General features: G+C 71.0%; 46 protein-coding genes and 4 pseudogenes. 24 read left to right on the plus strand and 26 right to left on the minus strand.

What is annotated here, in order from left to right; translation table 11 throughout:
- Window positions 1–285 precede the first annotated feature (285 nt).
- Window positions 286–1,740, plus strand: coding sequence for an argininosuccinate synthase (argG, locus tag STRIP9103_RS29260; RefSeq protein ID WP_009326471.1), 1,455 nt, complete (start codon window positions 286–288; stop codon window positions 1,738–1,740).
- Window positions 1,741–1,989: 249 nt separating this feature from the next.
- Here the strand turns inward: argG and STRIP9103_RS29265 are convergent.
- Window positions 1,990–2,646, minus strand: a pseudogene (locus STRIP9103_RS29265) (PhzF family phenazine biosynthesis isomerase); the annotation flags it as partial.
- A gap of 23 nt (window positions 2,647–2,669) precedes the next feature.
- Here STRIP9103_RS29265 and STRIP9103_RS29270 point away from each other — a divergent pair.
- Window positions 2,670–3,353: a hypothetical protein gene (locus tag STRIP9103_RS29270; RefSeq protein ID WP_009326504.1), complete on the plus strand. Its 684-nt coding sequence runs from the start codon at window positions 2,670–2,672 to the stop codon at window positions 3,351–3,353.
- A gap of 149 nt (window positions 3,354–3,502) precedes the next feature.
- A complete protein-coding gene (locus STRIP9103_RS29275; RefSeq protein WP_009326502.1) occupies window positions 3,503–4,309 on the plus strand; it encodes a HEAT repeat domain-containing protein in 807 nt (268 codons plus the stop codon).
- A 35-nt stretch (window positions 4,310–4,344) separates the two neighbouring features.
- Here the strand turns inward: STRIP9103_RS29275 and STRIP9103_RS50175 are convergent, their stop codons facing one another.
- Both STRIP9103_RS50175 and STRIP9103_RS29285 read right to left on the minus strand, forming a co-directional pair.
- Window positions 4,345–4,911, minus strand: coding sequence for a hypothetical protein (locus STRIP9103_RS50175; RefSeq protein WP_009326466.1), 567 nt, complete (start codon window positions 4,909–4,911; stop codon window positions 4,345–4,347).
- The gene (locus STRIP9103_RS29285; RefSeq protein WP_009326449.1) at window positions 4,911–5,507 is read right to left on the minus strand and encodes an AMIN-like domain-containing (lipo)protein; all 597 of its coding nucleotides are present in this window, start codon (window positions 5,505–5,507) and stop codon (window positions 4,911–4,913) included. The genes STRIP9103_RS50175 and STRIP9103_RS29285 overlap by 1 nt, the downstream gene beginning before the upstream one ends.
- Window positions 5,508–5,890: 383 nt before the next feature.
- On the opposite strand from STRIP9103_RS29285, the gene STRIP9103_RS29290 reads away from it, so the two are divergent.
- Together STRIP9103_RS29290 and STRIP9103_RS29295 are read left to right on the plus strand one after the other, a co-directional pair.
- Complete coding sequence (locus STRIP9103_RS29290; RefSeq protein WP_009326511.1) at window positions 5,891–6,772, plus strand: hypothetical protein; 882 nt, start codon at window positions 5,891–5,893, stop codon at window positions 6,770–6,772.
- A 119-nt stretch (window positions 6,773–6,891) separates the two neighbouring features.
- Window positions 6,892–7,821 (plus strand): class I SAM-dependent methyltransferase, encoded by a 930-nt coding sequence (locus STRIP9103_RS29295; protein WP_048821202.1) that lies wholly within the window; start codon window positions 6,892–6,894, stop codon window positions 7,819–7,821.
- Between the two features lie 41 nt (window positions 7,822–7,862).
- Here the strand turns inward: STRIP9103_RS29295 and STRIP9103_RS29300 are convergent, their stop codons facing one another.
- Entirely contained in the window at window positions 7,863–8,573 is a 711-nt protein-coding gene (locus STRIP9103_RS29300) for a hypothetical protein (RefSeq protein WP_009326462.1), read from the minus strand.
- Window positions 8,574–8,894: 321 nt separating this feature from the next.
- Between STRIP9103_RS29300 and STRIP9103_RS29305 the strand changes: the two genes are divergently transcribed.
- Window positions 8,895–11,939: a SpoIIE family protein phosphatase gene (locus STRIP9103_RS29305; protein ID WP_009326473.1), complete on the plus strand. Its 3,045-nt coding sequence runs from the start codon at window positions 8,895–8,897 to the stop codon at window positions 11,937–11,939.
- A gap of 104 nt (window positions 11,940–12,043) precedes the next feature.
- Here the strand turns inward: STRIP9103_RS29305 and STRIP9103_RS29310 are convergent, their stop codons facing one another.
- Window positions 12,044–13,687 carry an alpha/beta hydrolase gene (locus STRIP9103_RS29310; RefSeq protein WP_009326500.1) on the minus strand — a complete coding sequence of 548 codons (1,644 nt, stop codon included), beginning with the start codon at window positions 13,685–13,687 and terminating at the stop codon, window positions 12,044–12,046.
- Window positions 13,688–13,970: 283 nt separating this feature from the next.
- Between STRIP9103_RS29310 and STRIP9103_RS29315 the strand changes: the two genes are divergently transcribed.
- On the plus strand, window positions 13,971–14,483 hold the full coding sequence (locus tag STRIP9103_RS29315; RefSeq protein WP_009326514.1) for a hypothetical protein: 513 nt from the start codon (window positions 13,971–13,973) through the stop codon (window positions 14,481–14,483).
- A 118-nt stretch (window positions 14,484–14,601) separates the two neighbouring features.
- Window positions 14,602–15,012 carry a hypothetical protein gene (locus tag STRIP9103_RS29320; protein WP_009326460.1) on the plus strand — a complete coding sequence of 137 codons (411 nt, stop codon included), beginning with the start codon at window positions 14,602–14,604 and terminating at the stop codon, window positions 15,010–15,012.
- Window positions 15,013–15,190: 178 nt separating this feature from the next.
- Here STRIP9103_RS29320 and STRIP9103_RS29325 read toward each other — a convergent pair whose 3' ends face one another.
- The 5 genes from STRIP9103_RS29325 to STRIP9103_RS29345 all read right to left on the minus strand — a co-directional run bounded on the left by STRIP9103_RS29325 (window position 15,191) and on the right by STRIP9103_RS29345 (window position 22,215).
- On the minus strand, window positions 15,191–16,108 hold the full coding sequence (locus STRIP9103_RS29325; RefSeq protein ID WP_234022333.1) for a Rieske 2Fe-2S domain-containing protein: 918 nt from the start codon (window positions 16,106–16,108) through the stop codon (window positions 15,191–15,193).
- A 255-nt stretch (window positions 16,109–16,363) separates the two neighbouring features.
- The gene (locus STRIP9103_RS29330) at window positions 16,364–17,599 is read right to left on the minus strand and encodes a serine hydrolase domain-containing protein (protein WP_009326509.1); all 1,236 of its coding nucleotides are present in this window, start codon (window positions 17,597–17,599) and stop codon (window positions 16,364–16,366) included.
- 848 nt (window positions 17,600–18,447) lie between these two features.
- Window positions 18,448–19,188 carry a response regulator transcription factor gene (locus STRIP9103_RS29335; protein ID WP_009326506.1) on the minus strand — a complete coding sequence of 247 codons (741 nt, stop codon included), beginning with the start codon at window positions 19,186–19,188 and terminating at the stop codon, window positions 18,448–18,450.
- Window positions 19,185–20,453 (minus strand): sensor histidine kinase, encoded by a 1,269-nt coding sequence (locus STRIP9103_RS29340; protein ID WP_048821208.1) that lies wholly within the window; start codon window positions 20,451–20,453, stop codon window positions 19,185–19,187. The genes STRIP9103_RS29335 and STRIP9103_RS29340 overlap by 4 nt, the downstream gene beginning before the upstream one ends.
- Before the next feature lie 133 nt (window positions 20,454–20,586).
- Window positions 20,587–22,215, minus strand: coding sequence for an FAD-binding oxidoreductase (locus STRIP9103_RS29345; protein WP_009326488.1), 1,629 nt, complete (start codon window positions 22,213–22,215; stop codon window positions 20,587–20,589).
- A 312-nt stretch (window positions 22,216–22,527) separates the two neighbouring features.
- Here STRIP9103_RS29345 and STRIP9103_RS29350 point away from each other — a divergent pair, with 312 nt between their 5' ends.
- Entirely contained in the window at window positions 22,528–24,111 is a 1,584-nt protein-coding gene (locus STRIP9103_RS29350; protein WP_048821209.1) for a carbohydrate-binding protein, read from the plus strand.
- 162 nt (window positions 24,112–24,273) lie between these two features.
- Here STRIP9103_RS29350 and STRIP9103_RS29355 read toward each other — a convergent pair whose 3' ends face one another.
- Entirely contained in the window at window positions 24,274–26,328 is a 2,055-nt protein-coding gene (locus STRIP9103_RS29355; protein ID WP_009326458.1) for a glycoside hydrolase, read from the minus strand.
- Between the two features lie 432 nt (window positions 26,329–26,760).
- On the opposite strand from STRIP9103_RS29355, the gene STRIP9103_RS29360 reads away from it, so the two are divergent.
- Window positions 26,761–27,789 (plus strand): LacI family DNA-binding transcriptional regulator, encoded by a 1,029-nt coding sequence (locus tag STRIP9103_RS29360; protein WP_009326481.1) that lies wholly within the window; start codon window positions 26,761–26,763, stop codon window positions 27,787–27,789.
- Window positions 27,790–27,791: 2 nt separating this feature from the next.
- Here the strand turns inward: STRIP9103_RS29360 and STRIP9103_RS29365 are convergent, their stop codons facing one another.
- Together STRIP9103_RS29365 and STRIP9103_RS29370 are read right to left on the minus strand one after the other, a co-directional pair.
- Entirely contained in the window at window positions 27,792–28,124 is a 333-nt protein-coding gene (locus tag STRIP9103_RS29365; RefSeq protein ID WP_009326510.1) for a hypothetical protein, read from the minus strand.
- 55 nt (window positions 28,125–28,179) lie between these two features.
- Window positions 28,180–29,814: a serine hydrolase domain-containing protein gene (locus STRIP9103_RS29370; protein WP_009326478.1), complete on the minus strand. Its 1,635-nt coding sequence runs from the start codon at window positions 29,812–29,814 to the stop codon at window positions 28,180–28,182.
- A 109-nt stretch (window positions 29,815–29,923) separates the two neighbouring features.
- Between STRIP9103_RS29370 and STRIP9103_RS29375 the strand changes: the two genes are divergently transcribed.
- The 3 genes from STRIP9103_RS29375 to STRIP9103_RS29385 all read left to right on the plus strand — a co-directional run bounded on the left by STRIP9103_RS29375 (window position 29,924) and on the right by STRIP9103_RS29385 (window position 32,253).
- Complete coding sequence (locus STRIP9103_RS29375; protein ID WP_009326459.1) at window positions 29,924–31,207, plus strand: sensor histidine kinase; 1,284 nt, start codon at window positions 29,924–29,926, stop codon at window positions 31,205–31,207.
- Window positions 31,198–31,845 (plus strand): response regulator, encoded by a 648-nt coding sequence (locus tag STRIP9103_RS29380; RefSeq protein WP_009326452.1) that lies wholly within the window; start codon window positions 31,198–31,200, stop codon window positions 31,843–31,845. The genes STRIP9103_RS29375 and STRIP9103_RS29380 overlap by 10 nt, the downstream gene beginning before the upstream one ends.
- A gap of 99 nt (window positions 31,846–31,944) precedes the next feature.
- Window positions 31,945–32,253 (plus strand): DUF2218 domain-containing protein, encoded by a 309-nt coding sequence (locus tag STRIP9103_RS29385; protein ID WP_009326467.1) that lies wholly within the window; start codon window positions 31,945–31,947, stop codon window positions 32,251–32,253.
- Here STRIP9103_RS29385 and STRIP9103_RS29390 read toward each other — a convergent pair.
- Complete coding sequence (locus tag STRIP9103_RS29390; protein WP_048821210.1) at window positions 32,245–33,411, minus strand: alpha-hydroxy-acid oxidizing protein; 1,167 nt, start codon at window positions 33,409–33,411, stop codon at window positions 32,245–32,247. The genes STRIP9103_RS29385 and STRIP9103_RS29390 overlap by 9 nt on opposite strands.
- A gap of 201 nt (window positions 33,412–33,612) precedes the next feature.
- The gene (locus STRIP9103_RS29395) at window positions 33,613–34,062 is read right to left on the minus strand and encodes a DUF5707 domain-containing protein (RefSeq protein WP_009326461.1); all 450 of its coding nucleotides are present in this window, start codon (window positions 34,060–34,062) and stop codon (window positions 33,613–33,615) included.
- A 466-nt stretch (window positions 34,063–34,528) separates the two neighbouring features.
- On the opposite strand from STRIP9103_RS29395, the gene STRIP9103_RS29400 reads away from it, so the two are divergent.
- Both STRIP9103_RS29400 and rox read left to right on the plus strand, forming a co-directional pair.
- On the plus strand, window positions 34,529–35,863 hold the full coding sequence (locus STRIP9103_RS29400) for a glycosyltransferase 87 family protein (RefSeq protein ID WP_009326515.1): 1,335 nt from the start codon (window positions 34,529–34,531) through the stop codon (window positions 35,861–35,863).
- A 194-nt stretch (window positions 35,864–36,057) separates the two neighbouring features.
- Window positions 36,058–37,497, plus strand: a complete 1,440-nt coding sequence (gene rox, locus STRIP9103_RS29405; RefSeq protein WP_234022335.1) for a rifampin monooxygenase — start codon at window positions 36,058–36,060, stop codon at window positions 37,495–37,497.
- A gap of 59 nt (window positions 37,498–37,556) precedes the next feature.
- Here the strand turns inward: rox and STRIP9103_RS53560 are convergent.
- Window positions 37,557–37,700 (minus strand): annotated as a pseudogene (locus tag STRIP9103_RS53560) (IS630 family transposase); the annotation flags it as partial.
- Between the two features lie 101 nt (window positions 37,701–37,801).
- Here STRIP9103_RS53560 and STRIP9103_RS29410 point away from each other — a divergent pair.
- Window positions 37,802–38,647, plus strand: coding sequence for an MBL fold metallo-hydrolase (locus STRIP9103_RS29410; protein WP_009326497.1), 846 nt, complete (start codon window positions 37,802–37,804; stop codon window positions 38,645–38,647).
- Window positions 38,648–38,745: 98 nt separating this feature from the next.
- On the opposite strand, the gene STRIP9103_RS29415 is transcribed toward STRIP9103_RS29410, so the two are convergent.
- On the minus strand, window positions 38,746–39,849 hold the full coding sequence (locus STRIP9103_RS29415; RefSeq protein WP_048821203.1) for an IS630 family transposase: 1,104 nt from the start codon (window positions 39,847–39,849) through the stop codon (window positions 38,746–38,748).
- 472 nt (window positions 39,850–40,321) lie between these two features.
- Here STRIP9103_RS29415 and STRIP9103_RS29420 point away from each other — a divergent pair, with 472 nt between their 5' ends.
- The 3 genes from STRIP9103_RS29420 (at window position 40,322) to STRIP9103_RS52070 (ending at window position 42,549) form a co-directional block, all read left to right on the plus strand.
- Complete coding sequence (locus STRIP9103_RS29420; protein ID WP_009326476.1) at window positions 40,322–41,551, plus strand: AAA family ATPase; 1,230 nt, start codon at window positions 40,322–40,324, stop codon at window positions 41,549–41,551.
- On the plus strand, window positions 41,548–42,222 hold the full coding sequence (locus STRIP9103_RS29425; RefSeq protein ID WP_009326474.1) for a hypothetical protein: 675 nt from the start codon (window positions 41,548–41,550) through the stop codon (window positions 42,220–42,222). The genes STRIP9103_RS29420 and STRIP9103_RS29425 overlap by 4 nt, the downstream gene beginning before the upstream one ends.
- A gap of 96 nt (window positions 42,223–42,318) precedes the next feature.
- Window positions 42,319–42,549 (plus strand): type I restriction enzyme endonuclease domain-containing protein, encoded by a 231-nt coding sequence (locus STRIP9103_RS52070; RefSeq protein WP_009326463.1) that lies wholly within the window; start codon window positions 42,319–42,321, stop codon window positions 42,547–42,549.
- 76 nt (window positions 42,550–42,625) lie between these two features.
- Here STRIP9103_RS52070 and STRIP9103_RS53565 read toward each other — a convergent pair.
- Window positions 42,626–42,838 (minus strand): annotated as a pseudogene (locus STRIP9103_RS53565) (NB-ARC domain-containing protein); the annotation flags it as partial.
- Window positions 42,839–43,089: 251 nt separating this feature from the next.
- Between STRIP9103_RS53565 and STRIP9103_RS29435 the strand changes: the two are divergent.
- Entirely contained in the window at window positions 43,090–43,503 is a 414-nt protein-coding gene (locus STRIP9103_RS29435) for a luciferase domain-containing protein (protein WP_009326482.1), read from the plus strand.
- Window positions 43,504–43,591: 88 nt separating this feature from the next.
- On the opposite strand, the gene STRIP9103_RS29440 is transcribed toward STRIP9103_RS29435, so the two are convergent.
- From STRIP9103_RS29440 to STRIP9103_RS29455, 4 genes and pseudogenes are all read right to left on the minus strand, one after another.
- Window positions 43,592–43,987 carry a TOBE domain-containing protein gene (locus STRIP9103_RS29440; RefSeq protein WP_009326475.1) on the minus strand — a complete coding sequence of 132 codons (396 nt, stop codon included), beginning with the start codon at window positions 43,985–43,987 and terminating at the stop codon, window positions 43,592–43,594.
- Window positions 43,988–44,037: 50 nt separating this feature from the next.
- Window positions 44,038–45,813, minus strand: a complete 1,776-nt coding sequence (locus STRIP9103_RS29445; RefSeq protein WP_009326464.1) for a SpoIIE family protein phosphatase — start codon at window positions 45,811–45,813, stop codon at window positions 44,038–44,040.
- Window positions 45,814–46,233: 420 nt separating this feature from the next.
- Window positions 46,234–46,517: pseudogene (locus STRIP9103_RS47225) on the minus strand (immune inhibitor A domain-containing protein); the annotation flags it as partial.
- Window positions 46,518–46,559: 42 nt separating this feature from the next.
- On the minus strand, window positions 46,560–47,675 hold the full coding sequence (locus STRIP9103_RS29455) for an ABC-2 transporter permease (protein WP_009326480.1): 1,116 nt from the start codon (window positions 47,673–47,675) through the stop codon (window positions 46,560–46,562).
- Window positions 47,676–47,906: 231 nt separating this feature from the next.
- Between STRIP9103_RS29455 and STRIP9103_RS29460 the strand changes: the two genes are divergently transcribed.
- Window positions 47,907–50,612, plus strand: coding sequence for a SpoIIE family protein phosphatase (locus STRIP9103_RS29460; protein WP_009326491.1), 2,706 nt, complete (start codon window positions 47,907–47,909; stop codon window positions 50,610–50,612).
- Between the two features lie 55 nt (window positions 50,613–50,667).
- Here the strand turns inward: STRIP9103_RS29460 and STRIP9103_RS29465 are convergent, their stop codons facing one another.
- The 3 genes from STRIP9103_RS29465 to STRIP9103_RS29470 all read right to left on the minus strand — a co-directional run bounded on the left by STRIP9103_RS29465 (window position 50,668) and on the right by STRIP9103_RS29470 (window position 52,536).
- A complete protein-coding gene (locus tag STRIP9103_RS29465) occupies window positions 50,668–51,234 on the minus strand; it encodes a tellurite resistance TerB family protein (protein WP_009326486.1) in 567 nt (188 codons plus the stop codon).
- 199 nt (window positions 51,235–51,433) lie between these two features.
- Complete coding sequence (locus STRIP9103_RS50185; protein WP_009326489.1) at window positions 51,434–51,607, minus strand: hypothetical protein; 174 nt, start codon at window positions 51,605–51,607, stop codon at window positions 51,434–51,436.
- Window positions 51,608–51,747: 140 nt separating this feature from the next.
- Window positions 51,748–52,536, minus strand: a complete 789-nt coding sequence (locus tag STRIP9103_RS29470) for an SDR family NAD(P)-dependent oxidoreductase (protein ID WP_009326493.1) — start codon at window positions 52,534–52,536, stop codon at window positions 51,748–51,750.
- A 147-nt stretch (window positions 52,537–52,683) separates the two neighbouring features.
- Between STRIP9103_RS29470 and STRIP9103_RS29475 the strand changes: the two genes are divergently transcribed.
- The gene (locus tag STRIP9103_RS29475; RefSeq protein WP_009326472.1) at window positions 52,684–53,313 is read left to right on the plus strand and encodes a TetR/AcrR family transcriptional regulator; all 630 of its coding nucleotides are present in this window, start codon (window positions 52,684–52,686) and stop codon (window positions 53,311–53,313) included.
- 115 nt (window positions 53,314–53,428) lie between these two features.
- Here the strand turns inward: STRIP9103_RS29475 and STRIP9103_RS29480 are convergent, their stop codons facing one another.
- On the minus strand, window positions 53,429–54,031 hold the full coding sequence (locus STRIP9103_RS29480) for a TetR/AcrR family transcriptional regulator (RefSeq protein ID WP_009326468.1): 603 nt from the start codon (window positions 54,029–54,031) through the stop codon (window positions 53,429–53,431).
- Window positions 54,032–54,154: 123 nt separating this feature from the next.
- On the opposite strand from STRIP9103_RS29480, the gene STRIP9103_RS29485 reads away from it, so the two are divergent.
- Complete coding sequence (locus tag STRIP9103_RS29485; protein ID WP_009326508.1) at window positions 54,155–55,174, plus strand: aldo/keto reductase; 1,020 nt, start codon at window positions 54,155–54,157, stop codon at window positions 55,172–55,174.
- Between the two features lie 40 nt (window positions 55,175–55,214).
- Complete coding sequence (locus STRIP9103_RS29490; protein ID WP_009326494.1) at window positions 55,215–56,081, plus strand: LLM class flavin-dependent oxidoreductase; 867 nt, start codon at window positions 55,215–55,217, stop codon at window positions 56,079–56,081.
- The last annotated feature ends 248 nt before the right edge of the window (window positions 56,082–56,329 follow it).

A 56,329-nucleotide genomic window follows, 5' to 3' on the forward strand; every position in this document is an offset into this window, starting at 1 on the left:
GGGCCCCGTCGGTCGCGCCGCTCCCCGTCCCCACGGGTCCGGCGCAATGGGGTACACCTCCGCTCAAGGCGACCCCGGTCCAGTGCGCCCGGTGACGTGCGCCGGGGGTCCCGGTGATGGTCACCGGGCTCCCTATCGCTTGACTTAGGCAATCGCGGTCGACTTACTTAAGTCAAGCAACCTTATGAACGGTGTCAAGGCGGCCATCCCGGCCTCGCCCGGATGGGACCTGAATCACCCAACCTCGACTTTGCATGATCATGCATAAGCGTGCATAATCTTCCTATGTCCAAGGTCCTCACCTCTCTTCCGGCCGGCGAGCGCGTCGGCATCGCCTTCTCGGGCGGGCTCGACACCTCCGTGGCGGTCGCGTGGATGCGCGACAAGGGTGCCGTTCCCTGCACGTACACCGCCGACATCGGCCAGTACGACGAGCCCGACATCGCCTCGGTGCCCGGCCGCGCGAAGACCTACGGTGCGGAGATCGCGCGCCTGGTCGACTGCCGGGCCGCACTGGTCGAGGAGGGCCTGGCCGCGCTGACCTGCGGCGCGTTCCACATCCGCTCGGGTGGGCGGGCGTACTTCAACACCACGCCGCTCGGCCGTGCCGTCACCGGCACGCTGCTGGTCCGGGCGATGCTGGAGGACGACGTCCAGATCTGGGGCGACGGCTCCACCTTCAAGGGCAACGACATCGAGCGGTTCTACCGCTACGGCCTGCTCGCCAACCCCCACCTGCGCATCTACAAGCCCTGGCTGGACGCCGACTTCGTCACCGAGCTCGGTGGCCGCAAGGAGATGTCCGAGTGGCTGGTCGCCCACGACCTCCCGTACCGGGACTCGACGGAGAAGGCGTACTCCACCGACGCCAACATCTGGGGCGCCACCCACGAGGCCAAGACCCTGGAGCACCTGGACACCGGCATCGAGACCGTCGAGCCCATCATGGGCGTACGGTTCTGGGACCCCGAGGTCGAGATCCTCACCGAGGACGTGACGATCGGCTTCGACCAGGGCCGCCCGGTCACCATCAACGGCAAGGAGTTCGACTCCGCCGTCGACCTGGTCATGGAGGCCAACGCCATCGGCGGCCGGCACGGCCTCGGCATGTCCGACCAGATCGAGAACCGCATCATCGAGGCCAAGAGCCGCGGCATCTACGAGGCGCCCGGCATGGCCCTGCTGCACGCCGCGTACGAGCGTCTCGTCAACGCGATCCACAACGAGGACACCCTCGCCCAGTACCACAACGAGGGCCGGCGTCTCGGCCGGCTCATGTACGAGGGTCGCTGGCTGGACCCGCAGGCCCTGATGATCCGTGAGTCGCTGCAACGGTGGGTGGGCGCGGCGATCACCGGTGAGGTGACCCTCCGTCTCCGGCGTGGCGAGGACTACTCGATCCTCGACACCACGGGCCCGGCGTTCAGCTACCACCCGGACAAGCTCTCCATGGAGCGCACCGAGGACGCGGCGTTCGGCCCGGTCGACCGGATCGGCCAGCTCACCATGCGCAACCTCGACATCGCCGACTCCCGCGCCAAGCTGGAGCAGTACGCCGCGATGGGCCTCATCGGCACCACCGGCCCCGCCGCGATCGGCGCCGCCCAGGCCGCCGCCACCGGGCTCATCGGCACCATGCCGGAGGGCGGCGCCGAGGCCATCGCCGCCCGCGGCGAGGTCACCGGCTCCGACGCCGACGAACTCCTGGACCGCGCCGCCATGGAGTTCGGCACGGACTGAGTCCCGGCCGGGCCCACCACTGCTGGGGGCCATTGCCGCCGGAGGCGGGAACGGCCGGGAGGCACCCGTAGTACGTATGTACCGGGCAACGTTCGTAGTACTGAGCAGGACCCGAGACAGACCAGAGGCCCCGGAGAGATTCGGGGTCTTTGGTGTTTCTCTTTCCGGAGCAGGAGCGGCCGTGCCGGCGGAGTACGCCGCCGACGGGCCCCGAGGTCGGTCGGTGAGGGTACGGCGTTCAGTCGATGTTCAGCCGATCCGGACCGCCTGGCCCGTGACCCGGGTGCGGGGGTCGTCCGGGGATACGGCGATGTGGAGGTCGCTCGGGCGGCCCGTGTCCTCGCCCTGGCGGATGGTGAGCGTGGACGGGGTCGTGATGAGGCCCAGGGTGCGGAGGTAGCCGCCGAAGGCTGCGGCTGCCGCGCCGGTTGCCGGGTCCTCGACCACGCCGCCGACCGGGAACGGGTCGCGGGCGTGGAAGTGGGTCGGGGACTCGCGCCAGACCAGGTGGACCGTCGTCCAGCCGTGGTGGTGCATCACCTCGGTGAGGGCGTCGAAGTCGTAGTCCAGGTCGGCGAGGCGGGCTCGGGACGCGATGGGGAGGACGAGGTGGTCGTTGCCGCCGAACGACACATGCGGGGGGAGGGCGGGGTCGAGGTCGTCGGCGGACCAGCGGAGGGACTTCAGCGCTTCGGCCAGTTCGTCGGCCGTGGTGGGGCGGGAGTGGGTCGGGACGCTGGTGAGGGTGGCCCTCGCCGTGACCTGGGTGCCGGTGGTCTCCGTCGTCGTGGCTACGGGGATCTCGCCCGCCGGGGTGTCGAGGACGAGGTCGCCGGGGCCCAGGCGTTCGGCCAGGGCCACCGCCAGGGCCACGGTCGCGTGGCCGCAGAACGCCACCTCCGCGAGCGAGCGCCCTCAACAGCACGCCCGTGGCCGCCGTCCCCGACGAGAACGCCCTCTCCGGCGAGGTGACCGCGGGCCCCGACGGCCGGGCCACGGTGGTGTGGCGCAAGGCCGTGGACATCTCCCCCGGCGACTACACCTCCCAGCTCTCCGCCCAGTCGCAGACCTTGCTGACCAAGCCGACGATCACCTCCAGGGCCACCATCAGCGGGACCGCCCGTACCGGCTCCAAGGTCACCTGCAACGCCGCCTGGACCGGCTACAAGGCCACCGTCGCCTGGTCCTGGCTGCGCGACGGCACGACCATCACCGGCGCCACCGGCAGGTCCCGCACCCTGACCTCCGCCGACTACAAGCACCAGGTCTCCTGCCGGGCCAAGGTCACCAACCCCGCCGGGTCCGTCACCTCGACCTCCGCCGCCGTCACGGTCGCCGTCGGCCCCGCCCTCAAGGTCATCACCGCGCCCACCGTCACGGGCACCGCGAAGGTCGGCTACAAGCTCACCGCCGCCCACGGCACCTGGTCCCCGACCGCCACCTCGTACGCGTACGTCTGGAAGCGCGACGGCGTGAACATCACCGGTGCCACCAAGTCGACGTACGTCCTGGTCAAGGCCGACAAGGGCCACAAGATCTCGGTGAAGGTGACGGCCAAGCGGTACGGCTGGACGAACGGCTCCGCCACGACGGCCGGCGTCACCGTGCGCTGAGCGCACCGCGTGCGCTGAGCAGCGTCGCGCGAGCTGAGTGGCACCGCGCGGGCCGACCCGTCAGCCCTCGCGAGTCGATCGCCCGGCCGGGGTTCTCCCGGCCGGGCGACTTCGTCCGGCCCCGCCCGTGCCGCCTACCATCCCGACCCATGGCGATGTTCGTGCACCTGACCTCGGCGGCCAACGCACCGCGCATACGGCGGGCCGGAGTTCGCGCGGCCGGCCGTGGGCAGGGCGGCGGCGGGCGCGGGGTGTACTGCTTCCCCGTGCTGCCGTCGTACACCGTCACCCACCAGTGGCTGCGCGAGCTGGCCCGCTTCGGCAGCCGGGGCGGGCTGGTGGCCGTGCACATACGGCTGGACGACGCCGAGCAGGTGCGGGTCGGGCACTACAGCGGGCGTGCGCCGGGCGGTCAGGCCATCGTCACCGCCGCCGAGGCGGTGCGGCGGATCTCGGCGCTGGAGGACCCGCGGGGGTGGGAGGTGTTCGTACCCCGGTCGATCACGCCGCGCGAGGTGCACCGGATCCGGGCCGCGCCGCAGGTCGTGGGGTGGTGTTATCTGCCGGACGCGCACGGCACCAGGCCCTGCACCTGCTTCGGCTGCCGGGTGCGCGGCGGTTACGGCGCGCGGCGGCTGCGCGAGCGTCTGCCCCACCCGCTGGACGGCCCGCCGCCACCGGTCCCGGTCCTGCTCGCCCGGATCACGGCGGCCGGCGACGCGGGCGACCCGACCGCGCTGCGCGAGACCTTGCACTGGTTCGGCATGCGCCGCCGGGGTCCGCTCCCCCGACTCGCCCGCCTCGCCGCCCACCCCGACCCCGGTGTCCGCGAGGACCTGGTGTGGGCGATCTCCGGCTGGACCACCCCCGGCGTCACCGACCTCCTGGACCATCTCGCCGATGACCCCCACCCGGACGTCCGGGAGGCGGTGGAGGCGGTACGCGACTCGTCGTGACCGGCTGTCGTACGGCAGCCGGCCGGTGGAGTGACTCAGGCCGACTCGGGCGCCGTACCGGCGGACGGGGACGCGGACGGGGCCGGGGATGTGGACGGGGCCGGGGATGTGGACGGGGCCGGGGATGTGGACGGGGCCGGCCTCTCCAGATCCTCCCTCCACGCCTTCATCACGCTCGCCGGGACCTCCCCGAGCAGGCCGTCCTCCTTGGTGAAGGCCAGCGCCCGGTTGTACGCGCCGCTCCCGCAACCGTCGGACTGGTGGCGGAGCTCGACGTCGGTGGAGGCGTCGATCACGGGCTCGGTGCCTCTCACCGGCGTGACCCGGAAGCGGACGGGGCCGCTGTCCGGGTCGACGTCCAGGGGGAGCATGAGCCTCAGACGTGTGACGTTCTCCGGCGGCAGCGTCCCGTCCACGCACTCGCCCCGGGCGCAGAGCTCGTAGGACGCGCCGACGAGATCGCCGTACCCCTCCCGTACGAACATGAGGCTGACGCCGGAGTCGACACCGACCCCGGCGCACGGCACGGCCGAGGACGTGCAGGCGGACACGGCCAGAAGCAGCGCGGGCGCCGCGATGAACAGGTGGTGCGGTCTCGGCATCAGCCGGCGCTCGTCCAGCTGTGTGCCACGTCGACCACCAGGCGGTCTTCCAGCTGGAGCACCCGGAACGGCAGCCGGGCGCGGACGCCGACGCCGATCTGGGTCTCGCCCTCGAAGCTGCCGGCGAAGCGGGTGTCGCGGAAGGTGCGGTAGCCGGTGATGTCGACGCCGGGCAGGGGCTCGGCCACCTCGCCCGGGTAGGCGACGCCACCGTTCTCCGGGTCGTAACTCGGCGCACCGACGCGGATCTCCAGGATGGCGCCGCCGCCCACCGGGATGACGTCGCCCGAGCCCGCCTGCTGGAGCTGGTCCACGTACTGGACGTAGTAGCCGATCTCGTCGCCACCGCCGGGTACGTCGAACACGATGCGGTCGAAGCAGTCGTGCCGACCGGTCCTGACGTCGTCGAGCGGCACGCCACCGACCGGCGGGGTGCCCTTGACGCCGCTGCCCCAGCCGGTCGGACAGGCCGCCGCGGCCGGCGCCGACGCGCTCCCGATCTGCGCGGCCCCCGCGCTGCCCGCCGCCGCCCCCAGCGCGGTCCCCGCGAGCACGAGCACGGCCGCCGCCGCTCCGACACGTCGTATGCCTCGCATGATGTTCCCCCTTGGTCGCGTAACCGAAGCAACCGGCTCAACCGGTCGCGTAACGCTGATATCGGGTGAGACGACCGGCCACGGCGGAAGGTTGTATGCCGGTACGGCCATGGAACTGCCCGTTCCGCCCGCTTGTTGGAGTTCATCCTGGGGGTTTGACAGCCGAGGCCCAGTAAATGGATAGTTCTTACTCGCCGGTAAGGTCCGCGTTCCGAATTCTCCGACGCGGTCCACCGAAGGCAGCGGAAGAGCAGTCGGAATGCGGCTGGAATGCGTCCGGAATACAGCCGGAAGGCAGTCGAAAAATGGCCGAAAGGCCGAATGTAATCGGCCGGGCTCGTGGCGGCGGGACGGCGAGGCTGCGAAGAAAGGTGAAATCCCGAGTGACGGAAAACACGACACGCCGGTCCCGTTCAGGTGTTCGGCGGGCGGCGGCGCTGGGCGCGGCCCTTCTCGGTGCGGTGGCGGGTGTCCTGGGCGCGCAGCCGGCCCAGGCGGCCGGGCCGAACGGCGCCGTGAACATCCGGGGCCAGGAGCCCTGGAACACCGACCGGATGATGGCGCGGGTCTGCGGCACGGACGGCGACACCGGCTACCAGGACTGGTACGTCGACGTCACGACCGGCGAACTCCGCGACTCCTCGGCGTGGCGCAAGGCACCGGTGTGGCACAAGGACGACGGCAAGTGGACCCTGCGGCCGGGCTGGGAGCGTTTCGAGGGCCGGTGCGGGTACCCCGTCGCGTCCAGCTGGACCTACCGGGCCGCGTGGCGCCCCATCAGTGAGACCCGCACCAACTGCACCGACAGCGGCTACAGCCTGGAGCTGGCCCGCGAGTACGCGACCTCCTCGTCGTACTCCCACACCGTGGGCGGCTCCACCAGCGCCGGGGCCTCCATCGGCAGCTGGTTCAGCACCTCCGTCGAGGCGTCGTACAGCTACTCCTGGGCCATCGAGAACTCCGTCGCCATCACCAACAATGACGTGATCGAGATCGGTCCGAGGAAAACCGCCTGGATCGAGGCGAGCCCCACCAAACGCGTCGTCCGCGTGAATCCGGTGTTCAAGGTCGAGTCGTACACCTGGAATCCGACCGGAAAGCGCGAGGACACGGTCGATGTCACTTCCTGGCGTGGCCGCGGATACGACCGCGTTTACTCGTACGGCAATTACATCGACGGCGTCGCCGACGAACTCAAGAAGGACGGCACCCCGCTGATGACGTTCCGCGAGAAGGACCGTCCGGCCGGAACCGAGTGCGACTGAGCCGTATCCGTACCGCGCGGCCGGGCAGCGCGTCGCGTAACGGTGTCGGGTCACGGAATCGAGTGACGGGGATCGGGCGAGGAGCGCCGGAGAAGCACCCTCTTGGGAAGAATGCCGGGGTGACGGAACAACACGGCACCGGTGAACGCGACGGCACCCGCGAACACGACGACACCGGCGGACACCGCGACACCGGCGAACAACACGGCGCGCGCGAACATCTCCGCACCCGCTTCGACGGCATGGCCCTGTACGACCCCCAGCACGTGCGCGACGCCCTGGCCCCGCTGCTGGACCGGCCCGGCCCCTTCACCCCGGGTGATCTCGAACCGTACGACCAGATGCATTACCTCGGTCATCGCGCCCTCGACAACGCGGTCGCGCGGCTCGGTGCGGCGCCCGGCGCGGATGTCGTGGACATCGGCGCCGGGCTCGGCGGACCGGCCCGGTATCTCGCCGACCGGTACAAGTGCCGGGTCACGGCGGTCGAACTGCAGCCGGAGCTGCACCGGCTGAGCGAGGAACTGACCGCGCTGTGCGGGCTGTCGGACCGGGTCAGGGCCGTACGGGCGGACGCCCTGACCCTCGGCGGCGCGGACTGGGCACAGCGCTACGACCACCTGATCTCGCTCCTCGCCGTCCTCCACATCCCGCGCCGCGCCGAACTCTTCGCCGTCTTCCGGGAGTTGTTTCGCCCCGACGGCACCTTCCACATCGAGGACTTCTACGCCCGCCGCCCCCTCACCGGTGCCGAACGGGCCGACCTCGCCGGTCTCGTCGCCTGCCCCTACCTCCCCGACGAGACCCGCTACCGCGACGACCTGACCCGCGCCGGCTTCACGGACGTCACCTGGACCGACGCCACCGACCTCTGGCGCCCCTGGGTACGCGACCGCGCCGAAGTCTTCCGCGACACCTACGAGGACCGCGTCCGCCTCCACGGCGAACCACTGGCCGCCCGCCTGCTGCGCTTCTACGACACGATCAGCACCCTGTTCACGGGCGGCGGAGTGGGAGGCGTGCGGGTCACAGGCCGCCGCCGTTCATGACCAACTCGTAGCGCCGGTAAGGGCAACCCACCCCCCAACGGTCACCGCGTCGCCGGTGCAGGCGAAGGCACCTTCCGCAGCAGCGGCACCGACGCCCCCCGGCCGCCGGACCCGCCCCCGCCCGGCGTCCGGCTCACGTACTGGCTGTTCATGCTGTCGTCGATCCGACACAGAACCCCGGTCGTCCGCCCCGGCGCCGCCGAAGGGTCGAGCTTGGCGGTGAGGGAGGCCAGCTTGTCGTAGAGGGTCTTGCACCGGGCCCCGTCGGCGGAGAGCTCGGAGTTCGTGGCCGCGTACAGGGCGTCGAGGATCAGGACCAGGTTGTGCCCGGAGAGCAGGATGTCCTGCATACCGGCGTCGCCCTTGATGACCCGCCCCGGCGGAAGGTTCGGGTCGGCGAGGAAGCGGGCGGCCTTGGCGGGGCCGGGGCCGACGCGGTCGTACGGGTCGCGGGTGCTCTGCGTCCAGGTCGGCTCCCAGACCCCGAAGGCCGTACGGGCCATGAAGGTCCAGGTGTCCTCGTGGCAGCGCAGCGTGATGTACGAGACGCCCGCCGCGCGTCGGAGCGTGCCGTTGTGCTCACCGAGGGCGACCCGGTTCGCGGCGAGGGCGGCCTGGAGGACGGCACGGTCCTCCTCGCGCCAGCGCCGCTCCTGTTCGTCGCGCTGGGCTTTCAGGTCTCGCTTGAGCTGCTGGTTCCTCGCGTACTGCTCGGCGAACGTCTTGACCAACGTCTTGACCATGTTGAACATGTGGCGCCTGCTCGGGTCGGGCCGGACACGGTGTTGCAGCGGGCCAACGACGCTCGACAGACCTTGGTCACGCCATGGGCCCGCACCGGACGGTTCAACCGAACAGCTCAACCCTGGCCGTGTGGTCGGCGCCCGCGTGGCAGTCCCGCGATCGGCGTGCACGACTCCGGGTTCTTGTGGATCTACGCGTGACAACCGTCGGCTCGTCAACTCTCCTTGAAGACACTCCTGTTGAGGGCATCGGTCCACCCGGTCGGCCGGACTGCGCGATTCCCTGTGACGTACTCCCGAGCGACGGAACAGAACGTTAAGGTCTGCCCTATGAACGCACGGCTGGCCCTGCTCGGCACGGTGGAACCGGGTGTGGCGGAGAGCGAGGTTTTCCGGCTCGCGCTCCAGCACGTGGTGGGGGAGTTGGGCGCCCTCGGGGGAATGATTCATCTGCGCGGCCCCCTGGCCGCGCTGCGGTTGGTGTCGGTGACCGGCCTGCCGCCCGTTCTGACCCGCCCCTGGGAGATCATCGACCAGGAGGGCCCCCTGCCCCCGGCCCGCGCCCTCCACCAGGGCGGAACGGCACAGCGGCCCGGCACAGCACGGCAGGGCGGCACAGCACGGCAGGGCGGCGGCCCGTCGCAGAGCCGCGGCTTATGGGCCCCGCTCCCGTCCGTCGACCTCACCTGGCCCGGCACCGGTCTCGCCGCGCTCCCCGTGTCGAGCGGGGAGCGCACCATCGGCGCGCTCACCGTCCTGATGGGCGACCAGGGCGAACCCACCGCCGAGCAGTGGGAGTTCCTGCGGGCCGTCGTCGCCTGGACCGAGGAGCGGATGGCGCAGGCGCCGCCCCCGTCCGGCCCCGCCCACGCCGAGCCGAGCGGCGAGCGGCTGCGGCAGGTGCTGAAGAAGGTCCGCGTCGGCTCCTGGGACTGGGACATCCGCACCGGCGACCTGATCTGGGACGAGGCGGCCCTGGAGCTGTACGGCACCCGGCCCGCCGACTTCACCGGCAGGATCGAGAACTGGATGCGGATCGTCCACCCCGACGACCTCGCTCCCGCCCTGGCCGCCGCCGAGCGGGCCATCCGCGACCACACCGTGTTCGACGCGGAGTACCGCGTACGGCGCCTGGACGGCACGTACGGCTGGACCCGGGCCCGCGGCCGGGCGACCTACGACGAGCACGGCGAAGCCCTGCGGATGATCGGCGTGGGCTGGGAGAGCGACGAGTCCCGGTCGGCACGGGACACGCTCAGCCGGGCCCTGCGGCACATGAGGGACGGCTTCCTCGCGGTGGACGACGAGTGGCGGATCACCTTCGTCAACCTGGAGGCCGAACGCACGCTCGGTCAGTCCGAGGACGAGCTGTTCGGGCAGGTGCTGTGGGACCTCCCGTACGCCCGGAAGATCCCCGGTCTGGAGGCCCACTACCGGAAGGCCGCGGCCGAGGGGAGGTCCGCCAACTTCGATCTGCACATACCGGACACCGGGCGCCGCTGTCATCTGAGAATGGTCCCGGGCCCCGACGGCCGCACCCTCTACTGCACCGACGTCACCGAGAAGCGGCGACTGGAGGAGGAGCGCCGGGCGGCCGAGCGCGCCGCGTCCGAACGGGCCTACCGTATCGCCGAGTTGACGGCCGCGCTCGCCAAGGCGACGACCTCGCGGGACGTGATCGACGCGGTCGCCAGCCGGGTGCTGACCCCGTTCGACGCCACCGGACTCCTGGTCCAGGACTTCGTGGGCGACCGGCTCCACAACATCGGAGCCGTCGGCTACACCGACGAGTTCCTCGCCCTCGTCGACAACCGCCCCCACACGCCGTGCAACGCCGCCTGGGAGGCCATCACCACCGGCGCCCCGCTGTTCTTCGCCTCACCGGAGGAGTACATCGCGTACGCGCCGCAGTACTCCCGAATGCCCGCGCTCTCCGGCAAGCAGGCCTGGGCGTTCCTGCCGCTGATCGCGTCCGACCACACCTTCGGGGTGTGCGTCGTCGCCTTCGACCAGCCGCGCGTCCTCACCGACGAGGAACGCGCCCTGCTCAACGCCATCAGCGCCCTCCTCGCCCAGTCCCTGGAACGCGCCCGCCTCTACGACGCCGAACACACCCGGTCCCGCGAACTCCAGCGCGGGCTGCTCCCGAAGGTCCTGCCCGACCTGCCCGCCTGCGAGTCCGCCGCCCGCTATCTGCCCGCCACCCAGGGCATGGACGTCGGCGGCGACTGGTACGACGTCATCCCGCTCTCCAGCGGCCAGGTCGCCCTCGTCGTCGGCGACGTCATGGGCCACGGACTGCCCCAGGCCGCCACCATGGGCCGGCTGCGCACCGCCGTCCACACCATGGCCGACCTCGAACTGCCGCCCGACGAGATCATGACCCAGCTCAACCATCTCGTCGCCGGCATGGGCGAGGAGTCGTACGTCACCTGCCTGTACGCCCTGTACGACTCCACCACCCGGATGTGCTCCATCGCCCGCGCCGGGCATCCGCCGCCGGCGCTGGTCCACCCCGACGGCACCGTGCACTTCCCCGAGCCGGCCGCCGACCCGCCGCTGGGCGCCGCCGAACCGCCGTTCGAGACGGTCGAGCTGCACGTCCCCGAGGGCAGCCTGCTCGTGCTCTACACCGACGGCCTCGTCGAGTCCGCCAAGCGCGAGATCGACGAGGGCATGGCCGACCTGGCCCGACTGCTGCGCACCGCCCACGCCGACGGCACCGCCGCCGACCTGGAACGCCTCTGCGACACCCTCACCGAGGGCCTGCTCCCCGCCGACCATCCGTCCGCCGACGACGCCGCGTTCCTCGTCGCCCGCCTGCACGCCCTCACCGACGATCGCGTGGCCTCCTGGTCGCTCCTCGACGACCCCCGGGCCGCCGGCCAGGCCCGCCGCCACGTCCGCGAACAGCTCACCGCCTGGGGCCTCGACGACCTCGTCCCCACCACCGAACTCCTCGCCAGCGAACTCGTCGGCAACGTCGTACGCCACGCCAAGGGGCCCGTCCGGCTACGGCTTCTGCACGGCTCCGAGCTGACCTGCGAGGTCTTCGACGGCAGCCTCACCATGCCCCGCATCCGCCGCGCCACCGACACCGACGAGGGCGGCCGGGGCCTCCAGCTGATCACCGCCCTCTCCCAGCGCTGGGGGACCCGCTACACACCGACCGGCAAGTGCATCTGGACGGAACTGCCCCTGACCGGCCCCGACACCCGCAGGGACCGGCCGACCTCCGACGCCGGTGGCCTGGACCTGATGTTCCTCGACCCCGGGGACTTCGACGGGGACCTGGACGCCCTGTCGTTCGGGGACGTGGACGTGGACCCGGGCCTCGACGGGACTCAGGGGCGGGGGGAGGACCGGGGCCGGTAGGGGGCCTGTGCCACATGGCGCGCACCGGCCCGGAAGCGGACACCCCCGTACGGCATGTCACCGCGGTCGGCGCGGTCAGTGCCGTACGGGGGTGTCGGCCTGCCTCAGCTCACGTGACCGATGCGCTCGACGCGCTCGTTGACGCCGTTGCGGAGTTCGCCGAGGGTCGTGCCGGGCGGGGCGACCTTGGGCGTGGCGGAGGGCGGCTGGGTCTCGTCCGCGCAGGTGGTGCCGTGGGCCGGCACCTTCAGGTCGAGGAGGTAACCGGTGACCGCGTCGGTCGCGCAGGCGCTCCGCCCGAACGCCGTGTGCCCCTCGGCGTCGAAGGTGAGCAGCCGGCCGTTGTCGAGCCGCCGGGACAGGGCGACCGCGTCCTGGTACGGGGTGTCCGGGTCACCGGTGGTGCCGATGACGAGGATCGGCTTGGACCCCCTGGCCCGGTACGAGCCGTCGTACCGGCTGACCCGCTCGCCCGGCCACTGCACGCACGCGGTGGCGTGCTGGTGGTCGTACGTCGGCGGCCCGTACGCCATGGCCGGCCCGAGCAGCGGCGCCGCCTCGGCGTTGGCCTCGACGTTCCGCTTCAGCCGGCGCAGGCCGCTCGGGTAGTCCCGGTCGACGCACTCGACGACCACGTTCGGGCCCAGGAAGTCGAAGCTGGCCGGGGACGGCGGCCGGAGCAGGAAGGAGGTGTTGTCGCGGAGTTGGGCCTTCCGCAGAGCCGCGCCGAGCGAGGGCCAGATGACCTTGCCCTCGTTGATGTTGAACATCAGCCGGTAGACGAGGGTGTACCCGTTGGCCTGTCCACCGTTGGCGGTGGGCACGGGATTGGCGTCCAGGTCCGCCTTGAGCTTCTCGAACGCCGCGCGCGGGTCCCCGTCCCCGAAACCGCAGGTGGCCTGGTCGGCGGCACACCAGTCGAGGAACCGGCTCATCGCCCCGTCGAGGGCCAGGTACTGGGGCCGGTCGTAGGCGTAGGGCCGGTTGGCGTAGTGCACCGGGTCGTACGCCCCGTCGAGCGCGAGCGCCCGTACGCGCTCCGGGAACAGCGCGGCGTAGACGGTCCCGATGTACGTCCCGAACGACCGTCCGTAGTAGGTGAGTTGCTCCTCGCCGAGCGCCTGCCGCAGCAGATCGATGTCACGGGCGACGTACTCGGTGCCGACGTACGGCAGCAGTTCACCCGCGTTGTCGACGCAGGCCTGGTCGAAGTCGGCGGCCTGGCGCAGGGCGGAGCCGAAGAGGGCCGGCCCGACGGGCACACCCTTGGCCTCGGTGACGGCCTGGGTGTACCGGGCGTCGTCCCAGCACGTGAGCGCCGAACTCCGCCCGACGCCACGCACGTCGTACCCGAACACGTCGAACGAGTCCCGCAGGGCGGCGGGCAGGTCGTCGTAGTTGTTGCGCACGAAGTCCACGCCGGAGTTGCCGGGCCCACCCGGCTGCATGAAGAGGGTGCCCTTGCGGTTGGCCTGGTCGGCGGCCTTCTTGCGGATGACGGCGAGGGTGATGGTCCGCCCCTGCGGCTCCCGGTAGTCCAACGGCACGTCCGCGTTGGCGCATTCGAAGCCGCTCCGGCAGTCGGACCAGGTGAGGGTGGGCACGGGTGGGGTCTGCGTGGCCGGCTTCGCCGGTGCCGCCGTCGCCTGGGTGCCGGCCCCCGTCCCGGCGACGACGAGGGCGGCCAACGCGGCCCCGACGGCTTTCAGACGCCCGAAACGTCTGACTGTGTAACGCTGTATTCCCATTGTCTACCTTCCCCCTGGGCTGATGTGTCCCCAAGTACCCACTGGTCAGTGTGGGTTCAAGGAGTGTCTAGCTCAGTAGAGGGGAAAAGGGCCAGACTGGTGGCAATGTGACCGGCTTTCCATGGGATTTCTCCGCTACCCGCCGGTAGTCGCCCGCCGTCCGTCGCGCGGAACGCGCTGGGTAACCTGGGGTGCGTTCCCGGTCGGCGTCCAGCTACAGCTACCAGCGACAGCGGTGAGGCGGGCCGGGTTGACCCCCCACCATCCCGAAGGATCTGCGCACGTGTCATCGAAGAACAGTCGTCTCCGGGTTGCTCTCGTCTCCGTCGCCGTGGCGGTCGCCGGTCTGGCCATGGCGGGACCGGCCGCGGCGGCCACGTCTCCGTCCACGGCGGCGGTGTCCACGGTCCCGCAGGACCAGACCCCCGCCATACCCACCGACTTCGTGGACCTCGCCACGACCCCGCTCGCCGCGGACACCGAGCCCCACGAGGTCACGGTCACCTACCGCAACGACTCCGCGGCGGCCCGCACGGTCGCCCCTCAACTCCTGGTGGAGTCCCCGGAGGCGGGCCCGTTCCTGACCCCGTCCGACATCAAGCTCGAACGCCGCACGGCAGCCGGCTGCTGGAAGCCGGTGGAACTCGGCACCCAGACCGGCACCCTGTTCACGGACCTCACGACAGCCCGCCGCACGCTGCCCGCGGGCGAAACCCTCACCGAGACGTACCGCCTCACGGTCACCAACCCCGAGGCCCAGGGCACGGTGCATCCGAGGGTGGCCCTGTTCGACTGACGAGCCGAGCGACTGACCGAGCAGAGGGCGCCCTCCTTCGCCGCATGACGCATGTACTCGGGGCGAGCTGAGTACATGCGCTCTGGCCGGCGATATCGCGGGGCGAAACGCTTGGGGCATGCGCGAGAAACTGATGAAATCCGTTCCCCAACTGCTGCCGGTCCTTGTGCTCGCTGGGGTGTCTTTGGCGGCGTGGTCCGCCTGGCTCGGTTGGGACCAGCAGCGTGACGTGCGGGCCGACGGTTCGACGACCGGGCCGTACGAGGCGTGGCAGGTGATCGGGCTGGTGCTTACTCTGCTGGTGCCTGTGTGCTGGCTGGCGTTCCGGCGGTACTTCGTGGGCGCTGTGCTCGGCACCACGGTCGGGCTGACCGTCGCCGCCTACTACGACTGGTCGGACGACGCCAGCGGGCTCTTCGCCATCGGCGTGGGGATGGTGATGCTGGGGACCCTCGCCGCGACCATCGTCCTCTCCGCCGTGATCGCCTCCCTGAAGCGAGACGGACGCGGGCGCCGGATCGGAGCCTGACGAGGGCGACCACGTCGCCCCACGGATATCAGCGGGTAGGCGGCGCGGCGCGTGCGGCTCGCGTCGGGTACGTACGTCGTGCTGGAGTGGGGGAGTCGGCTCAAGTCACGCGCGTAGAGAGGGGGTCGCCAAGAGGGCGCAGGCTAATTCCGGGGAACGATGGGGTGGGTGACGACCCTCACCCGACCTCGGCGCGGGACGGGACGTCGGCCGCGTGCGGGAGCGTGTCGGGCTGTGCGAGGCCGTCCGGCGGATAGAACTGGGCGTACCAGCGGCGCAGGGCCTTGATGCCCTTCTCGTGCGGGAGCAGGACGGGGCGCGCCCGGTGGATCTTGTGGTCCCAGATCTCGACCTCCTCGCGGACCTCGCCCAGAGCCTCCCTGCGGAAGACGAGCTTGAACAGCGGGATCAGGAACGGGGCCCGGGCCGGTTTGCGGATGTGGTACAGCATCCGCAGTTCGCTGGTGCGGTCGTCGACGGGCGTGCTGAGGGCGACGGCGGTCACCGACATGACCGGGCCGTGGGTGCGGACGACCATGACACCGGGGCCGTACATGAACGCGTCGAACGTGTTGTCGATGTCCCAGCCGAACACCCGCCGCCGGAACCGGCCGCGGACCTCGGCGAACGGGCCGTCCACCCGCCAGTCCTGGACGGGTGGTTCGGCCTGGCCGTGGATGAAGTGGAAGTGGGACTCGTCGACGATGTTCTCGCGCATCTCCTGGATGTGGACGCGCGCGGCGCAGGTGTCGTCGATCGGCGCGGCGAACTGCCTGGACGTCGCCTCCGGTATCTCCGGCACCTCCCATGCCGGTTCGCCCGGACCGGCGTACACGAAGACGAGTCCGCTGTGCTCGCGGACCGGGAGGCCGCCGATCGACAGCTTGGGGGTGCGGACCGCGAACGGCGCCTCCACCCAGCGGCCCTCCACGTCGAACCGCCAGCCGTGGAACGGGCACTCGACCGTGCCGTCCACGACCTTCCCGCCCACACCGAGATGAGCGCCGTAGTGGGGGCAGTGCGCGTCCCGTACCGCCGCCTGCCCGTCGGTGCCCCGGAACGCGATCAGCGCCCGTCCGAAGTAGTGCAGGTTCACGACCTTGCCCGGCCAACTCGGTGCTGCGGAGCACCGCGTACCAGCCGTACGGGACGGTCGGCATCGGATACTCGTCGGCTCGCGGGTCTCGGGGCAGGTCGGTGATGTCGACGTGAGTCCGACGACGGGTCCGATGGTTCCGGTGACGGGTGGGCATGGGGGGATGCTAACCGGAGGGGCTGACTCCCGTACTGTCAACTGGCCTACAGAAGGCAGGAGTTGACCTGCGGGACCCGTGCCGGGGCCGCCGATCGGCTACGGCGCGCCGTACGTCGCCACCATGATGTTCATGGCCACCTTGTTCATGTCCTGACCCTTGGCGTCGGTCGAGTTGACGTTGTGGACGAGGGTGCGGGAGCCGTCACGGGTGGAGGCGATGGCCGTGTTGTACCCCCAGCGACCGCCCGTCTTGCCCCAGACCTCTCGGCCGCCGAGTCTCTTCATCGAGAGGCCGACCGAGTAGCCGGCCGGGTCGCCGGTCTTGAAGTCGTTCACCTTCGGCAGGGTGAACATCTCCTCCAGCAGCGGGCCGCGCGGCACGATCCGGCCCTGGAACAGGGCGTTCGTGAAGCGCTCCAGGTCCGCCGTGGTCGAGATGATGGCGCCGGCCGCCCAGCCGTCCGTCGTCCCCCACACCGTCACATCGCGCAGGCCGATCGTGCCGTCGTCCAGGCGCATGGTCTGGTAGCCGTGGTTGTGGCGGCCGATGATGCGCGGGTCCGTCCCGGGGAAGTACGTGTCGCGCAGCCCGAGCGGCTTCAGTACGCGGCGGGCGACCTGGTTCTCGTACGAGTCGCCCGTGACCCGCTCGATCAGCAGACCGGCGATCGTGTAGCCGATGTTGAGGTAGTGCTGCTGCTCGCCCGGCGGGAACTCGGGGTCCTTCGACGTCGCGGAGCGGACCATCTCCTCGGGGTCGTGGATCTGGAAACGGTTCGCGTACCACTCCTCGACGGTGGTGCCGGGGAAGTCGGCGGCCGGGATGCCGTGCGTGTGGTTGAGCAACTGCCGTACGGTCACGCCCTCGTACGCCGCCGGGACCAGATCCGGGAGGTACGAGCGGGCGGTGCGGTCCAGATCGAGTCCGCCCTCGGCGGCCAGCTGCAGCGCTACGGCCGCCGTGAACACCTTCGTCACGGAACCGGCCCGGAAACGGGCGGTCGGATCGGCCGGCCTGTTCGTCTCCAGATCGTGCACACCGGAACTGCCGTGCCAGGTGCCGGTGGTACCGCCGACTCGCACGAGGGCCGCTGTCGCGTCGGCGGAGGGGAGTCCGGCGATGGCGGTTTCCAGGGCGGTTGCTGTGGCGGGGTCCAGGGCGGTTTTGGAGTGGCCGGTCTTCGAGGGGGTGGCCTTCGAGGGAGGGGGTGAGGGTTGTGCGGCGGGGATGGTGGGTGTGGTGGAGGAGGCGACGGCCGGTAGGGCTCCCGGCCCCGCGGCTACGCCGAGTACGAGCGCGGCGGCGAGCAGCGTGCGGGTCGTGCTCTTCATGGTCAACTCCGTGGATGTGGGTGAGCCGTAGTCGGGACGTTCTCGGTGGCTCCATCCTTCTGAGCAGGGGCTTTTGGCGGATCCCTCGCACAGGCGGTCTTCGGGGGGTGGTTGCGGCCGGTTACTCACCGGCGTGGGGGAGGAAGGGGGCCGGGGTGATCCCCCGGGAGGGGGAGGAGTGGTGCGGGCCGGGGGTATTGGGGCTCCGCCCGGTGCGGGGACGGCCAGGGGTGCCCGGCGGCGGGGTGGTGAGGGGTGTTCGTCGTGGTCCCGGTACCGGGGGTGGTGAGAGGTGTCTGGTGGCGGTCCCAGTGCCGGGGGCGGTGAGGGGCGTCCGGCTGTGCTTACCGCACCGGGACGGGGTGGCGCCTGGCTGTGGTTTCGGGGTCGGGGATGGTGGGGGGCGCCTGGCTGTGGTTTCGGGGTCGGGGATGGTGGGGGGCGCCTGGCTGTGGTTTCGGGGTCGGGGATGGTGGGGGGCGCCTGGCTGTGGTTTCGGGGTCGGGGATGGTGGGGGGCGCCTGGCTGTGGTTTCGGGGTCGGGGATGGTGGGGGGCGCCTGGCTGTGGTTTCGGGGTCGGGGATGGTGGGGGGCGCCTGGCTGTGGTTTCGGGGTCGGGGATGGTGAGGGGCGTCCGGCTGTGCTTACCGCACCGGGACGGGGTGGCGCCCGGCTGTGGTTCCGGGGTCGGGGATGGTGAGGGGCACCGGGCTGTGGTTCCGGGGTCGGGGATGGTTGGGGCGCCTGGCTGTGGTTCCGGGGTCGGGGATGGTGAGGGGCACCCGGTTGCCGTCCCGGCACCGGAAAAGGTGAGCGGTACCCGGCTGTGCTCCCCGCACCGGGACGGTCAGTGGCGCCCGGCCCCGGTCGGGTGATCGCCGGCTGAGATCAGGCCCGTCTCGTACGCGCAGATCACCGCCTGGATACGGTCCCGCAGCCCGAGTTTGGCGAGTACGTTGCCGACGTGCGTCTTGACCGTGTGGTCGCTGACGACCAGCTCCGCGGCGATCTCGGCGTTCGACAGGCCGCGTGCGAGCAGCAGCAGCGTCTCCCGTTCCCGGCCGGTGAGCACGTCCAGACAGGGATCGGGCCGCTGCGGCCGGGCGGCGGCGGGCCGCGTGTACTGCTCCACCAACCGCCGGGCCACGGACGGCGCGAGCAGCGAGTCGCCCCGCGCCACCACCCGTACCGCATGCACCAGGTCATCCCGGCGGACGTCCTTCAGCAGGAACCCGCTCGCGCCCGCGTGCAGCGCCTCGTACACGTACTCGTCGGAGTCGAAGGTCGTCAGCATCACCGTCCGACAGCCATGGCCGCTGCCATGACCGCCGCCGCCGCGCACGCCGTCACCGTCACCGTCCCCTCCGCCGAGCGCGCTGATCGCACGGCACGCCTCGATGCCGTCCACACGCGGCATCCGGATGTCGAGCAGCGCCACGTCCGGCGCGTACCGCCGTACCGCCTCGATGGCCCCCGCCCCGTCACCCACCTCCGCGACCACCTCGATGTCCGGCTGCGCGTCCAGAATCATCGCGAAGCCACTGCGCACCAGCTCCTGGTCGTCGGCGACCACGACACGGATCGTCAACGCGTCACCTCCGCGGCGGCGGACGATACGGGCGACGGTGGTGGTACGGGAGACGGCGGTACGGGGATACGTACCCGCACCTCGAACCCCCGCCCGTCCGGCCCCGGCCCGGTCACCGCCGTACCCCCGTGCGCCGCGGCCCGCTCGCGGACGCCGACGAGGCCATGCCCACCGCTGTTCCTGGCCACCGCCCTGAACCCGGCTTGCGGACCACGCCCGTCATCCGTGATCGTCACGCTCAAGTCGCCCTCCCCGTACGCGAGTCGGACCGCCACCGTACGGGCATCGGCGTGCTTGACGGTGTTCGTCAGCGCTTCCTGCACGATGCGGAAGACGGTCGCGGCGGTCGAGTCGGGCAGCGGCCGTGCGTCCCCGGCGACCTCGTACACGACGTCGAGACCGCTACTGACCCGCACCCGGTCGAGAAGCGGAGGCAGAGCCGTGAGTCCCGGCTGCGGTCCACGCGGCTCAGGCACGCCGAGCCCCGGCTCATGACTCCCGCCCCCCTCCCGCAACACCCCCAGCATCCTCCGCAGTTGGACCATGGCGTCCCGGCCGGTCTCGGAGATCGCGTCGAAGGCTGCCTCGGCCTTCTCCGGGGCCGTACGCACCGCCACCGGTCCGGCCTCCGCCTGCACGATCATCAGGCTCACGGCGTGGGAGAGGATGTCGTGCATCTCCCGGGCGATGCGCGCCCGCTCCCGGGCGGCGGCCCGCTCGGCCTCGACGCGATGGGCCCGCCGGCGGGCGTCGGTGAGACGTCCGAAGACGTAGGCCGCCGCGAACACGAAGAAGGAGAAGGTCAGTTCACGCGCCGACCGGGAGTTCAACGACACCCCCACGGGCACGGCGACCAGCAGCAGAAGCCCGGTGATCAGCCGCTTGAGCGGCGGACAGAGCGCGGCGATCGTGTAGACGATCACGAGCCCGGTGTACGGCAGCGGCTGTCCGGGCCCGTCCAGGGTCAGCCGGTACAGTCCGCTGGTCGCGAGGATGGCGAGCAGTACGGTCATCGGGACGCGCCGACGCCAGATCAGCGGGACCACGGTGAGTGTGCTCAGCCCGTACGCGGGCCAGGTCGCCGGCGCGAACTCGGCCGGCCGCGGCACCACGAACGGCATCGTCATCGCCGCCTGGACCAGCAACGCGATCCCGATGTCGACGACGAGGGGATTGGCCGCCGCCAGCCCCCGGCCCCGCTCCCACGACGCCCAGCCTCGCGCCCACCACCGCCGCGCCCACCACTGCCGTGCTCGCCGCTGCAGGGCCCACCATCGCCCTGCTCGCCACCGCCGCGCCCCACCGCGTATGCCCCACCCCACGTCCCACACCGTAACGGCCACGCGGCGAGCCGTGCGGCGACCGTTCCAGCAGGGAGCCATATCCCGGCAGCACCCGTCATGGCTTGCCGGGGCGTACGGACAGGCGGTGGTGGAAGATGTCGCGAGGGTCCCAGCGGCCCTTCGCCCGTTGGAGGGCCGGGTAGTTGGTGCCGTGGTACAGCGTGTGCCAGGCCGTGGTCGAGGTGTTGTGGCGTGGGTCGGCGAGGTCGGCGTCCGGGTAGTTGATGAAGGCGCCGGTCCGGGCGGGTACGCCACCGGTGTCCGCGTACACGTCGCGGTAGAGCTCGCGGAGGAAGCTGCGGTGCCGCTCGTCCTCGGCGGCCTTCTCCCAACCCGTCAGGAACATGATCTTGAGGACGGAGTCACGGTGCGCGACGGCTGTGGCGTCCGCCGGCACCGAGTTGACCCGGCCGCCGTAGGTGTTGAGGCTGACGAGCCCGGCGGGGTAGTCGTAGTCGGTGCGGGTGAGGTGGTGGTGCACGGCATGGATCTGAGGCACCGCCAATCCCTGGTGGGCGTAGGCCGACTTGATCGCGATCCGGTACAGGGGGCCGGGATCGTCGGGGCTGCCGATGACGGATGCTGCGGTCAGCCAGGACAGGCGGTGCGTCTGGGTGAAGGGCTGGGCGTCGATTCCATGGCCGATCGCGGCCAGATGGTCGTGGAGGAGCCGATCGGCCGCGGGGCCGGTGTCCGCCACCTGGCCCACGAGGAAGAGGCGGCCGGTGAGCTTCCGGCTCAGTATGAACTCGCTGTACAGGCGGGTGGCGTGGGCCCCGGGAACGGAGTTGCGCTCCACCCAGGTGCCGTAGTTCCCGACGAGCCGGGTGAACGTGGTTCGGTCCAGGCCCTCCCAGGACCATTCGGCCCGGAAGGTGAGCACCGAGACGGGCGGCTCGGGCAGGTCGCGGAACCAGAACCGGGTGACGATGCCGAAGCTGCCGCCCCCTCCTCCGGTGTGGGCCCACCACAGGTCCCGGTTCGGGTCGTTCTCCTCACGCGTGGCGAGCACCGCGCGGGCCCGGCCGGACCGGTCCACGACGACCACCTCGACGGCGTACAGGCGGTCGACGGACAGGCCGTGCAGGCGGCACAGCGTGCCGTACCCGCCGCCCGGAACATGACCCCCGATGCCCACCTCGGGACACCAGCCGGCGGGCAGCGTCACGCCCCAGTTGACGTACAGCGCCCGGTACGCCTCGCCGAGGCGGCTGCCCGCCTCCACCATGAACGCGTCGCGGGCGTCGTCGTAGCGCACGGCCGTCATACGGGACAGGTCCACGACGACACGGACGCCGTCGTTGTCGACGAAGTCCTCGAAGCAGTGTCCGCCGCTGCGCGCGACGACGTGCTCCCGCCGCCGCACGGCCTCCTGGACGGCGTCCACTACCTGGGCGGTCGTGGTGGGGAGGTGGATGCGCAGGGGGCGGCCGGTGAACCGCCTGTTGTAGCCGCGTCCGGCGAGTGCCTCGTAGCGAGGGTCGTCGGGTCGGAGGACGAGGCCGGGCCGCGTGCCGTCCGCCAGCGCCCCTGTCGTCGCCACCACCGTCTCTGCCGTCGTCGCCGCCGTCTCCGTCGTCCGTGCGTGGGCGGGTGTCGCGCGTAAGGGTCCGGCTGTGATCCCGGCCGCGGCGGCGCCGGCGGCTGCGGCGCGCAGAACGGTGCGTCGGTCGTGTTCGGTCATGGTCTCGGTCCCCCTTCGGCCTTGCGATACGGACACCGACGACGCTAGAGAGCCGCCCTCGCGGCAGGAATCAGGCTGGCCGGTGTTCGCCCGATGGGGCTAACCCCCGGCGTTCACAACCTCGGAAGTTCTCGTCGTCGCACCCCCCTGTAGTTCATCCACATGAACAGAATCTACGTGCACGTGTATTGACGTGTTCCGGCCAGTGGCTCAATACTGCCGAAAGAAAGCGCTTTCTCGCTCGCTCCGCCCCAACCGCTCCGGAGATGGAGATCAGTGATGCGCACAAGACCCGTCACGGCCATGGGCCGCATGAGGCCCGTCGCGGCATGCGTCAGCGGCAGCCTGCTGGCAGGCGCGCTCGTCGCGTTGACCGCCGCCGGCCCTGCCCAGGCCGCGACCGCCCGCTACGAGGCGGAGAGTTCCCCGGCCGTCTGTTCCGGCACCATCGACTCCGACTGGACCGGGTACTCCGGCAGCGGATTCTGCAACGGGGCCAACTCGACCAGCGGATACGCCCAGTTCACCGTGACCGCACCCGCATCGGGCACGGCGACCCTGGCGATCCGGTTCGCGAACGGCACCACCACCGCCCGCCCCGCGAACGTCGTCGTCAACGGCTCGACGGCCACGACGGCGTCGTTCGAGGGGACCGGCACCTGGACGGGCTGGACGACGAAGACGCTGACGGTGCCGGTGGTGTCGGGCAGCAACACCATCCGGCTCAACCCGACCACCTCCGCCGGCCTGCCGAACGTCGACTACCTCGACGCCACCGTGCCGGACGGCGGCACCACCCCACCCCCGTCGGCCTCCGCGCTGTACGTCGCGCCGAACGGCACCGACAGCGCGGCCGGGACGAGCTCGGCCCCGACCACCCTCACCTCGGCGATCAGCCGTATCTCCGCCGGCGGCACGATCTACATGCGCGGCGGCACGTACAACTACTCCTCGACGGTCACCATCCCGGTCGGCAACAACGGCACTTCCAGTGCCCGTACGAAGCTGTCCGCCTACCCGGGCGAGACGCCGGTGCTCAACTTCTCGGCGCAGAGCGAGAGTTCGTCGAACCGCGGGCTGCAGGTGATGGGATCGTACTGGCACGTCTACGGCCTCGTCGTCGAGCGGGCCGGTGACAACGGCATCTTCGTCGGCGGCAGCAACAACGTCTTCGAACGCACGGTGACCCGCTTCAACCGTGACACGGGGTTGCAGCTCGGGCGGATCTCCTCCACCACCCCGACCAGCCAGTGGCCGTCCAACAACCTCATCCTCAGCGCCGAGTCGCACGACAACGCCGACTCCGACGGCGAGGACGCCGACGGCTTCGCCGCCAAGCTCACCGTCGGCCCCGGCAATGTCTTCCGCTACGCCGTCGCGCACAACAACATCGACGACGGCTGGGACCTCTACACCTACTCCGACTACGACCCCATCGGCGCGGTGACCATCGAGGACTCCCTCTCCTACGAGAACGGCACCCTCAGCGACGGCTCACAGGCCGGCAACGGCGACCGCAACGGCTACAAGCTCGGCGGCGAGGACGTCCCGATCAACCACGTCGTCCGGCGCAGCATCGCCTACGACAACGGCAAGCACGGGTTCACCTACAACAGCAACCCCGGCTCGATGACGATCTCGAACAACGTCAGCATCGACAACACCGAGCGGAACTTCAACTTCGACGCCGGTACGTCGGTGTTCCGCGACAACACCTCCTGCCGCAGCGGCAGCGGTACGAACGACCGGATCGTCGGCAACTCGGACAGCTCCAACCAGTTCTGGTCCGGCACGAACGGCTCCCGGTGCGCCTCGTACTCCGGCGCGCTGGGGTGGTCCTTCGCCTCGGACGGGAAGCTGGTGGTGACGTTCGGGGGTGCGTCGGTGACGCCGTAACCGCTCCCCTGGCCCATGGCCGGGAACCCCCGGGACCACGAGACCCGGGGGTTCTCCATTTCTCCAGGGGGACGGACGCCCCCGCCCCGGCCGCGAGGATGCGGCGGCCGGGGCGGGGGCGTCGTGAAGGGGACGGTCGGTGTTACGACGTGACCGGTGGCGTCACGACGTCGTCGTGGTCGTCACGTCCGTCAGCTTCCAGCGCTGGTTCGTGCCCGAGTTCGGGGTCCAGACGCCCACGCCGGCGCCCTCGTTGGTGGACTGGCCGTAGACGTCGGGGAGTTGGCCGGTGGCGGCGTTGACGAGGGTCCAGGTGGTGTCGCCGGTGGTGGAGAGGATCCACTGGGCGGCGGTGTCGGGGCGGCCCTCGGCGGGCTCGGCGACGAGGGCGCCGTCTCGGATGGCGATGCGCTTGTCGCTCGCGGCGTCGGTGAGGACGTACCGCGTGCGGTTGTCGACCGTGCGGCCGACGCGGTCCAGCTGCCACTGCGTACCGCCGTTGGCGGCGGACTTGATGACGAGACTCTTGCCGTCGGCGCCGACGCTGAGGTCCTTGCCGCTCTGGACGCCGGTCAGGCGGTAGGTGTGGTCGTCCTGCAGTTCGGCCGCGTTCTTGTTGACGCCGGAGACGCCCTTGACGAGGAAGGTCGTCACGGACTGGGCGGGCACGGTGATCGTGGCCTGCTTGCCGGTGACCCGGACCGGCTTCTGCTTGACGAGCTTGCCGTCGGCGCTGGTCACCACCGGGGTGACGGTGGCACGGGACGAGACCTTGCCGAACTTCGACAGGTCCAGGGTGACATCGCGCGCGGCCGTGGTGCTGTTGATGTGGACGACCGTCGCCTTGTCGCCCTTCTTGGAGACCGCCGCCGTGCTGGAGGTGTCGTCGGTCTTGATCAGCCGGTCGCCGGGCTTGATGTAGTGGGTGAAGTTACGGGCGGTGTCGAACTTGGTGTTCGTGTAGATGGGGCACGATTCGAGGGTGTCCTCGTCCGTGCAGCTGAAGGGGAGCTGGATCTCGCCCCAGTTGCCGCCCTTGGCGGACTCGCCGCCCGGCTTCATGTTGTCGTAGTCCTCGACGGGCTGCCAGAACACCCAGGCGCTGGGCTCCAGTTCACGCAGGTCGTCGACCATGCGCTGGGCGAGGCCCAGGCCGGGACGCATGTCGGTGAAGCTCTGGCCGTCGCCCCAGTCGCCCTCGACCTCGCTCATCCACAGCGGCTTGTCGGCGGCCTTGGCGAGGTCGCGGACGCTGGTGCGCTGGCCGGTGCCGTAGGTGTGGACGTTCATCTGGCCGACGAGGTCGCGGACCTCCTGCGGGTAGGAGTTCCAGTTGGTGGCGAAGGTGCCGGGGTTGGTCTCGTCCATCGCGGAGATCTCCGCGTGCGTACGGGACTTCTCCAGGGCCGGGCCGAGCGCCTTGATCACCTTCTGCTGGAGCTCGGGGCCCATGTGGGCGCCCTCCTGACGGCCGCCGGTCGGCTGGCCGTCCGCGCCGAGCTTGGTGCCCCAGTAGTTGGTGTTCGGCTCGTTGAACGGGTCCAGGGTGTCGACCTTGATGCCGTGCGCCTTCTCCAGCCGCTCGGTGGCGCCCACCAGATAGGCGGCGAAGTCGTCGACGGACTCCTCCTTGAGCTGGTCCTTCGAGGAGTCGAAGCCGCCCGAGACATAACCGCTGACCGTCATGAACCACGGCGGGGAGTTGCTGAACGTCTCCCAGTGGTCGATGTCGTCCTTGACGTGGTCCACCCACCAGCGCTGGGTGGCGTCGGCGTTCTTGTTCCAGTCCTTCTTGTCGTCGGCGCTCCACCAGTCGACGTCCTCGCGGGTGGTGCCCGCCGGCGCTTTCCACCAGCCCTCGACCGCACCGCCGGCGCGCAGATAGTCCTTGACGTCCGGGGCGTTGCCGCCGCCGATGTTGTAGCGGGCGATGTTGAGGTTGAGGCCGTCCTCACCGAAGACCAGGTCGGCGAGCTTCTCCCGTATCTCGTCCGGGTAGTCGCCGGTGGCGTTGGCGAACCACACCAGGCTGGTGCCCCAGCCCTCGAACTTCTCCGCCTTGTACGACGGGTCCGGCCGGACGGTGACCGAGGCGTTCGCGGCGGCCGTCTCGGCGTACGCGACCGGCAGGGAGGTGGTGGCCATGACGGTCCCGGTCGCGAGGGCGGTGACGCCGATGGCCCCCAGGAGCCGTCTGAAGCGGGTGCGGTGTGCCATCTCGAGTACTCCAACTCTTCCGCGTGCCGCGCGTCCCGGCGGGGCACGAGAGATCGGGGTCCGCGTGGTGCGGTTCAGTGCCTTTTTGCTGCTCTTTGGTGCGTTCTCGTATGGTCTGGCGCTGGCTTGGGGCCGTAATGTTTACGTAAACATCCCCAGTCGCGATGTCTACACTGCCCGAATCTCGGCGGTCAAGGAGTCGTTCCTTGTCGATTACGACCGTTCCTGATCGGGAGTCACGTCGGGACCGGAGAAACCGCCGGGCAGGCGCCCAGGTGACTGCCGGGAAATCAGGGGGACCGGGTGGACAGAGCCGACGGTGAGGGTGAGGCGGCGAGAGCGGGGCGTACGGGTATGGAGCAGGCGGAAGTGAACCGGGCCGGCGGCGGTCGTACGAGAGGACGCGCCGCGCGTCCCAGGCAGGGGCCCTCCATGGGTGATGTCGCTCGGCTTGCCGGGGTTTCCTCGCAGACGGTCTCTCGTGTCTCCAACGGTTTCGCGGGGGTGAGCGAGGAGACCCGGCGGCTGGTGCTGGCGGCGATGCGGGAGCTGGGCTACCGGCCCAACAGCGCCGCACGCGCGCTGCGCCGCGGGGAGTTCCGCACCCTCGGCGTGATCACCTTCTCCCTCTCCACCATGGGCAACATCCGCACCCTCGACGCGATCGCGACCTCCGCTGCCCGCGAGGGCTACGCCGTCACCCTCCTGCCGGTCGCCGTGCCCACCCAGGACGAGGTGAACGGCGCCTTCTCCCGCCTGGGCGAACTCGCGGTGGACGCCGTCATCGTCATCCTGGAGACCCACCTGCTGGACGCGGCGACGGTCTGCCTGCCGCCCGGCGTCCCCGTCGTCGTCGCCGACTCCGACGCCGGCGACCGCTACACCGTCGTCGACACCGACCAGACAGGCGGCGCCCGCGACGCCGTACGCCATCTGCTGGACCTCGGCCACACCACCGTCTGGCACCTGGCCGGCCCCGAGGACTCCTTCGCCGCCCAACGCCGCGCCAACGCCTGGCACACCACCCTCACCGAAGCCGGATGCGTCCCGCCGCCCCCGGTCCGCGGCGACTGGTCGGCCGAGTCCGGCTACCGCGCCGGCCTGATCCTCGCCGACCACCCCGACTGCACGGCCGTCTTCGCCGCCAACGACCAGATGGCCCTCGGCCTCCTGCGCGCCCTCGACGAACGCGGCCGGAAAGTACCCGACGACATCAGCGTCATCGGCTTCGACGACATCCCCGAAGCCTCCTCCTTCCTCCCACCCCTCACCACCATCCACCAGGACTTCGCCGAAGTCGGCCGCCTCTGCGTCCAAGGCGTCCTCAGCAAAATGCGCCAGAACACCCCCGACCACGGCACGACCCCCGACCACGGGACGGCCCCGGCCCACGGCACGACCCTGGTCCCGACCCGGCTGGTACGACGGGCCAGCACGGGGGCGCCGCCGCCTCGCCGGTAGCGTCAGAAGTGGATGAGGACCTGTCGCAGGGGATGGCCGAGCGCGTCCGCGACGGCGGCCAGTTCCTCGTCGGTCAGCCATCCCCGGTTCGGATACAGGACCTCGATCCTGAACCGCGCGAATCCCATCGGCCAGTCGTAGACCAGTTCGTTGAGCGATGTCTCGGCGCCGCACCAGACGACCTCGACGCTGTCGTGCCACTGGGCGTCCAGGCCGAGACGGGCGTCGTCGTCGGGAAGCATCCCGGACAGTACGGCCGCCGCGCGATCCGCCGCGTCCCGACCGGGCTGCCAGTACGGATCGGTCGGAATCACCGTCAGGTAGTTGTCACTCATCCCCCCGCCTCCCCGTGCCCACCGGGTGCCGCTCCGTGCCGGCCCGCCGGTGAACCTATCCGGTCGGAGCGCCGGAGCGCGCGACGCGGAGTACGGCGACGGCCCTGGTGATGATGACGGTGGTGGAGGCGAGAGCCGCCGTGGCGGTGCAGATGACCAGGGCCGGCCAGGCGTAGGTGGTTTGGGCAAGGGTGCCCGAGCGGTTCATCAACAGGCCGAGGAGGGTGGCCAGTTGGGTGAGGAGGAGGATCGGGAGGGTGTGGGGGAGCAGGCGCAGGGTCACTCGCCACCATGGGCGGTGTGCCGTGCGCCGGGCCCAGCGGCGGGCGCGCAGGACGCCGGTCGTGCCCAGGGCCGTCGCCAGCAGGGTGAGGGCCGCCAGGAACCAGTCGGCCGTCATCGAGAAGGGCGCGGCCACCTCGGGGGTTCTGCCTCGGGCCAGGTCGATGAGGCCCTGGGTGAGCTGGGGGGCGTCGTCGCCGGAGATCAAGCCGGTGTTGGTGACGACGGCGATGCCGACGCGGCTGTCGGGCAGCAGGGTCGCCATGGAGTTGTGGGTGAGGAGCTGGCCCGTGTGCTGGATCTCGGGGCGGCCGTCGTCCTGCCGGTCGGCCGACCATCCCATGGCGTACTCGGTGTCCTTCGTCGCCTTCGGGGGCGTGTGCGTCAGCTCGATGGTGCGGGCGGTGACGATACGGCGGCCGGTCGCGGACACACCGCCGTTGTTCTGGACGATCAGCCACCGGGCGAGGTCCTCGGCGGTGGTGACCACGCCGTGGCTGCCCGCCGCGAACCAGCGGGGGTGGGGGCGGGAGAACGTCGTCCCGTAGGCGCGGACGTAGCCGCGTGCCCCGTCGGGCATCCGGGTCGTCATGTCGACCGACTCGGTGTCCGTCATGCCCAGGGGCTCGAAGAGTTCGGTGGACAACTGCTCGGCGAAGGGACGGCCGCCCACCACCTCGACCAGGCGCGCCGCTACGAAGTAGTTGGGGTTGTGGTAGCGGTGCCGGGTGCCCGGCGCGGTGTCCAGGTGCGCCCCGCGCATCGCCGCCACCGCCTCCTTGAGGGTGTGCGGCTGGGGGCGGGTCAGGTCCGGATAGGCCGCGTCGGCCATGCCGGAGGTCTGCGTCAGCACCTGTCGTACGGTGATGTCCCGGGCCCGCCGGTCCGCCATCGTGAACTCGGGCAGGTAGTGGTGCACCGGGCGGTCCAGGTCGACCTTGCCCGCCTCGACCAGTCGCATCACGGCGAGCGCGGTCATGGCCTTGGAGAGGGACGCCACCGGTACGCGCGTCCGTGCCGTCATGGCCTCTCCGGAGGCGGTACGGCCGTATCCCGCCGTGTGGACGACCCGGTCGCCGCTCGTTACGGCCACCACCGCGCCCGGTAGCCGGGTCTGCTCCAGGTAGTCGCGTACGAATCGGTCGATGGAGGCCGCGTTCAGGGCGGGGGCGGGGCCGGCGGCGGACAGGGGGGAAGGGGAGGGGGAAGAAGAGGCCGCCGGTACGGCGGTCGTCGCCGCGATGCCCAACGCGGCCACCGCGGCGGTGAGTCCACGGCGTAGCCCCAGTCCACGGCGTAGCCCCAGTCCACGACGTAGCCCCAGTCCACGGCGTAGCCCCAGTCCACGGCGCGGGCGCAGTTCACGGCATCCGTCGTCCCGGCCCTTGATCAACAGCTTCATGGTCATGGCGCCCAGTGCACCGGCCCGCCCCCGGCCGGCGCACTGGCGTACACGGGAGTCCGAAGGTAGTGCCCGCACTACCGACCCAAGATCTCCCGCTGGCTACTGTCGAGGAATGCGACATCGGACCGCCTGGCAGGCGCTCGGCCAGAACCCGTTGAAGGTGCTGGGCTCCAGCTGGCCCTGGCGGTCGCTGGCCTATCTGCTGTCCGGTGTGGTCTTCGGTTCCGTCATCACGGTGGTCCTCGTGCTCGTGTTGGCGGCGGGGCTTGTCGGGCTGGTGGTGTTGGTGGGGGCCGTGGTGCTGGTCGGGGTCGCGTTGTCCGGGGTCGCCGTGACCCGGATCGAGCGGTGGCGGCTGCGGCTGGTGGATCTGGACCCGGTGCCGGATCCGCACCGGGCGCCCGAGCGGCCGGGGCTCGTCGGATGGGTGCGGACGCGGCTGTGGGAGCCCGCGACCTGGCGGGAGCTGGGGTTCACCGCGGTGTCGGCGACCGCGCTGTGGTGGATGGACCTCCTCGTCCTCGTGTTCGCCCTGGGGCTCCCGGTGTCCGTGATCATGTCGCCGCTCGACGATCCCGGCGCCTGGCCCCTCGTCATCGTCGGCCTCTGTCTGCTCGCCGCCGCGCCGTACACCATCACCGCGTGGGCCGGCGCCCGGGCCGCCGTCACCCGGCTCATGCTGGCGCCGCGCGACAGCGAACTGGGGCGTGAGCTGACCGACGTACGCGCCTCCCGGGCCCGTCTCGTCGACGCCTTCGACGCGGAGCGGCGCCGGATCGAACGGGACCTGCACGACGGGGCGCAGCAACGGCTGGTCTCCCTCAACGTGCTGCTCGGCCTGGCCCGCCTCGACGCCGCCCCCGAATCGCCGCTGGCCGGTCAGCTCGCCCGGGCCCAGGAACAAGTCACGCTCGCCGTCGAGGAGTTGCGCGAACTCAGCCGTGGGGTCCACCCCAAGGCCCTCACCGACCAGGGGCTGGAGGCGGCGGTCGAGAACCTCGCGGCCCGTTCCGCCCTGCCCGTCACGGTCGACATCAGCCTGCCGCACCGTATGCCCGTCTCCGTGGAGACCACGGCGTACTTCGTGATCGCCGAGGCACTGACCAACGCCGTCAAGCACAGCCGGGCGGACCGCGTGGAGGTACACGCCCGCCTGCACACCGACGTCCTCACCCTGACGGTCACGGACAACGGCATCGGCGGCGCGGAGCGACGGACAGGCGCCGACCCTCATGCCGACCCCGCCCCCGAGACAGGCGCCCTCACCGGCCCCGGTACCGGCGGTACCGGTCTGGTCGGTCTCGCCGATCGTGTCGCCGCCGCTGATGGGCGGCTGCGGCTGTCCAGCCCGCCCGGTGGGCCCACCTTCCTGCACGTGGAGTTGCCGTGCCGTTGACCGTCGTACTCGCCGAGGACTCACCGCTGATGCGGGACGGCCTCGTCGGCGTGCTCACCCGCTTCGGGCACCGGGTGCTCGCCGCCGTCGGTGACGCGGACGCCCTGATCGGCGCCGTCCGGGAGCACGAGCCCGACATCGTCGTCACCGACGTCCGTATGCCGCCGGACAACACCGACGACGGTCTGCGCGCCGCCGTCGCCCTGCGCGAGGAGCGGCCCACCCTGCCGGTCCTCGTCCTCAGCCAGTACATCGAGCAGTCCTACGCCGCCCATCTGCTCGACCTCGGCAGCGACACCGGCGTCGGCTACCTCCTCAAGGACCGCGTCAGCGCGGTCGGCGAGTTCGTGGACGCGGTCGTCCAGGTCGCCGCCGGCGCGACGGTCGTGGACCCCGAGGTGGTCCGCCAGCTCCTCAACCGCCGCCGCGACCCCCTGGAACGCCTCACCCCGCGCGAACGCGAGGTCCTCGCCCTCATGGCCGAGGGCCGCGCCAACGCCGAGATCGCCCGCGAGCTGTACGTCACCGAGGCGGCCGTCAACAAACACGTCGGCAACATCCTCCAGAAACTCGACCTCCACCTCGACGGCCAGGGCCACCGCCGGGTCCTCGCCGTCCTGACGTACCTGCGCGCATGACCGACCTTCTTCAAATTTGAAGCAAGCGGTAGAGTTGAGAATCGTAGAGCTTCAAATTTGAAGCACGCCGCAAGTATCCCCCTCCCCGGGAGGCACCGCATGCCCAGTTCCCACGCCCGCGTCACCACCGACGCCGCCCCGCGCTACTCCAAACAGTTCGCCTCGCACTTCGGCCGGAAGATCCCGGTCGAGGACACCCCCGACGGCGGCCACCACCTCACCTTCGACAGGACCGACGTCGTACTCCACCCCACCGACGACCACCTCCTCATCCAGGTCACCGCCCCCGACGCCGCGACCCTCACCACCATCCAGGGCGTCGTCTCCAGCCACCTGGAACGCTTCGGCCGCCGCAACGAACTGACGGTCACCTGGGAAGAGGCCACCGGGGACGCGCCCTCAACGTGACACGACGGCCCGCAGGCACTCCGGCGTGAGGTCCGCGAGGGTCGGGTAGCCGTCGACGGCCATGATGAGGTCCGCCTCGGCGAGGACGGAGCGGAGGACGTGGACGGCGCCGTCGGTGCCGCCGAGGGCGAGGCCGTAGACGTACGGGCGCCCGATGCCGACGGCGGTGGCGCCCAGGGCGATGGCCTTGACGACGTCCGCGCCGGTGCGGACGCCGGAGTCGAACAACACCGGCAGACCGTCCGCGGCGGCGACGACATCGGGCAGGCAGTCCAGCGCGGGCAGACCGCCGTTGGCCTGCCGTCCGCCGTGGTTGGAGCAGTAGACGCCGTCCACGCCATGGTCCTTGGCGCGGCGGACGTCCTCGGGGTGGCAGATCCCCTTGAGGATCAGCGGCAGGTCCGTCAGCGAGCGCAGCCAGGGCAGGTCGTCCCAGGTGAGGGGGTTCGAGAAGATCTGGGTCCAGTGCAGGATCGCGGCGCCCGGGTCCTCCTCCGGGGGCGCGGTGAGCCGGGCGCGGAAGACCGGGTCGGAGAAGTAGTTGGCCAGGCAGTGGCCGCGCAGCTGGGGGAAGTTGCTGACGGCGAGGTCGCGCGGGCGCCACCCGGCGACCCAGGTGTCCAGAGTGACCACGATCCCCTTGAAACCGGCCGCCTCGGCCCGCTTCACCAGACTCTCCGCCATCTCACGGTCGTTGGGCGTGTAGAGCTGGAACAGGCCGGGGGTGTCGCCGAGTTCGGGGACCACCTGCTCCATCGGATCGACGGTCAGGGTGGAGGCGACCATCGGTACGCCGGTACGCGCGGCGGCCCGAGCCGTGGCGAGATCACCGTGGCCGTCCTGGGTGCACAGCCCGAGCACCCCGACCGGGGCCATGAACAGCGGCGACGGCAGCCGCATGCCGAACAGCTCCACGGAGAGGTCCCGCCGCGCCGCCCCGACGAGCATGCGCGGCACCAGCCCCCACTTCTCGAACGCGGCCACATTGAGCCGCTGCGTGTGCTCGTTCCCCGCCCCACCCGCCACATACCCACCCACCGAGGTCGGCAGCGCCCCCAGCGCCAGCGCCTCCAACTCGTCGTACGCCATCGGAAAACGCGGCACGACCCCCCGCAGCCCATCGAAGTAGATCTCGTTCTGGTAGTCGCCGAACGCCATGACCACTCCACTCCCTCCTGAAGCCCAACCGATTCAAGTGCAGGGTGACGCGGAAGGCGGGGCGGCGCCACGATGGGCCATGGCTTTCTCACGAAGAGGCCGGGCGCCTCGGGGGGATGCGCCCGGCCAGGGTGGTGGCTTCGGGGTGTGCCGTCTCCGGCCGGTGATTCCTCAGTCGGCGATCTCCCAGTCGGTGACTTCTCAGCCGGCGATGTCGAAGGTGGCGGCCCGGGGAACGAACGTCCTGTCGCCGTCCTTGGCCGTGGCCAGCGCCGAGACGTACCAGGTGCCCCGGGCCAGTTCGGCCGCGTCCGCCTTCGTGACCGTGAGCGTGTAGGTGCAGCGGGAGGTCTCGTCCGAGGTGCTCACGCACTCGGCGTTCTCCACCAGTTCGAGCTCCGTCTCGGTCGGGTCGAGCTTGGAGCTCGCCGGCCAGGCGATGACCTTGAGGTCCAGGACACCGGAGTTGTCGCGCACGTCCGTGGTGAAGGTGAGCGAACCGGCCTTGTCGCCGGTCGGGGCGACATAGCGGGCCGAGGTCTTCTCCAGGGTCGGTTCGGCGGTGGAGGAGGCGATGGCGATACCACCGGCGGCGACGCCACCGAGAGCGAGAACACCGATGAGCGAGGAGATGAGAACGCGCTTGGACATGGGAGATCCCCCTGAATTCGTGTGGGTGGCGGGCGCGTTGCGCCTGCGGAACGGAAAAGAAAAGCGGCTGAAAGCGATGCCCGGAAAGGCGTGGAGATGCTGCTTCTGAATTCTTTTTTGGAGCCGTTCACCGATCGCTTTCTGATGTATTCGAGACTATGGCCCGGGGCAGGGGCCGGTCCTCGGGCCGTCGGATGATTGCCGCGTCGAACCAGAGGTAGAGAGCGCTTCGCCGGTCGTCCACCCGCCGCCATCGCCGTAGCCCCGGATCGCCGTGCCGCCATAGCCGCCGGATCGCCGTGCCACCGCAGTCGCCGCAGTCGCCGCAGTCGCCGTAGGCCTTATGGCCGATCCGGCCCGCCCCCCGCCCGGCGAACGGTGACCGTTCGGCCGAGGTGGGCGCCCCCGATCCGCCGCGAGATTGGGAGTCGGCCCCCGCAGGCCCCCCTTTCTCAGGAGTACGCCGATGCCGCCCGTGTCCTCTCCCACCGCGCCGCCCCCACCGTCGCCGACGTCACCGCGTACCCGTACCCGTACCCGTGCCGGTGCCGTGGCGGCGCCCCGCCGGGTCGGCGCGGACCGGTGGGACCGCCTGCACGGGCGCGCCTGGCTGTACTGGCTGGGCTGCGCGGTGTTCGCGCTGCTGCTGGCGCTGACCACGACACTCACCCCGCATCGGATCTGGGGCGTCTGCGCGGCCCTCGGGTACGCCGTCGCGGCCGTGTGCGCCCGCCGGACACCGCGACCCTGGGGCCGGGCGGGACTGCCGGCGGCGGTGGCCGGCTCGGTCGTGCTTCCGCTGGTGGTGCTGATCGGGCTGGGCGCCGCCCAGTCGGAGGTCCACGTCGTCGAGCACTCCGGCACCCTGTTGCTCCACTCCGGCAGCCCGTACGAGCCCCACCCGCTCGACGTCGACGACTACAACCCGTACCTCCCCGGCATGGCCCTCCTCGGCCTCCCCCACGCCCTCTTCGGCGACACCCCGCTCGCGGACGCCCGCCTGTGGTTCGCGGCGGTGTTCCTGACCTGCATGTACGCCGCCCCCCGAGGGATCGCGGACGTACGTTTCGCACGGGCGGCCGGAGCGGCGCGGCCGTACCCCCTGGCGTGGCCCGTCGGAGCCCGGTCGGCGCGACCGGCGCGACCGGTCGACGCCGTGCTGCTCCTCGCGGCCTTCCCGGCGGTCGCGCTGCCGTTGGCCGTCGGCGGGGTCGATCTGCCGGTGATCGGGCTGATGTGTCTGGGGCCGGCGTTGGCCGGCCGGGGCGGTTCCGGTACGGCGGCGGGGCTGGCGATGGGGGCCGCGGCGGCGTTGAAGTGGACGGCCTGGCCGCTGTTGCCGGTGGGGTTGGCGCTGCTGGCGGTGACGGCGGGGCGCCGTGCCGCCGTACGGGCCGGGGTGGTTGCCATGGCCGTGGCCGGGGTGGCCGTGCTGCCGGCGATCTTCGCGAACCCGCACGCCTTCGTCGAGCACGTGGTGCTCTTCCCGCTGGGCGAGGCCGGGGTCGAGTCGCCCGCGACCAGCCCGCTGCCGGGGTATCTGCTGGCGACCTACGTCCCCGGCGGCTCGGCCCTCGCGACGGGCGCCCTCGTGGTCGCCGCCGTCGCCGTGGCGGCGTCACTCGTGGCCCGCCCGCCCCGGACCGTCCTCGCGGCGGCCGACCGACTGGCCATCGGCCTCGGCCTCGCCATGTGTCTGATGCCGGCCACCCGCTTCGGCTACCTCGCCTATCCGCTGGTCCTGGCCCTCTGGTTCCGCGCGGCTCCGGCGTTCGGCGGCCGACCGCTGTCCCGCTCGTAAAAGCCGTGACCCGACCGTGAAAGCCGCAAAAAGAGAAGGGCAAGGAGGTCGTCAACTCCTTGCCGTACTCAAGGTATAGCGCACGGGGGGTCTTGCGGCAAGGCCCCGGTCGTCCCGCAGAATCACCCGCCGAAGCACGGACCCGCGGAAAACGGGGACGGAAATGAACGGGGACGGAAATGGGGGAGCGAGCCATGACGATCGACGTGATCATTGCCGGTGGCGGACCGACCGGGATGATGCTGGCCTGCGAGCTGCGACTGGCCGGAGTACGAGCCGTGGTGCTGGAGAAGTTGGCGGAGCCGACCAGGCAGCCCCGGGGACGAGGGTTCCACGCGCGCACCGTCGAGGTGATGGACATGCGCGGACTGCTCGACCAGTGCCTCGCGGCCGGCGAGCGGTTCCAGGTCGGCGGTTTCTTCGCCGGCTTCATGAAGCCGTGGCCGGACGGGCTGGACACCGCGCACCCGTACAGCATCGCCGTCCCGCAGGCGGCCACCGAACGCCTGCTGAACGAGCGCGCCACCGAACTCGGCGCCGAGATCCGGCGCGGGACCGAGCTGGTGGGACTGAGCCAGGACGACGAGGGGGTGAGCGTCGAACTGGCCGACGGCACCCGGCTGCACTCGCGCTACCTCGTCGGCTGCGACGGCGGGCGCAGCACCGTGCGCAAGCTGCTCGGCGTCGGCTTCCCCGGCGAACCCGCCACGGCCGAGACGCTGCTGGGCGAGATGGCGGTGGCCGAGGACCCGGAGAAGGTGGCCGCGATCGTGGCCGAGGTGCGCAGGACCCACGTACGGTTCGGCATCGACGCCGCCGACGAGGAGGGGATGTACCGCGTCATCGTGCCTGCCGACGGGCTGGCCGAGGACCGGGGGACCGCGCCGTCCTTCGAGGAGTTCAAGCGGCAGTTGCGGGCGTTCGCCGGCACCGACTTCGGCGTGCACTCGCCGCGCTGGCTGTCCCGGTTCGGCGACGCCACCCGGCAGGCCGAGCGCTACCGGGTCGGCCGGGTGCTGCTGGCCGGCGACGCGGCGCACATCCATCCGCCGGCCGGCGGACAGGGGCTCGGCCTCGGCCTCCAGGACGCCTTCAACCTCGGCTGGAAACTGGCCGCCGAGGTGAACGGCTGGGCACCGGAAGGCCTGCTGGACAGCTACCACGCCGAACGGCACCCGGTGGGCGCCCGCGTGCTCGCCGTCGCCCGTGCGCAGATGGTGCTGATGCGCACCGATGATCCGGGCGCGACGGCGTTGCGGGGACTGTTCGCGGAGCTCATGGACCTGGACGACGTGAACCGGTACGTGACCGAGACCATCATCGGTACCGGCATCCGCTACGACTTCGGCGAGGGCCACCCCCTCCTCGGCCGCCGTATGCCGGACATACACCTGAAGCAGGGCCGCCTCTACGAGCTGATGCGCCACGGCCGGGGCCTGCTGCTCGACCGCACCGACGGCCGCCTCTCGGTGTCGTCCTGGACCGCCCGCGTCGACCACGTCGCCGACCCCGACGCGACCCTGGACGCCCCGGCGGTCCTGCTGCGGCCGGACGGCCATGTGGCGTGGGTCGGTGAGGACCAGAAGGACCTCCTCACCCAACTGCCGAGGTGGTTCGGCACGGCGGCCGACTGAACACCCCCCTCCGCGACTTCGGCTAGTGCTGTGACCGCATAGATTCGCCGGGTTGGCCAGGCTGCGGGTGCGACGGGGCGTCCGCCCCAGTGGATGCCCTTTTCGCTGCGGATGCAAGCGCGTTCCTCGCGTTGAGCGGTGAGGACATCGGAGTGGTGGGCGTTGCGCCGGCGCAGGTAGCAGTGGGTGAACTGCCTCAGCGGTTTGTCTCGTCGGGGCGTGTCCGCTTCGGGAAGAGGCCCAGCACGGTCGGCTGTTGATGTCGGCATCGTCAAGTGGTGAGTTCATGGAGGGGTAGGTTCTGGTGTCGTCTTCGAAGCGGGTCGCGTCGGTCACGGGTGTGCAGCTTCCGATCTGCAGTACCTGCGGCGTGCAGTACGGGGCGCCGCGGGCTGATTGCCCGATCTGCCTGGACGAGCGGCAGTACGTCGGTTGGGATGGCCAACAGTGGACGACGCTGGCCGAGTTGCGCGCCAGTGGCCGTCGCGGTCGGCTCGATGAGGAGGGCCCCGGTGTGATCGGGGTTGGTGCGGTGCCGTCGGTGGCCGTCGGCCAGCGCGCGCTGCTGATCCGCTCACCGTCCGGCAATGTGCTGTGGGACTGCGTGGGCTACCTCGATGACGACCTTGCCGGCGAAATTGAGGATCTGGGTGGGATCAGCGCGATAGCCGTCAGCCATCCGCACTTCTACGGCGTGATGGCCGAGTGGGGCCGGGTCTTCGACGTTCCGGTGTATGTCCATGCTGCGGACCGTGACTGGGTGGGGCGGCCCGATCCGGTGATCGAGTACTGGACGGGCGACACCCACCAGATCGCGCCTGGCATGACGCTGATCAACGCAGGCACGCACTTCGCCGGAGGCACCGTGCTGCACTGGGCTGACGACCCGGAGAGGCGCGGCGCGCTGTTCAGCGGCGACATCTTCATGGTGGTGATGGACCGGCGGTGGGTCAGCTTCATGTACAGCATCCCCAACTTCATTCCGGAGCGACCGAGCACCATCCGCCGCGCGCTTGCGCTGGTCGAGCCTTTCGCCTTCGAACGCATCTACGGGGCGTTCTGGGGACGCGTCGTCAGCGCCGACGGGGCGGCCGCGGTCCAACGTTCCGCGGAACGGTACCTGCGCTTCGTGCTGGAAGACGGCTCGTAGCGGAGCCGGGTCACATGGGTGCGTGGTCAGGGGGCGGCGCCGATCGCCCGCAGACGTCGTCGGCTGGCGCTGTGACCGTATAGGTTCACCGGGTTAAATCAAGCTGCGATGTTGAGTGGGCGTCCACCCCAGCGGATGCCCTTCTCGCTTCGGATGCGGGCGCGTTCCTTGCGTTCGGCGGCCAGGACGTCGCGGTGGCGGGCGTTGACGTTGCGCCAGCGCAGGTAGGCGTGCAGGGCCCGGGTCTGCACGGTGTGGTTGGGGTGGTTGGGGTGGTTGGAGTTGGCGATGGTGAACTGCCTCAGCGGTCCGAAGCGCGCCTCGATGGGGTTGGCCCACGAGGCGTAGGTGGGGGTGAGGCACAGCTCGACCTTGTGCTTCTTCGCCCAGCGGCGGATGTCGCTGCCCTTGTGGGCGGACAGGTTGTCCAGGATCACGTAGATCGGTGCGCCGTCGGGCCGGGCGGCGCGGATCGACTTCAGCGCGGCCAGCGTGTTCGCGGTGCCCTTCCTGCGGCGGTTGACGCCCCACAAGCGGTCGTCGCCGACGGAGTAGCAGCCGTGGAAGTAGCGCACCCCGTGGGTGCGGTGGTAGGCGGCGGGCACCCGGTCAGGATGTTTCTGGCGGGCCCAGCCGGAGCCTGCGGTGGGCCGGATCCCGAGCGGGCCAAACTCGTCGAAGGCGAAGACCCGGTCCGGGAAACGATCCACCACTTCTTCAATCCGGTCCAGCTTCGCCTCTCGCTCGGGGTCCGGGGACTCCTTCCATGTCTTGGTGCGCTGGAAGGTGATGCCGCGGCGGGCGAGCAGGCAGCGTAATGCTTCGCGGCCGATACGGATGACCCGGCCGTGGACTTTCCGCAGGTAGGCGGCAAGCTTGCGTAGTGACCAGCGAGTGAAGGGCTGGCCGAGCTTGACCGGTCGGGTGATGGCCGTCTGGATGACGAAGTCCTCGTCGTCAGGGCTGAGTTGGCGGGGACGGCCTCCCGCCCACAGAGGGTCCAGGCAGGCCAGGCCGATCTCGTTGAAGCGGTGGATCACATCGCGGACAGTGTCCTCGTCGGCCTGCACCAGCTGGGCGATCACCGGCACCCGGTTCCCGCCGGCCGAGGCCAGCAGCATCATCGCGCGCCGGTATCGCACCGAACTCGCCGCCTTCGTACCGCCGTTGCACGCCGCGCTCGAAGAATGCGTCGGCATCATGGCGGCGGACAGGGAGTGACGGCGTAGCGGCATTCCGCCATAGGACATGCGGTGGTGCCGTGGTGTGCCCAGGGCACCACCCTGGGCACACCCCACCGAACGGCCTTCTGGGAGGTGCTGGACGGTTTTCCCGGGTTGCTGTCCGCCACTCACCGTCCCGCGCGGATGCACGCATCGTTTCGGCGGGACGTGTACGAAGGCTGTTCGGCGGGTGGGATCTCCACGGCGAGAGCGCTGAGGTGGCCGAGATGACAAAACACACTGTCAGCGAGAGCGTCTACTCTGCTCCGCATGTCGCTTCACAACACAACCGTCACGGTTCGAGCCGCCGACGACAGGGATGCCGCCCCGAACGGGTGCCGGGACTCGGGCAGTGGTCCTCGGCGGGAGCAGCGGCATCGATCGTGCAGGGGATGAAACCGGCTTTGCCCAGTCGCCCGTTCCGTGTTCTCCCACTCGATAGGTTCATCCCATGCCCGGCCGCCTCTTGGAACTCCACGTCGAGAACTTCCGCAGTCTGCGCGATGTGACCATCCCGCTCGGCCCGCTGACCGTGCTTGTGGGGCCCAACGGGGTCGGCAAGTCCAATGTGCTGAAGGTCTTCGACTTCCTCGCCGCGATGATCCGCACCGATCTGCGACCCGCGCTTGAGGAGCGGGGCGGTTTCGACGAGGTGGCCTTCTGGGGCGGCGAAAAGCCGCCGACCTCCCTCAAGATCCACCTCAAGGCCACCTGGACAACGTATGCGAGCCGCACCGCGCCGGACGAGTACTCGCTGACCATCCGCAGGCGCTCTTCTCCCAGGCCTGACAGGCCGGACTTTTACTCGCTGTCACGTCAGGAGAGTTTCCAGTTCAAGCGCACCGGCGGGCGTGGACGGCGTATCACGGTCTCCGGCGAGGAGGCCCGCGTGGTCGACCGGCGGGCCGGTCGTGAGTCCGACAGCGGCAGTTTCGGCATCCAACGACTGAGCAGTGGGCTCTCGACCTTGCCGCGACTGGGCCGTTCGGACGGAGGTGAAGAAGTCACACGTGTGGCCGAGCGTCTGTCCTCGTTCCGGGTTTTCGACGTGGACGTCGCAGCGGCACGGCAGCCCACCAGAGCTCACTCCACGCTGGCGGCCAGTCTGGAACCGCATGCCGAGAACCTGGCGGCCTTCCTGGTCCAGCTCAGCGCCGACGAGGAGCGCTGGGACCTGCTGACGGAGGACGCCCGCCGACTGCTGCCGCAACTGGAGGCCATCGAGTTCGAACAGATCGGCGGCTACGCTGATCGACTGGCTGTCGTGCTTCACGAGAAGGGGCTCCGCCGTACCACTCCGCTGGCCGATGCCTCCTTCGGGACCGTACGTCTTCTGGGGCTGCTGGCCATGCTCTACGACCCGCGTCCGCCCGCCCTCACCTGTGTCGAGGAGATCGACCACGGTCTGCACCCTCAGGCGCTCGAGCTCATCGTGGAGCGGATGCGAGAGGCATCCGAACGGACCCAGCTGATCGTGGCGACGCACTCTCCCGCCCTCGTGGACCGGCTGAAGCCGCAGGAGTTCGTTGTCTGCGACCGCGACGACAGCGGTGCCTCCATCATTCCGGCGCTGTCGGTGGACGAGGTCGAGGCCATCGTCGCGGAGACAGGTGACCAGCCACTCGGTGAACTGTGGTTCTCCGGTGTACTCGGCGGAGACCTGACAGGGGACGACCTGTGAGTCGGAGGAGCACGGCGAAGGCTCCCGGTAAGGGGATTGTCGTTCTTGCCGGAGAAAGCTCCAACGATCGCCGCATCCTGGCCTCCTTCATCAAGGCTGTTCACCCGGATCTCGCGTCCGCCGTTCTCCTCACCGAGATCACCGATCCGGTCCGGCTGCGGAAGAAGACCGATGCCGAACTGGCCACGGCTGCGGGCATTCTGATGAACAAGGCGCGTGGTAAAGCCAAGCTGAAGAACGGCGACCTCGTGGGCATTGCAGTCCACGAGGACATGGACGCCTGCCCCGGACCCGCTTATGACAGCGCTCGTCGAGCTGTGTCCTCGGCTCTCGCCAAGGCGGCCGGGGCCTGCGAGTCGGTCTACGCCCTGGCGGCGGCCGAGTCCGAGGCCTGGCTGTTGCTCTTTCCCGACGCGTTTACCCTCCACAGGCCGTCCTGGAAGGTGCCCGCCTCATGGCAGGGCAAGGATACGGGGCGAAGGAGGACACCCAAGGAAGATCTTGAAGCCGAATTCGGCAGCCCGCGCTTCCGGGAGAGCGACGGGCCGGAGATAGCCGCCAAGGCCCTGGCCCAGGGCCTGCTCACCCAGCCCAGGGGTTCCAACCGGTCCTACAGCGAATTCGTCTTGGATCTGTCCAAATGGCCGGTTCCTCGCCGTATAGGGCGTTGAGCCAGACGGGGTGCAGTAGCCGCACGAGGTGATCTGCCACGACGCTGTCCGGCGTACGACGTTCTCCGAGTGGTTGCAGGACCTCATGGGGCCGCAATGCGGAAGCAGTACCCGAGCGCCGAACTCATCGCCATGCTGGTCGAGATGGTGAAGGAAGTCATGGGCGATGCCCGCCGTGGCGAGAGGTTCAATCCGCTGCTGGACTGGCGCGAGCTTGCCTTCTACGACGTGGTGGCCAACCACGGTACGGCGAAGGCGCTGATGGGCGACGGATTGTTGGCTGGGCATACGACATCCGAAACGCCGCGGCCACTCCCTGGCTGGTGACGGACAGTTCCGGCAATCGCCGCCGCGCATTGCCAAGGCGCGCGGACAGACGCGCGACCGGCCACGCGGCGCGGTGCGCGAGCCGAGCCCCGGACAGCCTCAGCGCCAGCGGCAGTCCCCCGCACAACTGGACGATCCGCGCAACGGCCTCCGGCTGATCGGCCGCCCTGTCGGTGCCCACGATGCGGGTGAAGAACGCCGTGGCTTCCTCATCGGCCAACACCGCCAGGGACAGAGGCCGGACCGCGGCCAGACCGGCCGGTCTGAGCCTGCTGGTCACGATCATCATCCCGGGACCGGTTGGCAGCAGCGGAGTCACCTGCTGCTCGTTGACGGCGTGTCCAGAATCACCAGCAGCCGCAGGGACGTCGCCTGCACTCGCCCGGGGTGAGAGGGGCAACCCCGGCGGGCGACGCCGACGTGGCGGGCGTCCCGGCAGGGGCAGTTCAGGTGCCCCACCGCCACCGGCCGTACCTCACGTCACGGTTACGGATCCCTCAACCTCTGGTGGCGGCGAGGTGAGGCGGCGACCATGAAGGCATGACTCTCGCGCAGCGTGCCCTGCGACAACTGGAGACCTGGCCCGATCTCACGGCGGGCCCGGCCAGTTGTGGCACCGGTCGGGCGTTGCGGTCCCGGCAGCACGAGATCGTGCACTTCCATCTGGACCATGACGTGGATCTCCATCTCACCCCGGCCCTCATCCGGCGCATGGCGGCGGACCTCGGCGAGTCGTCCGCCGTCCGCCTGGTGCCGGGCTCCCGCTGGGTGACCGTCCACCTCGACTGCGAGACCGACGTCGACCTGCTGCTGAGCCTGGTGAGCGTGGCCCTGAAGGCCCACCAGGCGCACCCGGCCCCCCAGGGCCCGCGCCGGTTGTCGCGGTCGACCGCCGACACGGCGCCCGCGGGCTGCAACTTCCGCCGGGTGACTGTGCTGCCGCGCGCCGACTGACCGCCCTCGCCGCCCGCGGGCTGCAACTTCCGCCGGGTGACTGTGCTGCCGCGCGCCGACTGACCGCCCTCGCCGCCCGCAGGGCACCTCACACCCGGTCGATGTGCACGTTCGTCGACTTCACCCGGGCCGTGGCCTCCATCCCGACCTCCAGCCCCAGTTCCTCCACGGCCTCCCGGGTGAGGAGGGAGACCAGTCGGTGGGGGCCGGCCTGGATCTCGACCTGGGCGGCGACGCCGCCGAGCTTGATCGCGGTGACGATGCCCGGGAAGGCGTTGCGGGCCGAGGTGTAGGGGGCGTCCTCGTCGGTGCTCGCGCTCTTGGCGAGCTCCACGGAGAAGGCCGCCAGGTCCTTGCCGTCGATGAGCCGCCGCCCGCCCTCGTCCCGGTGGGTCGCCACGCGCCCCGCGTCCGCCCATCGCCGTGCCGTGTCGGGGCTGACGCCGAGCAGTCGGGCCGCCTGGCCGATCGTGTATGCCTGCATGGGCGCCAAGATAGGCGGTCGGCCGGTACGGGCCGGGTCAGCTGGTGGGGTCAGCTGGTGGCGCGTGCCGCGACCAGGGCGATGTCGTCCTCCGGGGCGGCGGGGGCCAGCTCGGACAGGAGGTGGTCCAGGAGCTGGTCCGGGGTGCAGGGGCCGGCGGCCGGGATGTGGGTGAGGCGGAGCAGGGAGGTGTCGATGTCCTCGTGGCGGCGTTCGATGAGGCCGTCGGTGTAGAGCAGGAGGGTGTCGCCGGGTCCGTACGGGCAGACGACCGTCTCGAAACGGCAGCGCCCCACCCCCAGCGGTGGCCCCGGCGGCACGCGCAGCGGCGCCGCCCGGCCCCCGGGGCCGAACAGCACCGGCGGCAGATGGCCCGCGCTGGCGAGGGAGCACACGCCGCGCCCGGGGTCGGCGATCGCGATGACGCAGGTGGCGGGCCGCTCCTCGCCGGCGGTGTCGAGCAGCACGTCCAGCTCGCGCAGGATGCGGCCGGGGACGGGTTCCACGGTGGCGGCCACCCGCAGCATGGCCTGGTACCGGCTCATGGCGACCGCGGCGTCCAGTCCGTGGCCCATCACGTCCCCCACGGCGAGCAGCGTCCGCCCGTCGCCGAGCGCGACCGTCTCGTACCAGTCCCCGCCGACGAGTGCGCCCTGCCCGGCGGGCCGGTAACGGTAGGCGACCTCGACCCCGCCGCAGGGGGTGCCCGGGTCGGAGAGCAGAGCGCGCTGGAGGTGTACGACGGTGTTGTGCTCGGCGGTGTAGCGGCGGGCGTTGTCGAGGCTGATCGCGGCGCGCTGGGCGAGGTCCTGCGCCATCACGGCGTCCGTCTCGGCGAAGGGCGGGGAGCCCTGGGCCCGGATCATGTTCACCGTGCCGACGTCGTGCCCGCGCGCGCTCAACGGCACGATCATCATGGAGTGCACCCCGGCCGCGCGCAGGAGGGCCACCCGGTGAACGGTCCCGACACGCCACCCCACGGCAAAGGCGTCCTCGGCGCCCTCCTCGCCCTCCTCGGCGGAGACATCGCCTCCCTCACCGGAGACATCGCCTCCCCCCACGGGGACCTCCCGGCTGAGCCCCTCCTCCCCGGGCAGTGCGACGATCACCGGCTCGCCCGTGGCCAGGCAGCACGCCACCGACGACTCCGGCTGGTAGTCCACGTACTCCCCCAGCCGGCTCAGCGGCTGCAGCAGAGCCTCCACCTCCGGGACGATGGCCTCGGCGGCCCGCCGTAGTCGTACGAGACCGTCCCGAGCCGCCCGGACGGTGCCCGGCTCGGGCAGGACGTCCACGCCGACGCCGTCGGCGAGGTGCTCGACCAGGAAAGAGGCCAGCTCCTGGCAGGTGGTGTCCATGTCGAGGGTGGTGCCGATCCGGGTGGCGGCCTCGTCGAGGAGGGCGAGCCGTTCCCGTACGCGTTCCAGCTCCCGCCGCTGCTGGCGGTCGGCGGAGATCTCCAGGAGGACGCCGACGAGACCGAGGACCTTGCCGCCGTGTTCGAGCCGGTGGTACGCGCCGTGCCAGAAGCGGCGCTCCAGCGGGGAGTCGGCGCGGGTGTGCCCGCTGGAGACGGTCTCGCGCGGTCTGCCGTCGGCCAGCACGGTACGCAGCACCTCGTACCGCGCGTCCACATCGGGTACGACCTCGGCGACGGTCCGGCCCAGGTGCTCCTCGGCGGGCAGCCCGTTCATCCGGGCGAGGGTCGGGTTGACGTACAAATAACGCAGCTCGGTGTCCAGGACTCCCACCGCCGCGGGCGTCCCGTCCAGGATCTGCCGCAACATCTCGCGCAGCACCGGCGACGACATCTCCCAGAGCACCACACTGCCCGCCCTCCAGGCCCCCCTCACTCCCCAGCATCAGACCACGCCCCGGCCCGCCCCGCATGTGGAGGGAAGGGGGAGGGAACGGGGCCGGGCAGACGTCCGGGACCGCGCCGGCACCTCGACCGCGCCGTGACCACGCCGCGCGCCGCGCCGTGATCGCGCTGCTCGGGGGCCACTGCCTCTCCCTCGCCTGGATACTGTCACTGCTGCCGGGCCAGGGGCGGCGCGCGGCGCCCGTCCGGCTGCTCATGATCTTCGCGCCGGGGTGGGAGCCGACCGTCGCGACCGGGAGGGCGGGCGGTTGCGGATCTCCCCGCCGGCGATGGGGCCGTCGCTGTTCCTCACGATCCTGCTGTCACCGCTCGCATCGGCCGCGACCTCGGGAGAGGACGCGGCTGATGGGGGATGGGGCAGGGCTTACTCGGCTGCGCTCACCTGGACCGTGATCGTGGAGCCGTCCAGGGCCTCCCGCAGGATCTTGATCTTGGTGTTGGTGTCGGTGATCCTGACACGGGCCAGTGGGTTCGACTCGTCGTAGTACGTGTACGTGCTCAGTACGTGCTGACGTGGTCGTTGAAGGTGGAGACACCCTTCGTCGACGGGGTCTCCGTCGGCACGCCCGCCTTGTGCAGGGTGATGCCGTCCGTGCGGTACAGGCTGAACGGCGAGTCGAAGGTCTGGATCCGGTTGCGCATCTGGGTCACCTGGGCGCCGCCCCGGCGATCGCCGGGGCGGCGTGGACCTCAGCCGGTGGTGGACGGTGCCGCCGTGTCGGCGGGTCGGCGTTCGTTTCGCCAGGACGCCGCCCAGGCGAGGAGTGCGCCGAGCGCGGCGTAGGCGCCGAGGACCCACAGGGAGTGGGCGGTGGCGTGACCGGAGAAGTAGACCGTGTTGCGGACGAGGGTGGTGCCCGCCCCGGGCGGCAGGGCCTGGCCGATCGCGCTCCAGAAGGACGGCAGGAGCGGTGCCGGGTAGACGCCGCCGGAGCTCGGGTTGCCGAGGACCACGAAGAGCAGGATGACCACGCCGGTGCCGAGGAGCCCGAGCAGGGTCTGCAGGGCGAGCGCGGTGGCGGCGGAGGCGAAGACGACCAGGGCGCCGATGCCGGCCAGCGCCCAGAAGTGGCCGCTCAGCGCGTCGAACACCGGCCCGACGATGGCCGCCCCGGCGAGGCCCGACACGACCGCGTACAGCACGAGGACGCCGAGCCGGATCAGGGTGCGGTGCCGGTTGGCGGGACGCGAGCCCGCGGCCATGCCCATGATCGTCGCGGTGAGGTAGCCGCCGATCACCCAGCCGAGGACGAGGTAGAAGGACGTCATGCCGCGGCCGTCACCGGCGTTCGGGGGCCGGATGTCCTTGACGGTGATCTGCCGCTTCTGCGCGGCCTCGATCTCCTGGGCTATCTGCGTCGCGGTCTGCGACACCGAGGGTCCGCCGGCCGAGGCGACCAGCAGGGTGTCCTCGGTGCCGCTCGCGTTGTAGACGAACGCGGCGTCCGCCTTCCGCGTGAGCACCCACTGGCGGGCGGCGGCGCTGCTCGGCGCGGCCGTCGCGTCCACCGGATCCCCGTCGAGGGAGTCGAGCTGGGCGACGATCTTCGCCGACGCCTGCTGCGGGGCGGCCACCGCGACCGGGATGCGGTGCGGTGTGGGGGAGTGGAAGGCGCCGACGTACGAGACGACGAAGGCCAACTGCACGAGCAGACCGCCGAGTACGAGGCCGAAGGCACGGAAGGTGACGGCGTCCTTGAGCTCGCCGAGGAACCCGTGCGGTTTGGCGCCGGGAGCGGTCGGGGCGGTCGGAGCGGTGGGGGATGTGCCCGGGGACGGGCTGGAGGGGGAGTTCACGGCGCGCATGATCGCATGCCCGGGTAAGCGCGCTTCCGGGGGATGGGTACCTGCTGCGGCACGTATGTCGGAAGCCCGGATCGTCGACGAGCGTCACCGCTGCGGGGATGTTTGTGTGCTCAAGTATTGAGCATGAAATAAGGTGAAAGGTTGCGAAACTGGGCAAATCAACTAGACGGGGTCTTTGAAGGCGCCGCGAGCCACGCGGGGGAGAGCCCGACGAGAGCGAGATGAGCGGTCATGGAGCGGCACGGCCTCGACGACCAGGCGACAGGGCTCGGCCCGGGCGTCGGGCGTCTCGGCCCCGACATCGCGGGCGCCGGCCCGGACGCCGGAGACGAGGCGCTCACCGCCCGTGCCACGGTCGACGAACACGGCGTCGTGACCGGCTGGAGCGCCGGAGCCGAACGACTGCTCGGTTACTCGTCGCCGCAGATCCTGGGGCGCCCGGTGGTCTCGCTCCTCGCCGAGGAGCCCACGGCGAGCGGCCTCCCGGCCTTCGCGGAGCTGCCGAGCCTGTCGAGGTGGCACGGCACCCTGGTCCTCCGGCACCGTGACGGCCACCGGGTGGAGGCCAGGGTCGTGGCCCACCACAGGGGGCTGAACAGCGCGTCGGACGCGGCACCGAGCGAGGGGCAGGGCGAGGGGCAGCGCGGGGTGCCGGATGGGGCGCCGGGCGGAGCCTCGGGCCGGGTCTCGGGCCTTGCCTCAGGCAAGGCCTCAGGCGGGGCACCCGGCGACGCCACCCCGGACGCGGCACCCGGCGACGCCACCCCGGACGACTGGCTGCTCGTCTCCCCCGTGACCGGCGCCGAGCCCCTCCCCGGCGACGACGCGCTCGTCCGGCGCGGTTTCCTCGACTCCCCGTGCTGCTTGACCTCCGTCTACGACACGACGCTGCGTTTCCGCCGGTCCACCCGTTCCAGGCAGAACGCCCTGGCCCTGAGCGACGACGACCTGCGGGGGCTGCGGCTGACGGACGTACTCGACGACCCCATCGCCGAGGAGGTCGAGCGGCGGATGCGGCGGGCCCTGGAGACGGGCGAGCCGCAGTACATGGAGAACCACGCCCGCGCCCCCGGCGAGACACGCGAGCGCGCCTGGTCGGTGCATCTCTACCGGTTGGCGGACCCGGACGGCCACGTCCTGGGCGTGGCCTCCACCGGGCACGACATGACGGAGCAGTACTGGGCCCGCAAGCGGCTCCAGCTGATCGCGGAGGCCAGCACCCGTATCGGCAGCACGCTGGACGTCACGCGGACGGCGCAGGAGCTGGCGGCGGTGGCGGTTCCGGAACTCGCCGACTTCCTCAGCGTCGACCTCCTGGCTACCGTCGGCGCACCCGAGCAGCCCCTGGACACATCGGGGGCGGGCACCCCGCTCGCGCTGCGGCGCGTCGCCCACCGGTCCGTGCATCCCGGCACCCCCGAGGCGGTCGTCGCACTGGGCGAGGTGGACGAGTACCCGGAGGGCTCCCCGCCGGCGGAGAGCCTGCGGACGGGACGTGCCGTGCTGTACCAGGTGACCGAACCGGCGATCGCCGACTGGGTGGGCGAGGACCCGCTCCGGGCCGACCGCGTCCGGGAGTTCGGCTTCCACTCCGCGATGACCGTGCCCCTGTCGGCACGCGGAACCACCCTCGGCGTGGTCGTCTTCGCCCGCCACCGGAACCCGGAAGCCTTCCAGCGGGACGACCTCGTACTGGCCGAGGAACTGGCGGCCCGGGCGGCGGTCTGCATCGACAACGCCCTGCGCTACACCCGCGAACGCGGTACGGCCGTCATGCTGCAGCGCAGTCTGCTGCCGCAGAGCCTGCCCGAGCAGACCGCGGTGGAGGTCGCCTCCCGCTACCTCCCGGCCGGCGCCCGCGCCGGGGTGGGCGGCGACTGGTTCGACGTCATCCCGCTGTCCGGCTCCAGGGTCGCGCTGGTCGTGGGCGACGTCGTGGGCCACGGCCTCCACGCCTCCGCCACCATGGGCCGCCTCCGCACCGCCGTACGCACCCTCGCCGACATCGATCTGCCCCCCGACGAACTCCTCACCCACCTCGACGACCTGGTGGGCCGCCTGGCCATGGAGACGGAGACGGCGCGGGGCGCGCAGTGGGCCGCCCCGACCGCGGAGGGCGCCGGGGGAGGGGCCCGGGAAGCCGCCATGGACGGCACCGGAGACGTGGGCGCGACCTGCCTGTACGCCGTCTACGACCCGGTCTCCCGCCGGTGCACGCTCGCCCGTGCCGGGCATCCGCCGCCGGCGGTGGTGAGCCCGGACGGCACGGTGGAACTGCTCGACCTCCCGGCCGGACCCCCGCTGGGCCTCGGCGGACTGCCCTTCGAGGCGCTGGAGACCGAGCTGCCGGAGGGCAGCCTGCTCGCGCTCTACACCGACGGCCTGATCCAGTCCCGTGACGGCGACATCGACCACGGCATCTCCCGGCTCTGCCGGGCCCTCGCCGGTCCCGCGGTCTCCCTGGAGGGGCTGTGCGACACGGTCCTGGGCACGCTCCTCACCCTGCGGCCCACCGACGACGTGGCCCTGCTCATCGCCCGCACCCGGGCCCTCGACGCCGGCCGGGTCGCCACCTGGGACGTGAACCCCGAGCCGTCCGCCGTCGCCGAGGCCCGCAAGAACGTCCTCCGCCGACTGGACGACTGGGGTCTGGCCGGCGCCGCCTTCGTCACGGAACTGGTCGTCAGCGAGCTCGTCACCAACGCCATCCGCCACGCCGAGCCGCCCATCCAGCTACGGCTCATCCACGACCGGGGCCTGATCTGCGAGGTCTCGGACGCCAGCAACACCGCTCCCCACATGCGCCGCGCCCGCACCTATGACGAGGGCGGCCGTGGCCTCCTCCTGGTGGCCCAACTGACCCAGCACTGGGGCACCCGTCCCACCCCCACGGGCAAGACGATCTGGGCGGAGCAGACCCTTGCCCCGGCTCTGTGACCAGGCCTGTGGCCCAGCGCCCCCTCGGCCTCAGCCACGCGGGCAACCGGGGCCCTCAGAGGCCGAACTCGTGGGCCGGTACGCCGAGTACGGAGCATGCCTCCCGCAGCACCTGCTCCTCCGCCGGTGCGACGTACCCGTCCGCACCCGCCACCACGAACCCCGTCTGTACGACCGCTCGGGCCTCCGTGGGCTTCTTCGCGGCCTTGGCGATCTCCTGCAGGGCCTCGGCCTTGCCCTGCTGGAAGTTGAACGCCAGCTGGTCGACGTGCTTGTTGAAGCGCTGCCGCAGCTGGTCGGCGGGGAAGTTCTGCAGGACGTCGTTGTTCAGGATCAGCGACTCGACATGCTGCCGCTCGGCCGGGTCGACCTGCCCGTCGGCGGCGGCGACCAGGGCGCACATGGCCATGCTGGCGTCCCGGTAGGCGCCGCTCTTCAGCTCCGTCTTGAGGGAGGTGAGCTGGGACTTGAGCGCGCTCACCAACTGGGCCTTCGATCCGCCTCTGGACCCGGACCCCGAGTGCCCCGCACCCGGCCGGCCGAGTCCGCCGGCGCCCCGGGCCCCCTGCGCCTGCTGCTGCAGACCCTTGGCCTGGTCCTTGATCCGATCCCACATCGCCATCCGTGCCACCTCGGCTTGAGCCCATGTCGTTCCGGTCGATCCGGTCGATCCGGTCGTCCCGGCCGGCACACGCGTTCCGCGCGTCCCCCTGTGAACGCTCGCCGGACCCTTTGGAGTTCCACGGCCGGCGACGAAAGGGCGCGGGGACCATACGCCCCCGCACCCGCAAGTCGCAGTAGGACCAGGCCGGCAGGCCCGGTCAGTAGTCGTAGCAGACGCTGCCGTCGCGGTTGCAGGCCCACGGCGCGTCGGCCTGCGTGCCGGTGGAGCCGCCGGTGAAGCCGAACGCGACGATCCCGAGGGCCGTGGCGGCCGTGGCCAGCGCCGCGGTGACCCGCACGGCGAGACGCTTCTTGGTGAATCCGGTGGTCATACGGATGCCCTTTCCTCTGCGGGGTCCCCCGAGTTGCTTGAATTTTAATGTATCTAGTGGAATTTCCGACTCCGGATCCGTCAACCCCCTTTGTGGATAGTGCAGTTGTTTGGTGGAGGCGCCTTTTCGGTGGCCCCGGGTCAGCTGTGGCCGGTGGTCATGCGGCGGAGCCGAGCTGCGGCGCGGCGGGGTGGACCTGCTCGACGCGGTCGCGCTTGGTGTACATGTCCCAGTAGTGCTCGGCGAGTTCGTCCGCGTCGACGACCGTGAGCTTGACGCCGCCGGGCATCTCGGCGGTGTCGCCCCCCGGCCAGGGGGCCGGACCCGGCCTCGACGGCCTCGGCGGCCTCGCTCCCGGTGATCATGGCGGCGACGGACAGGGTTCCGGCGTAGACGCCCTTGTCGGCCAGTTCGCCGTTGAGGGAGTGGAGGTAGTTGCGGGCGGCGGACATCACCGGGCCGACGCCGCTGAGGTGCGGCATCGGCCGCACCGCCGAATAGCCGGTCGTCATCAGGAGGGCGCCGTCGCCGCGTTCGGTCATCTCCGGCAGTACGGCGCGGAACACCTCCACCGGGGTGAGCAGGAACAGTCGGGAGAGCTTCTCCAGGGTGGCCGCGTCCAGGGCGGTGGCCGGGGTGAAGGACTGGTCGCCGGCTATCGGGGCGTACTCGACGACGTCGATCCGGCCGAAATGGTCCCGGATGGCGTCCACCAGGGCGGGGGCCACCGCCGGGTTGGAGAGGTCGGCCGGGAACGCGGCGGCCTCGACGCCCTCGTCGGCGAGCCGCGCGACCAGCGCGTCCAGCCGGTCCTTGCGGCGTGCCACCAGGGCGACGCGGAAGCCTTCCCGGCCGAAGCGGCGGGCGACGGAGACACCGAGGCCGGTACCGGCCCCGAAGACGGCGATCACCTTGGACACATCGGACATGAGACTTCCCTTGCCGTGGAGGTATCTTGACCCATGGGTCAACTTCTGGGTCGACCGTAGCACGTAACTTGAACCATGGGTCAAGTTGTGGGGGGCGGAAAATGCGACCATGGATGACGCCGACATCACGACCAGGAGGAACGCCGGATGCGGGCCGACGCGCAACGCAACGCGCAGAAGCTGCGGGCAGCAGCAGCCGAGCTCTTCCATGAGCGCGGCCTCCAGGCACCCCTGAAGGAGATCGCCCGCCGGGCCGGCGTGAGCCACGGCACCCTCTACAACCTCTTCGGCAGCCGCGAGGCGCTCATCGACGAGGTGGTCACCGACCTGGCCGCGGGCCGGCTCGACGCGGTCGCCGAGGAGGCGCTGGCCCGCGAGGACGCCTGGGACGGGTTCGCGTACTACATCGAGAAGCTCTGCGAGATGCAGCTCACCGACCCCGTGATCGCCGACGTGGTCACCGGCCGCTACCCGGGCGCCGCACGCCTGATGGCCGTCTGCGAGCGTGCGCGCGTCGCCGCCGTGCGCATCATCGAGCGGGCGCAGCGGTCCGGCGCCCTGCGGCCCGACTTCACCAACGAGGACCTGCTGTTCGTCTTCGCCGCCAACGCGCAGCTGTCCCGCGCCGCCAAGGACACCGCCCCCGACGCCTGGCGCCGAGGCGTCGCCCTCGCCCTCGACGGCCTGCGCACCGAAGCCGCCCACCCCCTGCCCGCGGCCCCGCTGACGCCGCAACAGTTCAAGGAGGTCATGAGCAACCTGGCGGGCACGGCGTAAGGGCGTCCCGGAGAGCCGGGCGGCTCCGAAGGAGTGGACTCACCGGAGCGCGTGCCGGACGGGGGCGTACGACCGGAGAAGGACACTCTGGTACTCCTGGGCTTCCGGCCGACGGTCACTGTGGGCGGCGCAGCCCCGTGATGAGGAGTTCGACCAGGCGGCGGGCGTCGTAGTGGGGGTTGTTCTCGGCGCCGATGCAGAGGTTGCCGACGCCGCGCATGAGTTCGAGGGCGCCGATGTCGGTGCGGATCTCGCCGGCGGCGGCCGAGGCTTCGAGCAGGCGGGTGCAGACGGGGACGAGGCGGTCGAGGAAGTACGCGTGCAGCGTCTCGAAGCCGGCGTTGTCCGACTGCAGTACGGCGGCCAGGCCGTGCTTGGTGACCAGGAAGTCGACGAAGAGGTCGATCCACTGTCGCAGGGCGGCGTAGGGGGTCGGGCCGCTCGCCAGCAGGGCGGGGCCGGCCTCGGCGCACGCCTCCACCTGGTGCCGGTAGACGGCGATGATGAGGTCCGCCCGCGTCGGGAAGTGGCGGTAGATCGTGGCCGTGCCGACGCCCGCCCTGGCCGCGATGTCGCGCACCGGCGCCTCCACGCCCGACTCGACGAAGACCGCGGCGGCCGCGTCGAGCAGGGTCTCCTCGTTGCGCCGGGCGTCCGCCCGTCTGGGCCGGGACGGCCGGGCCGCCGTCTCCGCTTCCCGCCGGTCACTGTCCTTCATCGCTGCGCTCCCTTCGCGTCCACACCCTAACGGCGTTGCTAAACGGGACACCGTTCCGTATCGTCGGCACTGTCAAACGGGACGCTGTTCCGTTTAATTGCCCTACTTCGAAGGGACTCAGTCATGCAGTACCGCACCCTGGGCCGTACCGGCGTCCAGGTCAGCTCTCTCGCGCTCGGCGCGATGAACTTCGGCGCGATCGGGCGCACCACCCAGGACGAGGCGACCGCCGTCGTCGACGCCGCGCTGGCGGCCGGGGTCAATCTCATCGACACCGCCGACATGTACGGCGCCGGTGAGTCGGAGGAGATGGTCGGCAAGGCCATCGCCGGTCGCCGCGACGACATCGTGCTGGCGACGAAGGCGACCATGCCGATGGGCGACGAGCGCAACCACCGGGGCAGTTCGCGCCGCTGGCTGGTCACCGCGCTGGACGACAGCCTGCGCCGGCTCGGCGTCGACCATGTCGACCTCTACCAGATCCACCGTTGGGACCCGGCCACCAGTGACGAGGAGACACTGTCCGCGCTGACCGACCTCCAACGCGCGGGAAAGATCCGCTACTTCGGCTCCTCGACCTTCCCCGCCTACCGCATCGTGCAGGCCCAGTGGGCGGCCCGCGAACATCACCTGAGCCGTTATGCCACCGAACAGCCCAGCTACTCCGTCCTCCAGCGCGGGATCGAGGCCCATGTGCTGCCCGTGACCGAGGAGTACGGGCTCGGTGTGCTGGCGTGGAGCCCGTTGGCCTCGGGCTGGCTGACCGGCGCGATCCGCGAGGGGCGGTCCATCACCACCAGCCGCTCGGCGATCATGCCGGAGCGCTTCGACCTCGCGGTCCCCGCCAACCGGGCCAGGCTCGACGCCGTCGAGCGGCTGGCCGGGGTCGCCGACGAGGCCGGGCTGACCCTGATCCAGCTCGCGCTCGGCTTCGTGACCGCGCACCCCGCCGTGACGAGCGCCCTCATCGGCCCCCGCACGCTCGGCCATCTGCACTCACAACTCGCCGCCGCCGACACCGTGCTCCCCGCCGATGTCCTCGACGCGATCGACGAGATCGTCGCCCCCGGCACCGATCTGGCCCCGCACGAGAAGCACGACACCCCGCCCGCGCTCCTCGACGCGTCACTGCGCCGCCGCTGAGCCAAAGGGACGAGCAGGCTGAACCGAAGGGACAAGCAGAATGACGAACCACCCCCGATTCGGCATCATGACCGCCCCCTCGCAGGTCGACTACCAGGACATCCTGCGGGTCTGGCGCGAGGCGGACGCGATACCGGAGATCGAGCACGCCTGGCTGTACGACCACCTCATGCCGATCTTCGGCGACCCCAACGGACCGACCTACGAAGGCTGGACACTCCTGGCCGCTCTCGCCGCCCAGACCCGTCGACTGCGCCTCGGCGTCATGGTGACGAGCAACCGGTTCCGGCCGCCCGCGCTGCTGGCCAAGATCGCCACGACCGTGGACGTCGTCTCCGGCGGCCGGCTCGACTTCGGCATCGGCGTCGGCTCACGCCCGAACCCACCCCGGGCCCGGCGCGAGTACCCCGCCCACGGCCTGCCCTTCCAGGACCCCGCGGGGGCCGTGGAAAGCCTCGCCGAGGCGTGCACACTGATCCGCCGCCTGTGGACCGAGCCCGAACCCTTCGACTTCCACGGCACCCACCACCACCTCACCGGAGCGTTCGGCAGCCCCAAGCCCGTCCAGCGCCCCCATCCGCCGATCCTCATCGGCGGCCGTTCCGCCGCGACCCTCCGCGTGGTCGCCGAGCACGCCGACCTCTGGAACATCCCGGGCGGCGACCTCGACGACTGCGTCCGCCGCGGCGCCCTGCTGGACCGCTACTGCGCCGAGATCGGCCGCGACCCCGCCACCCTCACCCGCTCCATCCACCTGCCCGTCTCCTACGACCACCCCGGCACCACCCGGCAGGCCGTCGACGAGGCGATCACCGCCGGCTTCACCCACATCGTCCTCGGCCTGCCGGCGCCGTACCCCACCGACGTCGCCCGCCGGCTCACCGACGAAGTCATCGGCCCCAGGTAGCCGAGGCAGCCGCGGCGCTCGCCTCAACGCGCTCGCCCTGCAACGCTCTTCGCGCCCCGGTCCAAGAGAAGGTGGAGTGCGCCGCCGTGGTGCTGGTCTGCGCCGTGGGGAGCGCGTACCGGCACGGCGACGGGCGCCATGTCACCGGGCGCGGAGGGATCGTGGCGTTCCTCGCCGTACTCCTGCCGCTGTGCGCCCTGACCCACCGTCGCGTCGAAGCGGGCTTCGTCGCCCTCCGTTTCCCTACA

The organism is Streptomyces ipomoeae 91-03 (assembly GCF_000317595.1).
GTDB lineage: Bacteria > Actinomycetota > Actinomycetes > Streptomycetales > Streptomycetaceae > Streptomyces > Streptomyces ipomoeae.

Bases quoted from the DNA above. Each gene is read 5' to 3' on its own strand.
- argG (WP_009326471.1), top strand. From the start codon at position 286: ATGTCCAAGGTCCTCACCTCTCTTCCGGCCGGCGAGCGCGTCGGCATC.
- STRIP9103_RS29275 (WP_009326502.1), top strand. From the start codon at position 3,503: ATGGCGATGTTCGTGCACCTGACCTCGGCGGCCAACGCACCGCGCATA.
- STRIP9103_RS50175 (WP_009326466.1), bottom strand. From the start codon at position 4,911: ATGCCGAGACCGCACCACCTGTTCATCGCGGCGCCCGCGCTGCTTCTG.
- STRIP9103_RS29285 (WP_009326449.1), bottom strand. From the start codon at position 5,507: ATGCGAGGCATACGACGTGTCGGAGCGGCGGCGGCCGTGCTCGTGCTC.
- STRIP9103_RS29300 (WP_009326462.1), bottom strand. From the start codon at position 8,573: ATGTTCAACATGGTCAAGACGTTGGTCAAGACGTTCGCCGAGCAGTAC.
- STRIP9103_RS29305 (WP_009326473.1), top strand. From the start codon at position 8,895: ATGAACGCACGGCTGGCCCTGCTCGGCACGGTGGAACCGGGTGTGGCG.
- STRIP9103_RS29310 (WP_009326500.1), bottom strand. From the start codon at position 13,687: ATGGGAATACAGCGTTACACAGTCAGACGTTTCGGGCGTCTGAAAGCC.
- STRIP9103_RS29320 (WP_009326460.1), top strand. From the start codon at position 14,602: ATGCGCGAGAAACTGATGAAATCCGTTCCCCAACTGCTGCCGGTCCTT.
- STRIP9103_RS29330 (WP_009326509.1), bottom strand. From the start codon at position 17,599: ATGAAGAGCACGACCCGCACGCTGCTCGCCGCCGCGCTCGTACTCGGC.
- STRIP9103_RS29345 (WP_009326488.1), bottom strand. From the start codon at position 22,215: ATGACCGAACACGACCGACGCACCGTTCTGCGCGCCGCAGCCGCCGGC.
- STRIP9103_RS29350 (WP_048821209.1), top strand. From the start codon at position 22,528: ATGAGGCCCGTCGCGGCATGCGTCAGCGGCAGCCTGCTGGCAGGCGCG.
- STRIP9103_RS29355 (WP_009326458.1), bottom strand. From the start codon at position 26,328: ATGGCACACCGCACCCGCTTCAGACGGCTCCTGGGGGCCATCGGCGTC.
- STRIP9103_RS29360 (WP_009326481.1), top strand. From the start codon at position 26,761: ATGGGTGATGTCGCTCGGCTTGCCGGGGTTTCCTCGCAGACGGTCTCT.
- STRIP9103_RS29365 (WP_009326510.1), bottom strand. From the start codon at position 28,124: ATGAGTGACAACTACCTGACGGTGATTCCGACCGATCCGTACTGGCAG.
- STRIP9103_RS29370 (WP_009326478.1), bottom strand. From the start codon at position 29,814: ATGACCATGAAGCTGTTGATCAAGGGCCGGGACGACGGATGCCGTGAA.
- STRIP9103_RS29375 (WP_009326459.1), top strand. From the start codon at position 29,924: ATGCGACATCGGACCGCCTGGCAGGCGCTCGGCCAGAACCCGTTGAAG.
- STRIP9103_RS29385 (WP_009326467.1), top strand. From the start codon at position 31,945: ATGCCCAGTTCCCACGCCCGCGTCACCACCGACGCCGCCCCGCGCTAC.
- STRIP9103_RS29390 (WP_048821210.1), bottom strand. From the start codon at position 33,411: ATGGCGTTCGGCGACTACCAGAACGAGATCTACTTCGATGGGCTGCGG.
- STRIP9103_RS29395 (WP_009326461.1), bottom strand. From the start codon at position 34,062: ATGTCCAAGCGCGTTCTCATCTCCTCGCTCATCGGTGTTCTCGCTCTC.
- STRIP9103_RS29400 (WP_009326515.1), top strand. From the start codon at position 34,529: ATGCCGCCCGTGTCCTCTCCCACCGCGCCGCCCCCACCGTCGCCGACG.
- rox (WP_234022335.1), top strand. From the start codon at position 36,058: ATGACGATCGACGTGATCATTGCCGGTGGCGGACCGACCGGGATGATG.
- STRIP9103_RS29415 (WP_048821203.1), bottom strand. From the start codon at position 39,849: ATGATGCCGACGCATTCTTCGAGCGCGGCGTGCAACGGCGGTACGAAG.
- STRIP9103_RS29420 (WP_009326476.1), top strand. From the start codon at position 40,322: ATGCCCGGCCGCCTCTTGGAACTCCACGTCGAGAACTTCCGCAGTCTG.
- STRIP9103_RS52070 (WP_009326463.1), top strand. From the start codon at position 42,319: ATGCGGAAGCAGTACCCGAGCGCCGAACTCATCGCCATGCTGGTCGAG.
- STRIP9103_RS29435 (WP_009326482.1), top strand. From the start codon at position 43,090: ATGACTCTCGCGCAGCGTGCCCTGCGACAACTGGAGACCTGGCCCGAT.
- STRIP9103_RS29440 (WP_009326475.1), bottom strand. From the start codon at position 43,987: ATGCAGGCATACACGATCGGCCAGGCGGCCCGACTGCTCGGCGTCAGC.
- STRIP9103_RS29455 (WP_009326480.1), bottom strand. From the start codon at position 47,675: ATGCGCGCCGTGAACTCCCCCTCCAGCCCGTCCCCGGGCACATCCCCC.
- STRIP9103_RS29460 (WP_009326491.1), top strand. From the start codon at position 47,907: ATGGAGCGGCACGGCCTCGACGACCAGGCGACAGGGCTCGGCCCGGGC.
- STRIP9103_RS29465 (WP_009326486.1), bottom strand. From the start codon at position 51,234: ATGGCGATGTGGGATCGGATCAAGGACCAGGCCAAGGGTCTGCAGCAG.
- STRIP9103_RS50185 (WP_009326489.1), bottom strand. From the start codon at position 51,607: ATGACCACCGGATTCACCAAGAAGCGTCTCGCCGTGCGGGTCACCGCG.
- STRIP9103_RS29470 (WP_009326493.1), bottom strand. From the start codon at position 52,536: ATGTCCGATGTGTCCAAGGTGATCGCCGTCTTCGGGGCCGGTACCGGC.
- STRIP9103_RS29475 (WP_009326472.1), top strand. From the start codon at position 52,684: ATGCGGGCCGACGCGCAACGCAACGCGCAGAAGCTGCGGGCAGCAGCA.
- STRIP9103_RS29480 (WP_009326468.1), bottom strand. From the start codon at position 54,031: ATGAAGGACAGTGACCGGCGGGAAGCGGAGACGGCGGCCCGGCCGTCC.
- STRIP9103_RS29485 (WP_009326508.1), top strand. From the start codon at position 54,155: ATGCAGTACCGCACCCTGGGCCGTACCGGCGTCCAGGTCAGCTCTCTC.
- STRIP9103_RS29490 (WP_009326494.1), top strand. From the start codon at position 55,215: ATGACGAACCACCCCCGATTCGGCATCATGACCGCCCCCTCGCAGGTC.